The 53,271-nt window shown below is 74.1% G+C and carries 52 protein-coding genes and 1 tRNA gene; 38 read left to right on the forward strand and 15 right to left on the reverse strand.

The genetic code is table 11. The features are described from left to right. Window positions 1–39: 39 nt before the first annotated feature. The 7 genes from ACFI33_RS08100 to ACFI33_RS08130 form a co-directional block, all read right to left on the reverse strand. A complete protein-coding gene (locus ACFI33_RS08100) occupies window positions 40–1,455 on the reverse strand; it encodes an NAD-dependent succinate-semialdehyde dehydrogenase (protein ID WP_036381712.1) in 1,416 nt (471 codons plus the stop codon). Window positions 1,456–1,518: 63 nt separating this feature from the next. Continuing rightward, entirely contained in the window at window positions 1,519–2,268 is a 750-nt protein-coding gene (locus ACFI33_RS08105) for a DNA-3-methyladenine glycosylase I (protein WP_020624982.1), read from the reverse strand. Window positions 2,269–2,373: 105 nt separating this feature from the next. After that, entirely contained in the window at window positions 2,374–3,045 is a 672-nt protein-coding gene (locus ACFI33_RS08110) for an ABC transporter ATP-binding protein (protein WP_101965573.1), read from the reverse strand. Further along, window positions 3,045–4,181, reverse strand: coding sequence for a hypothetical protein (locus tag ACFI33_RS08115; RefSeq protein ID WP_462623924.1), 1,137 nt, complete (start codon window positions 4,179–4,181; stop codon window positions 3,045–3,047). The genes ACFI33_RS08110 and ACFI33_RS08115 overlap by 1 nt, the downstream gene beginning before the upstream one ends. Next, window positions 4,178–5,098 (reverse strand): hypothetical protein, encoded by a 921-nt coding sequence (locus ACFI33_RS08120; protein WP_129866938.1) that lies wholly within the window; start codon window positions 5,096–5,098, stop codon window positions 4,178–4,180. The genes ACFI33_RS08115 and ACFI33_RS08120 overlap by 4 nt, the downstream gene beginning before the upstream one ends. 370 nt (window positions 5,099–5,468) lie before the next feature. After that, entirely contained in the window at window positions 5,469–7,274 is a 1,806-nt protein-coding gene (thiC, locus tag ACFI33_RS08125; RefSeq protein ID WP_036341386.1) for a phosphomethylpyrimidine synthase ThiC, read from the reverse strand. Window positions 7,275–7,446: 172 nt separating this feature from the next. Beyond that, the gene (locus ACFI33_RS08130) at window positions 7,447–8,604 is read right to left on the reverse strand and encodes a YkvI family membrane protein (protein WP_044659217.1); all 1,158 of its coding nucleotides are present in this window, start codon (window positions 8,602–8,604) and stop codon (window positions 7,447–7,449) included. A gap of 73 nt (window positions 8,605–8,677) precedes the next feature. On the opposite strand from ACFI33_RS08130, the gene thiD reads away from it, so the two are divergent. Beyond that, a complete protein-coding gene (thiD, locus tag ACFI33_RS08135) occupies window positions 8,678–9,532 on the forward strand; it encodes a bifunctional hydroxymethylpyrimidine kinase/phosphomethylpyrimidine kinase (protein WP_044659216.1) in 855 nt (284 codons plus the stop codon). Window positions 9,533–9,728: 196 nt separating this feature from the next. Here the strand turns inward: thiD and ACFI33_RS08140 are convergent. Together ACFI33_RS08140 and thiE are read right to left on the reverse strand one after the other, a co-directional pair. Further along, window positions 9,729–9,801 (reverse strand) — tRNA-Arg (locus ACFI33_RS08140). A gap of 86 nt (window positions 9,802–9,887) precedes the next feature. Then, window positions 9,888–10,631 carry a thiamine phosphate synthase gene (gene thiE / locus ACFI33_RS08145; RefSeq protein WP_036316591.1) on the reverse strand — a complete coding sequence of 248 codons (744 nt, stop codon included), beginning with the start codon at window positions 10,629–10,631 and terminating at the stop codon, window positions 9,888–9,890. A 145-nt stretch (window positions 10,632–10,776) separates the two neighbouring features. Here thiE and ACFI33_RS08150 point away from each other — a divergent pair, with 145 nt between their 5' ends. From ACFI33_RS08150 to ACFI33_RS08265, 24 genes are all read left to right on the forward strand, one after another. Further along, the gene (locus tag ACFI33_RS08150) at window positions 10,777–11,946 is read left to right on the forward strand and encodes an FAD-dependent oxidoreductase (RefSeq protein ID WP_073115808.1); all 1,170 of its coding nucleotides are present in this window, start codon (window positions 10,777–10,779) and stop codon (window positions 11,944–11,946) included. Beyond that, window positions 11,943–12,185, forward strand: coding sequence for a sulfur carrier protein ThiS (gene thiS, locus ACFI33_RS08155; RefSeq protein ID WP_036381688.1), 243 nt, complete (start codon window positions 11,943–11,945; stop codon window positions 12,183–12,185). Before ACFI33_RS08150 ends, thiS begins: the two co-directional genes overlap by 4 nt. Before the next feature lie 3 nt (window positions 12,186–12,188). Continuing rightward, window positions 12,189–13,007 carry a thiazole synthase gene (locus tag ACFI33_RS08160; protein ID WP_036316581.1) on the forward strand — a complete coding sequence of 273 codons (819 nt, stop codon included), beginning with the start codon at window positions 12,189–12,191 and terminating at the stop codon, window positions 13,005–13,007. Continuing rightward, window positions 13,004–14,200, forward strand: a complete 1,197-nt coding sequence (gene moeB / locus ACFI33_RS08165) for a molybdopterin-synthase adenylyltransferase MoeB (RefSeq protein WP_462623927.1) — start codon at window positions 13,004–13,006, stop codon at window positions 14,198–14,200. Before ACFI33_RS08160 ends, moeB begins: the two co-directional genes overlap by 4 nt. 115 nt (window positions 14,201–14,315) lie before the next feature. Next, window positions 14,316–15,986 carry an arginine--tRNA ligase gene (argS, locus tag ACFI33_RS08170; protein WP_285140280.1) on the forward strand — a complete coding sequence of 557 codons (1,671 nt, stop codon included), beginning with the start codon at window positions 14,316–14,318 and terminating at the stop codon, window positions 15,984–15,986. A gap of 8 nt (window positions 15,987–15,994) precedes the next feature. After that, on the forward strand, window positions 15,995–17,467 hold the full coding sequence (gene lysA, locus ACFI33_RS08175) for a diaminopimelate decarboxylase (protein ID WP_134416587.1): 1,473 nt from the start codon (window positions 15,995–15,997) through the stop codon (window positions 17,465–17,467). 170 nt (window positions 17,468–17,637) lie between these two features. Next, a complete protein-coding gene (locus tag ACFI33_RS08180) occupies window positions 17,638–18,960 on the forward strand; it encodes a homoserine dehydrogenase (RefSeq protein WP_462623928.1) in 1,323 nt (440 codons plus the stop codon). A 3-nt stretch (window positions 18,961–18,963) separates the two neighbouring features. Next, window positions 18,964–20,076, forward strand: coding sequence for a threonine synthase (gene thrC, locus ACFI33_RS08185; protein ID WP_135039734.1), 1,113 nt, complete (start codon window positions 18,964–18,966; stop codon window positions 20,074–20,076). A 3-nt stretch (window positions 20,077–20,079) separates the two neighbouring features. Further along, on the forward strand, window positions 20,080–21,033 hold the full coding sequence (thrB, locus tag ACFI33_RS08190; RefSeq protein ID WP_069942035.1) for a homoserine kinase: 954 nt from the start codon (window positions 20,080–20,082) through the stop codon (window positions 21,031–21,033). Between the two features lie 320 nt (window positions 21,034–21,353). After that, a complete protein-coding gene (gene rho, locus ACFI33_RS08195) occupies window positions 21,354–23,471 on the forward strand; it encodes a transcription termination factor Rho (protein ID WP_269295267.1) in 2,118 nt (705 codons plus the stop codon). A 115-nt stretch (window positions 23,472–23,586) separates the two neighbouring features. Next, window positions 23,587–24,696 carry a peptide chain release factor 1 gene (prfA, locus tag ACFI33_RS08200; protein WP_377561367.1) on the forward strand — a complete coding sequence of 370 codons (1,110 nt, stop codon included), beginning with the start codon at window positions 23,587–23,589 and terminating at the stop codon, window positions 24,694–24,696. Beyond that, window positions 24,693–25,595, forward strand: a complete 903-nt coding sequence (gene prmC / locus ACFI33_RS08205; protein ID WP_073115743.1) for a peptide chain release factor N(5)-glutamine methyltransferase — start codon at window positions 24,693–24,695, stop codon at window positions 25,593–25,595. The genes prfA and prmC overlap by 4 nt, the downstream gene beginning before the upstream one ends. Further along, the gene (locus ACFI33_RS08210) at window positions 25,592–26,326 is read left to right on the forward strand and encodes an L-threonylcarbamoyladenylate synthase (protein WP_049147160.1); all 735 of its coding nucleotides are present in this window, start codon (window positions 25,592–25,594) and stop codon (window positions 26,324–26,326) included. Before prmC ends, ACFI33_RS08210 begins: the two co-directional genes overlap by 4 nt. 9 nt (window positions 26,327–26,335) lie before the next feature. Further along, a complete protein-coding gene (locus ACFI33_RS08215; protein ID WP_049147157.1) occupies window positions 26,336–27,475 on the forward strand; it encodes an MraY family glycosyltransferase in 1,140 nt (379 codons plus the stop codon). Next, window positions 27,472–27,906: a hypothetical protein gene (locus ACFI33_RS08220; RefSeq protein WP_036313059.1), complete on the forward strand. Its 435-nt coding sequence runs from the start codon at window positions 27,472–27,474 to the stop codon at window positions 27,904–27,906. Before ACFI33_RS08215 ends, ACFI33_RS08220 begins: the two co-directional genes overlap by 4 nt. A 231-nt stretch (window positions 27,907–28,137) precedes the next feature. Continuing rightward, window positions 28,138–28,938, forward strand: a complete 801-nt coding sequence (gene atpB / locus ACFI33_RS08225; RefSeq protein WP_002857266.1) for a F0F1 ATP synthase subunit A — start codon at window positions 28,138–28,140, stop codon at window positions 28,936–28,938. Between the two features lie 150 nt (window positions 28,939–29,088). Continuing rightward, window positions 29,089–29,304, forward strand: a complete 216-nt coding sequence (locus ACFI33_RS08230) for an ATP synthase subunit C (protein WP_002857264.1) — start codon at window positions 29,089–29,091, stop codon at window positions 29,302–29,304. Between the two features lie 84 nt (window positions 29,305–29,388). After that, the gene (locus ACFI33_RS08235) at window positions 29,389–29,943 is read left to right on the forward strand and encodes a F0F1 ATP synthase subunit B (RefSeq protein ID WP_070708776.1); all 555 of its coding nucleotides are present in this window, start codon (window positions 29,389–29,391) and stop codon (window positions 29,941–29,943) included. After that, window positions 29,940–30,755: a F0F1 ATP synthase subunit delta gene (locus ACFI33_RS08240; protein WP_070708777.1), complete on the forward strand. Its 816-nt coding sequence runs from the start codon at window positions 29,940–29,942 to the stop codon at window positions 30,753–30,755. Before ACFI33_RS08235 ends, ACFI33_RS08240 begins: the two co-directional genes overlap by 4 nt. Window positions 30,756–30,845: 90 nt before the next feature. Further along, complete coding sequence (gene atpA / locus ACFI33_RS08245) at window positions 30,846–32,480, forward strand: F0F1 ATP synthase subunit alpha (protein ID WP_462623940.1); 1,635 nt, start codon at window positions 30,846–30,848, stop codon at window positions 32,478–32,480. An 83-nt stretch (window positions 32,481–32,563) separates the two neighbouring features. Beyond that, the gene (locus ACFI33_RS08250) at window positions 32,564–33,457 is read left to right on the forward strand and encodes a F0F1 ATP synthase subunit gamma (protein WP_036313050.1); all 894 of its coding nucleotides are present in this window, start codon (window positions 32,564–32,566) and stop codon (window positions 33,455–33,457) included. Window positions 33,458–33,510: 53 nt separating this feature from the next. Then, window positions 33,511–34,968: a F0F1 ATP synthase subunit beta gene (gene atpD, locus ACFI33_RS08255; RefSeq protein ID WP_462623929.1), complete on the forward strand. Its 1,458-nt coding sequence runs from the start codon at window positions 33,511–33,513 to the stop codon at window positions 34,966–34,968. 6 nt (window positions 34,969–34,974) lie between these two features. Beyond that, window positions 34,975–35,250: a F0F1 ATP synthase subunit epsilon gene (locus tag ACFI33_RS08260; protein WP_036313044.1), complete on the forward strand. Its 276-nt coding sequence runs from the start codon at window positions 34,975–34,977 to the stop codon at window positions 35,248–35,250. 34 nt (window positions 35,251–35,284) lie between these two features. Further along, window positions 35,285–35,674: a DUF2550 family protein gene (locus ACFI33_RS08265; RefSeq protein WP_223247525.1), complete on the forward strand. Its 390-nt coding sequence runs from the start codon at window positions 35,285–35,287 to the stop codon at window positions 35,672–35,674. A 14-nt stretch (window positions 35,675–35,688) separates the two neighbouring features. On the opposite strand, the gene nucS is transcribed toward ACFI33_RS08265, so the two are convergent. After that, complete coding sequence (nucS, locus tag ACFI33_RS08270) at window positions 35,689–36,384, reverse strand: endonuclease NucS (RefSeq protein WP_002857250.1); 696 nt, start codon at window positions 36,382–36,384, stop codon at window positions 35,689–35,691. A gap of 52 nt (window positions 36,385–36,436) precedes the next feature. Between nucS and ACFI33_RS08275 the strand changes: the two genes are divergently transcribed. Beyond that, entirely contained in the window at window positions 36,437–36,796 is a 360-nt protein-coding gene (locus ACFI33_RS08275; protein ID WP_036313038.1) for a hypothetical protein, read from the forward strand. Between the two features lie 34 nt (window positions 36,797–36,830). On the opposite strand, the gene ACFI33_RS08280 is transcribed toward ACFI33_RS08275, so the two are convergent. Beyond that, complete coding sequence (locus ACFI33_RS08280) at window positions 36,831–38,153, reverse strand: AI-2E family transporter (RefSeq protein WP_119217404.1); 1,323 nt, start codon at window positions 38,151–38,153, stop codon at window positions 36,831–36,833. 125 nt (window positions 38,154–38,278) lie between these two features. Here ACFI33_RS08280 and ACFI33_RS08285 point away from each other — a divergent pair, with 125 nt between their 5' ends. The 5 genes from ACFI33_RS08285 (at window position 38,279) to ACFI33_RS08305 (ending at window position 43,891) form a co-directional block, all read left to right on the forward strand. After that, complete coding sequence (locus tag ACFI33_RS08285; RefSeq protein WP_225348405.1) at window positions 38,279–39,235, forward strand: co-chaperone YbbN; 957 nt, start codon at window positions 38,279–38,281, stop codon at window positions 39,233–39,235. 64 nt (window positions 39,236–39,299) lie between these two features. Next, window positions 39,300–40,124 carry an ABC transporter ATP-binding protein gene (locus ACFI33_RS08290; protein WP_044659201.1) on the forward strand — a complete coding sequence of 275 codons (825 nt, stop codon included), beginning with the start codon at window positions 39,300–39,302 and terminating at the stop codon, window positions 40,122–40,124. Continuing rightward, entirely contained in the window at window positions 40,115–41,716 is a 1,602-nt protein-coding gene (locus ACFI33_RS08295) for a Tat (twin-arginine translocation) pathway signal sequence (protein ID WP_462623930.1), read from the forward strand. The genes ACFI33_RS08290 and ACFI33_RS08295 overlap by 10 nt, the downstream gene beginning before the upstream one ends. Window positions 41,717–41,739: 23 nt before the next feature. Beyond that, window positions 41,740–42,078, forward strand: coding sequence for a DUF3039 domain-containing protein (locus tag ACFI33_RS08300; RefSeq protein ID WP_462623931.1), 339 nt, complete (start codon window positions 41,740–41,742; stop codon window positions 42,076–42,078). Further along, entirely contained in the window at window positions 42,071–43,891 is a 1,821-nt protein-coding gene (locus tag ACFI33_RS08305) for a DEAD/DEAH box helicase (protein WP_462623932.1), read from the forward strand. Before ACFI33_RS08300 ends, ACFI33_RS08305 begins: the two co-directional genes overlap by 8 nt. A 53-nt stretch (window positions 43,892–43,944) precedes the next feature. Here the strand turns inward: ACFI33_RS08305 and ACFI33_RS08310 are convergent, their stop codons facing one another. From ACFI33_RS08310 to ACFI33_RS08320, 3 genes are all read right to left on the reverse strand, one after another. Further along, window positions 43,945–44,406 carry a GNAT family N-acetyltransferase gene (locus ACFI33_RS08310; RefSeq protein ID WP_462623933.1) on the reverse strand — a complete coding sequence of 154 codons (462 nt, stop codon included), beginning with the start codon at window positions 44,404–44,406 and terminating at the stop codon, window positions 43,945–43,947. Between the two features lie 61 nt (window positions 44,407–44,467). Next, window positions 44,468–45,151: an isochorismatase family protein gene (locus tag ACFI33_RS08315; RefSeq protein ID WP_010079002.1), complete on the reverse strand. Its 684-nt coding sequence runs from the start codon at window positions 45,149–45,151 to the stop codon at window positions 44,468–44,470. Window positions 45,152–45,154: 3 nt separating this feature from the next. Continuing rightward, a complete protein-coding gene (locus tag ACFI33_RS08320) occupies window positions 45,155–46,507 on the reverse strand; it encodes a nicotinate phosphoribosyltransferase (protein WP_036313014.1) in 1,353 nt (450 codons plus the stop codon). Between the two features lie 64 nt (window positions 46,508–46,571). Here ACFI33_RS08320 and clpS point away from each other — a divergent pair, with 64 nt between their 5' ends. From clpS to ACFI33_RS08355, 7 genes are read left to right on the forward strand one after another with little or no spacing between them, the layout of a single operon-like run. After that, on the forward strand, window positions 46,572–46,934 hold the full coding sequence (clpS, locus tag ACFI33_RS08325) for an ATP-dependent Clp protease adapter ClpS (RefSeq protein WP_002857236.1): 363 nt from the start codon (window positions 46,572–46,574) through the stop codon (window positions 46,932–46,934). Window positions 46,935–46,942: 8 nt separating this feature from the next. After that, window positions 46,943–47,695, forward strand: a complete 753-nt coding sequence (locus tag ACFI33_RS08330) for a DUF2017 family protein (RefSeq protein WP_462623934.1) — start codon at window positions 46,943–46,945, stop codon at window positions 47,693–47,695. Continuing rightward, window positions 47,692–48,624 (forward strand): glutamate racemase, encoded by a 933-nt coding sequence (gene murI, locus ACFI33_RS08335; protein WP_036313006.1) that lies wholly within the window; start codon window positions 47,692–47,694, stop codon window positions 48,622–48,624. The genes ACFI33_RS08330 and murI overlap by 4 nt, the downstream gene beginning before the upstream one ends. Next, complete coding sequence (locus tag ACFI33_RS08340) at window positions 48,621–49,436, forward strand: MBL fold metallo-hydrolase (RefSeq protein ID WP_462623935.1); 816 nt, start codon at window positions 48,621–48,623, stop codon at window positions 49,434–49,436. The genes murI and ACFI33_RS08340 overlap by 4 nt, the downstream gene beginning before the upstream one ends. A gap of 22 nt (window positions 49,437–49,458) precedes the next feature. Beyond that, the gene (rph, locus tag ACFI33_RS08345; protein ID WP_462623936.1) at window positions 49,459–50,223 is read left to right on the forward strand and encodes a ribonuclease PH; all 765 of its coding nucleotides are present in this window, start codon (window positions 49,459–49,461) and stop codon (window positions 50,221–50,223) included. Next, window positions 50,220–50,912, forward strand: a complete 693-nt coding sequence (locus tag ACFI33_RS08350; protein WP_462623937.1) for a non-canonical purine NTP pyrophosphatase — start codon at window positions 50,220–50,222, stop codon at window positions 50,910–50,912. The genes rph and ACFI33_RS08350 overlap by 4 nt, the downstream gene beginning before the upstream one ends. After that, window positions 50,909–52,054 (forward strand): 3'-5' exonuclease, encoded by a 1,146-nt coding sequence (locus tag ACFI33_RS08355; protein WP_462623938.1) that lies wholly within the window; start codon window positions 50,909–50,911, stop codon window positions 52,052–52,054. Before ACFI33_RS08350 ends, ACFI33_RS08355 begins: the two co-directional genes overlap by 4 nt. A gap of 5 nt (window positions 52,055–52,059) precedes the next feature. Here ACFI33_RS08355 and ACFI33_RS08360 read toward each other — a convergent pair whose 3' ends face one another. Further along, window positions 52,060–53,214 carry an ADP-ribosylglycohydrolase family protein gene (locus tag ACFI33_RS08360; RefSeq protein WP_462623939.1) on the reverse strand — a complete coding sequence of 385 codons (1,155 nt, stop codon included), beginning with the start codon at window positions 53,212–53,214 and terminating at the stop codon, window positions 52,060–52,062. Window positions 53,215–53,271 lie beyond the last annotated feature (57 nt).

Genomic DNA, 53,271 nt, shown 5'->3' on the forward strand with positions numbered 1-53,271 from the left:
GACGGAGCGGGAGACCCGTCCGGCCGACCCGGCCCCGGGTCAGCCCTCCAGGGGGCCCTGCACCGCGTACAGGCGCTTGTTGGCGAACTCGTCCACGGCCATGGGGCCGAGCTCGCGGCCGAAGCCCGAGCGCTTCACGCCGCCGAAGGGCAGGTTCGCGCCGGCGGCGGAGGCGAGGTTCACGTTCGCCATCCCCACCTCGAGCTGGTCGGCCACGCGCTTGGCCTCGTCCAGGTCCGTGGAGAACACGGCGCCGCCGAGACCGTACTGGGAGTCGTTGGCCAGCGCCACGGCCTCCTCGGCCGAGGACACCTTGTAGACCACGGCGGCCATGCCGAACAGCTCCTGCGTGTAGGCGGGGTTCTCCTGGTCCACGTCCGTGATCACGGCCGGGGAGACGTAGAAGCCCTCGCCCTCCGGGCCGGAGACGCGCTCGCCGCCCACGTGGACGGTGGCGCCGGCCTCCTTGGCCGCGGCGATCTGCTCGGTGAGCCCGTCGGCCGCGGACTCGGAGGACAGCGGGCCGTAGACGTCGGCGTCGCGCGAGGTCGGGTCGCCGGGCTTCATCGCCGAGGAGCGCTGGACCAGCTCATCCACGAAGTCGTCGTAGATGTCCTCCATGACGATCATGCGCTTGTTCGAGTTGCAGGCCTGGCCCCAGTTGCCCATCCGGGTGGCCAGTGCGTCGCGGGCGGCGGCGCGGGCGTCCGGCGCGGAGAGCACGATGTACGGATCGGAGCCGCCGAGCTCGAGCACAACCTTCTTGAGGTGCCGACCGGCCTGCTCGGCGACGGTGGCGCCGGCCCGCTCCGAACCGGTGAGGGACACGCCCTGCACGCGCGGATCGGCGATGATCGTGGAGATCTGGTCGTGGGTGGCGAACACGTTCTGGTACACGCCCTCCGGGAGCCCGGCTTCGGTGAAGAGCTCTTCCAGCAGCTGCGCCACCTGCGGGTTGATCTCGGCGTGCTTGAGCAGGATGGTGTTGCCCAGCACGAGGTTCGGCGCCACGAAACGGGCCACCTGGTACACCGGGAAGTTCCACGGCATGATCCCCAGCAGCGGGCCGAGCGGCAGCCGCTGGATGAACGCCTCCTGCCCGGAGAACTGCTTGATCCGCTGGTCCGCGAGCAGCTCCTCGGCCTCGTCCGCGTAGTACCCGAAGATCTGGGCGCCGTAGCGCACCTCGCCGACTGCCGCGCCGAGGGACTTGCCCATCTCCGTGGTGATCAGCGCGGCGATGTCCTTGGAGCGCTCGGCCAGCAGCTCGGAGATCCGCTTCACGACGGCGGCGCGCTCGGCCACCGACTTCCGGGACCACTGCTCGTACGCGGCCTGCGAGGCGTCGAGGGCGTCGGCGATCTGCTGGTCCGTGGCGTTGTCGAAGGACTTCAGCAGCTCCCCGGTGGCCGGGTTGATCGTGCGGTAGCCCTGAGAGGCGGAGGTGGTGGTCATCAGTCGTCACCCTTTCGTGTGGACGTCCTGCGTTGAGCTCCCCATCCTGCCGGAGGCCCCCGCTCACTCCCAGATCCCGGACGCCCCTCTTCGCCACGAGCCGAGAAGGTGGGTGTCCACGACCCCGGCGGCCTCCATCAGGGCGAAGCACGTGGTCGGCCCCACGAATCGGCAGCCGTGCGCCTTCAGCGCCCTCGCGAGCGCGCGCGACTCCTCCGAGGCCGAGGGGACCTGCGCCACCGTCTCCGGCCGTGGGGTCGCGGCAGGCTGGTGCGCCCAGACCAGCCCCGCCAGACCGCGGGCCGGCCGGTCGCCGTCGCCGTGCCAGGCGGGGCCCGCGCCGGGGGAGCCCGGGTGCAGCGGGGTGAACCGCTCGCCGCGCATCCCGACGACGGCCTGCGCGTTCGCGATCGCCGCCTCGATCTTGCGCCGGTTCCGGATGATGCCGGGGTCCGCCAGCAGCGCCTCGACCTCCGCGTCCCCGAACGCCGCGACGGCGTCCGCGTCGAAGCCCGCGAACACCTCCCGGAACCGGGGCCGCTTGGCCAGGACGGTCCGCCAGCTCAGGCCCGACTGGAACGCCTCGAGGACGAGGCGCTCGAACAGGCCCCGCTCGTCCGTGACGGGCAGGCCCCACTCCGTGTCGTAGTACTCCCGCAGCAGCGGATCCCGTGCCGCCCACGGCGGGCGGGCCCGCCCGTCCTCACCCACGACGACGCCACTCGGCGGCGCCTGTCGCCCGTCGGCCGGTGGATCCTCGGCGAGGGTGGAGACGGGGGCGGGGAGGCCGTCGTCGGCGTGGTGCGCGCTCATGCATCCGAGCCTAGGAGCGGCCCCGGACATCCGGAACCGGAACGCGACGCCCGGGGACGCCACGCCGTCTGCGGACACCTGTGCAGGAGGCACGGCCGGACCTCGTCACTCGAGCCGCCCGGCCCGCAGCCGCCACGTGTGGTCGCACCGGGCCGCCACGGCGGGGTCGTGCGTGACGACCACGATCGCCCGCTCCGGCTGGGACATGGAGCGGAAGAGCCCCATCACCTCGTCGGTGCGCTCCTCGTCCAGGGCGCCCGTCGGCTCGTCGGCGAGCAGCAGGGAGGGCCCCATGATCACGGCCCGGGCGATGGCCACGCGCTGGCGCTCGCCGCCGGAGAGCCGGCCGACGGGGTGGTGGAGACGGTCTCCGAGCCCGAGGCGCGTCAGAAGCTCGGCGGCCATGGTGCGGCGCTCCCGCTTCGAGGTGCGCGGCCGCGCGTAGAGCAGCGGCAGGGCCGCGTTGTCCACGGCGGTCGCCCGATCGATGAGCAGATGGTCCTGGAGCACGATGCCGCACGTCCGGTTCCGGTAGGCGTCGCCGTCGGACGACCACGGTGCCGGCAGGCTCCGCCCGGCCACACGGATGCTCCCGGCGTCCGGTGTGTCAAGGCAGGCGAGGAGCCGCAGCAGGGTCGACTTGCCGGACCCGGAGGGTCCCATGATCGCGTGGACGCCGCCCCCGGGGACCTGGAGCGAGACGCCGCGGAGCACGGGGACATCCCCGGCGGGGCCGCGGTAGGAGCGGTGTACGTCGTGCACGGTGAGCAGGGACATCACACGGTCCTTTCGACGAGTGCCGCCGTGCGGACGGCCCGGTGCAGCTGGCGGAGGGGATGACGGGTGCACGCAGCGGCGATCGCCAAGACGACCGCCAGCCCGACCACGACGACGGCAGGCGCCGGACGCAGTCCGCCCGCTTCCGAGGCGATGCCGAGGCCGAGCAACGATCCGAGCACGGCCGGAATGCCCCATACCGCGGCCACGGATGTGGCGATCCGGAGCCGGATCAGTCGTCTGGGCGCCCCGACCGTCAGGTGCGCCAGCCACGTGGGCGTGAGTCGACGGGTCATGGTCGTCAGGAGGCTCACCACCGTCACGACGGCGCTGGCAAGCCCGGCGGTGTAGGCGGTGACCATGAGCGCGGCACCGCGGGCTTCTCGGGCGATCGGAGACCTGGCCGAGGCGATCGGGGCCAACTCGGCGACCACGCCCGTCTCGTCCTCGAGGACGTCGAGTGCCGCTCTCACCTCGGAGGCCGCGTCCTGGCGTGCCACGACGGAACCGTAGACCGCCGCGAGCTGGGCCGGTTCGATCAGGCCGGCCATGGTCGTCGTGCTGGTGACGATGACGGGCGACTCACCCAGGGGCCAGAGGGATCCGTCGGCCCGCGGCGCGGCCGCGTCCCCGGGGAGTGGGCCGGCATAGCTGTGGGGTGTGGACCCCACGTACACGGTGCCGCCCGGTGCCCCGGAGGTGATCGCGGCGGGAGCGAAGTACACACCCTCGGCGGGACTGACGGCAGCGGCAGCGCCGAACTCCCGGGCCAGACCAGGCGTGGCGATGATCGCCCCCTGCAGCCGGGGGTCCTCGATTCCGATGGCGTCCGTCACGAGAAAGGCACGGGGGTCGACTCCGTCGACATGGGCGGCGAACGCCCGGGAGACGGTGTCGACGGCGCGGGGGCGGAGGTCGGTCGTGACGGCGGGGTCCAGAATCCTGGCTGTCACCAGGCCCGACGACTCGGCGTCCTCGAGCACCTCGAGCGCCGTGGTCACCCCGCCGGCGACGCCCAGGGCCAGTCCGAACACGACCGACGCCACGGTCGTGTGCAGCAGGGACAGGAACAGCAGTCCGGGCGTGTCGAACAGGTCGCGGAGGCCGTCCGCAACGGCCCGCATGGCTGCCATCATGCGTGTGCCCTTCGGACCCAGAGGGTGGACAGGGTCGTGCTGAGGATGAGGATGGCGTCCACGACGAGCACGGCGGACCAGAGGAGAGCGGTGTCCCCCGTGAGCCCGATCTCCGCGTCCCACCGGGGCCATGCCACGAGCCAGACTCCGCCGGCACTCGCGGCGGCGGTCGCCCAGGCGAGCATGGCGGGCCGGACACCGAGCCGGGCCGCTCGCAGCGGGGAGGCACCGACGAGGCGGTGCGAGGTGACGGCAGGGAGCAGTCGACTGCGCAGGGTCGTGCGCCAGACGACCTGTGCGCCCAGCAGGGCGAAGCCGGCGATCACGGCGAGCAGGGGCACGTGGACACTGCGTCGCATCGCTGCCTCCCACGGCGGCGGGAGCGGGACGACGTCGACGACGACACCGGCCCGCCGCAGCGATTGGACGAGCTCGTCGACCTGGGCCGGTGAGCCGCCGATCACGCCGGCAAGGGACGAACTGTCGGTGGAGAGGAACGGGACCAGGAGGTCTGCTTCGGTGGCGCAATCCGGCGCGGAGGAGAGGTCTCGGACGACGACCCGATCGACGTCCGGCCAGCTCAGTTCGCCCGCAGCGGCACGTGCGGCAAAGGGGGAGGTGCTGGGGACGACCGCGGTCGGGGCGACGCCATCCGGGAGCACGTCCAGAGCAGGTCGGCCGGCGAGGGCAGTCACGTGGGGGCTCGTGGACGTGGCCGCAGAGCCGGAGTCCGGTCCCGTCAGCGACGTCCGGATCATGGGCCAGGCCTCGCCAGCGGGGAATGCCGAGATCTCGTACACCGTGCCGTCCATGCGCCAGCGTTCCTCCTTCTCCACCCCGACGTAGGACGCGAGGAGCGCTGCTGTTCCGAGCGTGATCAGGAGAAGGAGGAATCTCGAGACGAGCATCCGGGTCATCACGGCTGGCCCGAGGAGAGCTGAGCGGCTGGATGATGCCTCACCTGGGAAGCGCCCCTGGGGTGCGGACCGGCGGGGTCATGTCGACTTTCACGTCATATTCCATCCACTCAATTCCTGTGGGCGAATGGGACACGCATCACAGGGGCCTGACGGAATAGTGAGCCCAGTGTGTGTGTGAGTCAAGAGGCATCACCACTCGATCGACCACCGAGCGCACTGCCCCGTCCGTGGGGCCGCGCCTTCGCCGTCCCGGAGGGCCTTGTCCTGGCGATCGCGTCATGACCTGGTGGCGGCCCTCAGGTCATGACGCGATCGTCAGGTGGCGCAGGGGCGGGCCATCCCGCCCCACCTCACCCCGCGTCCGGCCTCAGGCGTCCGAGGCGGTGCGGATCGTCGGCTCGGGCAGGTACACGGACCCGCCGGCGGCCCGGAACTCCGCGGACTTCGCGGCCATGCCGGCCTCGGCGATCCGCGCCTGCTCGGACGCGCCGCCGAACTCGCTGCGGATGTCCTGGCTGATGCGCATGGAGCAGAACTTCGGCCCGCACATCGAGCAGAAGTGGGCGGTCTTGGCGGGCTCGGCCGGCAGCGTCTCGTCGTGGTACTCCTCGGCGAGCTGCGGATCCAGGCCGAGGCCGAACTGGTCGCGCCAGCGGAACTCGAAGCGCGCCTTGGACAGCGCGTCATCGCGGTCGCGGGCGCCGGGGTGGCCCTTGGCGACGTCGGCGGCGTGCGCGGCGATCTTGTAGGTGATCACGCCCGTCTTCACGTCGTCCCGGTCCGGCAGGCCCAGGTGCTCCTTGGGCGTGACATAGCAGAGCATCGCGGTGCCGTAGCGGGCGATCTCGGTGGCGCCGATGGCCGAGGTGATGTGGTCGTACGCCGGGGCGATGTCCGTGACGAGGGGGCCGAGCGTGTAGAACGGGGCGCCCTTGCACAGCTCCTGCTGGCGCTCCACGTTCTCCCGCACCAGGTGCAGCGGGATGTGGCCGGGGCCCTCCACCATGACCTGGACGTCGTACGCCCACGCCCGCTCCGTCAGCTCGGCGAGCGTGTCGAGCTCGGCGAACTGGGCGGCGTCGTTGGCGTCCGCCACGGAGCCCGGCCGCAGGCCGTCGCCCAGGGAGAACGCGACGTCGTAGCGCGCGAAGATCTCGCAGAGCTCGTCGTAGTTCTCGTAGAGGAAGTTCTCCTTGTGGTGGCCCAGGCACCAGCCGGCCATGATCGAGCCGCCGCGGGAGACGATGCCGGTCACGCGGTCCGCGGACAGCGGCACGTGGCGCAGCAGCACGCCGGCGTGCACGGTCATGTAGTCCACGCCCTGCTCGCACTGCTCGATCACGGTGTCGCGGAAGATCTCCCAGGTCAGGGCCTGGTGGTCGCCGCCGACCTTCTCGAGGGCCTGGTAGATCGGCACGGTGCCGATCGGCACGGGGGAGTTGCGCAGGATCCACTCGCGGGTGGTGTGGATGTCGTCGCCCGTGGACAGGTCCATCACGGTGTCCGCGCCCCAGCGGGTGGCCCACTGCAGCTTCGAGACCTCCTCGGCGATCGACGACGTCACCGCCGAGTTGCCGATGTTCGCGTTGACCTTCACGGCGAACGCCTTGCCGATGATCATCGGCTCCGACTCGGGGTGGTTCACGTTCGCCGGGATGATGGCGCGGCCGGCCGCGACCTCGGAGCGCACCAGCTCCACGTCCACGCCCTCGCGCAGGGCGACGTAGCGCATCTCCGGGGTGATCTCGCCGCGCCGGGCGTAGTGCATCTGGGTGACGCGCGCGCCCTCCTTGGCGCGCAGCGGGGGGCGGCGCTCGCCGGCCCACTCCTGTGAGGCGGCGCCGCGGCGCACGGCCGAGCGGCCGTCGTCGAGCAGGTCGCGCTCGCGGCCCTCGTACTCCTCGACGTCGCCGCGGGCGCGGATCCACTCGGCGCGCTGGGCCGGCAGGCCGCGCTCGGGCACGGAGCCCGGGCCCATGGTGCGGTAGACGGTCAGGGGCGCGTTGGGCGTGCCGTCGGGGGAGTCGTCCTGGTGGACCTCGGTGACGGGCACGCGGATGCCGTGCTCGGCGTCCTCGAGCCATCCCAGACGGTGCGTGGGGTAGTTCTCCTCGGCGACGACCTCGGCCGTCGACTCGGCTGCGGGCAGGGGGGTGCGCTCGGAAACGGACATGGCCGCTGCTCCTTCTTCCTTCGCCGGAATGACCCGGACAGGTTCAGACGGTCTCCGGGCGGCGTCAGCCCGGTCTCAGCCCCGTGCCGTGGGGCTCCCGTGGGATGCGAGCGACCCTAGCACGTCCCCCGCGGCGCCTCACCGTCCGCCGTCCGGCCATGCGGCCGGGCGCTCAGGCGCGCGCCGCGCGGGCCGCCCGGCGGCGTACCGTGGAGCGCTCGACGATCCACGTCACGACCAGCATCACGATGATGACGAGGCCGGCGTAGCCGAGGACGGGGTAGACGGTGCCCACGAGGTCGGAGAAGCCGACGCTCGAGAGCAGGGTGGCGGCCAGGGCCGTGACGACGGCGATGACCCAGCCCGGCACGCGGCGCATCGAGGACAGCAGGGCGATGCGCTCCACCCCGCCGTACAGGCACGAGACCGCCGTCGTGAACTGCGCCAGCAGCAGGACGACCGTGTACAGCAGGGCGGCCCAGCCGCCGATCATCGCGGCCAGCTCGACCATGGGCAGCTCGGCGCGGCCGATGAGCTGGGCGTGGGCGGTCATCGCGGCCATCACCGCGCCGGCCATCACCACGAGGCCCAGGGCCCCGAGCCCGGCCCCGGCGACGAGGGAGCGGCCCGACGAGGAGCTCTCCTCGCCGATCGGGGCGAGCACCGCGTAGGCCAGCTGGATGTTGAAGGCCACGTACAGCACGCCCGAGAGCCACCACTGGTTAATCAGCGGGGACGAGGTCACGAGCGCGGCGACGTCGTCCACCGCGGCCCCCGGGTTCGCCAACCCCCACACCGCGACGCCGACGGCGACCACGATGATCAGGGGGACCACCACGGCCTGGACGCGCACGAGGCCCGTGATGCCGGCCAGCACCGAGACCACGCAGACGGTGGCCATCACCAGCGAGCCCACGAGCGAGGGCAGCCCGAACGCGGTGTGCACCGCCGCCCCGGCCCCGGCCAGCATGATCACCAGCGTCCCCAGCAGGGACGTGGTGATGGACAGGTCCGCGAACCAGGTGGGCACGCGCGACGTCGTGGGGTTCACGATCCGGTGGATGTCCGTGGTCCGCAGCTTCTGCGCCAGCCGCAGCACGATCACCGCGAGCAGGAAGAACAGCGCGCCGGCGATCACGAGCGCCCCCGTGCCGCCCCAGAGGCCGAAGCTCACGAAGTACTGCAGGATCTCGTTGCCCGAGGCGTACCCGGCGCCGATGGTGGTGCCGATGAACGTGGCGGCGATCCCGAGCGGGGAGGTCGGCCGCAGCGGCGCCGACTCCTCGGCTCGGCCGGGGTGCGCGGGAGAGCTCTCTGTGACGTGGGACATGCGACTACATTCTCATGGGCGGGATCGGCCCGGCCCGGGCGGCCGATCCGCCCCGACCCGAAGGAGCCCCCGCATGACCTCCGCCGTCCCCCGTGTGCTCAGCATCGCCGGCTCCGACTCCGGCGGCGGCGCCGGTGTCCAGGCCGACCTGAAGACCATCGCCGCGTGGGGCGGCTACGGGATGACCGCGATCACCGCGATCACCGCCCAGAACACGCAGGGCGTGCAGGCCGTCCACCCGCTGCCGGTGGACGTGGTGCGCGCCCAGCTCGACTCGGTCGCCGCCGACATCGCCGTGGACGCCGTGAAGATCGGCATGCTCGGCACGGTGGAGCTCATGCGGGCCGTCGCCGGCTGGCTCGAGGAGACCCGGCCCGCCGTCGTCGTGCTGGACCCGGTCATGGTGGCCTCGAGCGGGGACGCCCTCACCGCGGTCGGCGACGACGACGGGCGCGCCGCGTGGGCCCGGCTGCTGCGGGTGGCGCACCTGGTGACACCCAACCTGCCCGAGCTGGCCCGGCTGACCGGGCGGGACGCGACGGACTGGGACGCCGCCCTCGACGCGGCGCGGGGCCTGGCCGCCGAGCACGGGGTGACGGTGCTGCTCAAGGGCGGGCACCTGGACGAGACCGAGGCGCCCGAGGCCGCAGCGGCGGAGGTGCCGGACGCCGTCGTGCGCGTGGGCGGGGCCGTGCACGAGGTGCGCGGCCCGCGCGTGACGACCCGCGCCTCGCACGGCACCGGCTGCACCCTCTCCTCGGCCCTGGCCACGCTGGCCGGGGCGGGCCTGAGCTGGGACGACGCACTCGAGCGGGCCAAGCCGTGGCTGGCCGACGCGATGCGGGCGGGGGAGGCGCTCGCGGTCGGGGACGCCTCGCGGCCGACGTGGCACGGGCCCGTCGACCACGGTCATGCGCAGCGGGGCTGAGGGCGGGACCTCCGGGCTTCGACACGTTCGAGGCGGGAAATCCGGCGAATACGCACCTCGGGACGTCCTATGAGGTCGATTTCCCGCCTCGAATGCCGGTGACCCGGACCTCCCGCTCCGCTCGAGCGTCCGGGTCCGCAGAACGCAGAAGAGCCGGACCACCGTGTCGCCACGGGGGTCCGGCTCTGTTCGCTCGTGCCCCCGGCAGGATTCGAACCTGCGGCCTTCTGCTCCGGAGGCAGACGCTCTATCCCCTGAGCTACGGAGGCGGGGGTCGCGACGCGTCGAGCGCGTTGCGGACTCGTCGACTCTACACCATCAGGACGGCCCGTCCGTGACCTCCCCGCGGGGCGCGTCAGCCGGGCAGGCCCGCGCGCAGGGTCCGGGCCGCGGCCTCGGGGTCCTCGGCCTGCGTCACGGCGCGGACCACCACGATCCGTTCCGCCCCGGCCGCGCGGACCTCGGGCAGCCGGTCCGCGTCGACGCCGCCGATGGCGAACCACGGCCGCGCCCCCGCCGGGTCCTCCGCGTCCAGGCGTGCGGCGAGGGTCGGCAGTTCCAGTCCGACGGCGGCCCGGCCCGGCTTCGTGGGCGTCGCCCACACCGGCCCCGTGCAGAAGTAGTCCAGGCCGTCCTCCGCGCGGGCGCCGCGCACCTGCGCCTCGGTGTGGCACGAGCGGCCGAGCACCACGTCCGGGCCCAGCAGGGCGCGGCACTGCGCGGTGGTCAGGTCGGTCTGGCCCGTGTGGAACACGTCCACCCCGGCCAGGGCGGCGACGTCGGCGCGGTCGTTGGCGGCCGAGAGCGCCCCGTGCTCCCGGGCCAGCGGGACGAGCGTGGCGAACGCGGCCAGCTCGACCGCCACGTCCACGGCCTTGTCCCGCACCTGGATCACGTCTACTCCGCCGCGGAACGCCGCCGCGCAGAAGTCGGCGAACGCGGCCGTGTCGAGCGTGCCGTCCGGGCGCAGGAACCGCTGCAGGTCGGTGCAGACGTACAGCCGGGAGGCGGCGAGGCGGGCGCGGCGGCGCGCGCCGGGGCCGGTGCCGCCGTCGTCGCGGCCGGCCGCGGTCATCAGGAGCGGATCGGGGGAGTGCATGCGCCCACTGTGGCAGACTGGCCGCTGTTCCATGGGAGCCCGGGCCGCACACGCCGGGCTGAGAGGGCCGCAGGGGCGCACCGCGCCGGCGCGGCCGACCATCACCACTCGATGCGGGTCATGCCGCCGTGAGGAGGACCGGTCCGTGCACGTGGCCGTCGTCGGGGCCGGGATCATCGGCCTCACCGCCGCCGTGCGTCTGCGTGCCGCAGGCCACGCCGTCACCCTGATCGCCCCCGAGCTGGACGCCGCCGGGCGCCCGCACGCCGTGGCCGGGGCCACCCACGCCGCGGCGGGGATGCTCGCGCCGCTCGCCGAGACCCAGTTCAGCCAGGACGACCTCGCCCCGCTGCTGCAGGCCGGCTGGGAGGCCTACCCGGCCCTCGTGGACCTGCTCGCCGCCTTCACCGATGTGGAGACGGGCTTCCTCGCACAGGGCGCCTGGATCGTGGCCGCGGACCCCTCGGACGCCCGCGCCTGGGACCACGTGCTCGAGCACGCCTCGATCCTCGGTCGCCGGGTCGAGCCCGTCTCCGTCCGCGCGCTGCGCCGCGCCGAGCCCGCCCTGGCCCCGGGCCTGGCCGCCGGCTTCGACGCCCCGGACGACCATCAGGTGGACCCGCGACGGCTCGCCGCCGCCTGCGTCGCCGCCCTGCGCGCCGAGACCGGACCCGACGGCGGCCCGCTCCCGGTCGGCGCCGGACCCGCCGCCCGGTTCGTGGCCGGACGCGTCACCGCCGCCGGCCCGGAGGGCGAGGGGGTGCGCCTCACGCTGGCCGACGGGGGCGTCCTCACCGCCGACGGCGCGGTCCTCGCCGCGGGCCTGGGCCACCGCGGGATCGGCGGCGCGGCCACCGCCGTCGAGGTCCCGCTGCGCCCCGTCCACGGCGACGTGCTGCGTCTGCGGGTGCGCCCCGAGCAGCTGCTGCCGGGGGAGTCGCACCTGATCACCCGCACCGTCCGCGGCCTCGTCCACGGGCGCCAGGTCTACCTCGTGCCCCGCGCGGACGGCACCCTCGTGGTCGGCGCCTCGGCCCGCGAGGACGGCCTGGCCGGCACCTCCGCCGGGGCCGTGCTGGACCTGCTCGCCGACGCCGCCGCGATCCTGCCCGCCGTCCGCGAGTGCGAGCTGGTCGAGATCACCACCGCCGCCCGCCCCGGCACCCCCGACGACGCCCCGCGCGTGCTTACCGTGCCCGAGGCCCCGGGCGCCGTCGTCGCCACCGGCTTCCACCGTCACGGGATCCTGCTCGCCCCCTGGGCGGCCGGGCGGATCCTCGAGCTGCTGCACGCCCGCCTGAAGGAGATCGCATGAGCACCCTCACCCTGACCCTCAACGGAGAGCCCGCCGAGCTGGCCGTGGCCACCGTCCGCGACGTCGTCGCGCACGTCACCGGGCGCGCGATCGGCGAGGACGGCGCCGCCGCGGATGGGCGGCGGCTCGGCGTGGCCGTGGCGGTCGGCGGCGAGGTCGTGCCCCGGTCGGCCTGGGCCACCCGGGCGCTGGCCGCCGGGGACGAGGTCGACGTCGTCACCGCGGTGCAGGGGGGCTGAGCGATGGCCGAGCACCGCACCCCGCCCGCCGCCCCCGCGATCCCGCCGCTGCGGATCGGCGGCTACGACCTGGCCTCCCGGCTCATCATGGGCACGGGCGGCATCACCGACCTCACCGCCCTGGAGGGCGCCCTCGTCGCCTCCGGCACCACGCTCACCACCGTGGCGCTGCGCCGCTGGTCCGCGGACACCCGTGACGGCCTGGTCGCGCTGCTGGACCGCCTCGGTATCGACGTGCTGCCCAACACCGCCGGGTGCTACACCGCCCGGGACGCCGTGCTCACCGCCCGGCTCGGCCGGGAGGCGCTCGAGACCGACCTCGTGAAGGTCGAGGTCATCGCCGACGAGCGCACCCTGCTGCCCGACGTCGTCGAGACCCTCGAGGCCACCGAGCGGCTCGCCGCCGACGGCTTCACCGTCCTGGCCTACACGTCGGACGACCCCGCCATGGCGCTGCGCCTCGAACAGGCCGGCGCCGCCGCCGTCATGCCGCTGGGCTCGCCGATCGGCTCGGGGCTGGGCATCCTCAACCGCGCACACCTGGAGCTGATCGTCTCCCGCGCCTCCGTGCCGATCGTGCTCGACGCCGGCGTGGGCACCGCCTCGGACGTCGCCCTGGCGATGGAGGCCGGCTGCGACGCCGTGCTCGCCGCCTCGGCGATCACGCGCGCCGCCGAGCCCGCCCGCATGGCCCACGCGTGCCGGCTCGCGCTCGAGGCGGGCTTCCACGCCCGCCGTGCCGGGCGCATCCCGCGCCGCGAGCACGCCCTGGCCTCCTCGCCGATGGCCGGGCGGGTCACGGCCGAGGAGGACGAGCGGTGACCGCCGCCCTGGACCCCGCCGCCCGCGAGCCCCGCGACCTCACCGCGCTGTCCGACACCCAGCTCGAGCGCTTCGCCCGCCACCTGAGCCTGGACGGCTTCGGCCCCGAGGCCCAGCTGGCGCTGCTGCGCTCCCGCGTCCTCGTGGTCGGCGCCGGCGGCCTCGGGGCGCCCGTGCTGACCTACCTCGCCGCCGCGGGCGTGGGGGAGGTCCACGTGATCGACGACGACATGGTGGACCGCTCCAACCTGCACCGCCAGGTGATCCACGCCGAGGCGGACCTCGGCCGTCCCAAGACCGCCTCCGCCGCCGCGACGATGCGCGGCCTGCACCCCGAGGTGCGCGTGGTCGAGCACCGCGAACGCCTGACCGCGGCCAACGCGCTCGAACGGGTCGGCGCCGTGGACCTCGTGCTCGACGGCACGGACAACTACGCGACCCGCTACCTCGTGGCCGACGCGTGCGAGATCGCCGGCGTGCCCGTGGTGTGGGGCGCGATCCTGCGGTTCGCGGGGCAGGTGAGCGTGTTCGCCCCGGGCGGGCCGCTGTACCGGGACGTGTTCCCGGAGCGTCCCGAACCCGGCGAGGTGCCCTCGTGCGCGCAGGCCGGGGTGCTCGGGGTGCTGCCCGGGATCATCGGCTCCCTCATGGCGGCCGAGGCGATCAAGCTGCTCTCCGGGGTGGGCGAGCCCCTGGTCGGGCGGCTGCTCTCCGTGGACGCCCTGACGATGCGCTTCCGTGAGCTGCGGCTCGTGGCCGACCCCGAGCGGACCCCCGTGACGGACCTGTCCGCCCACGCGGCCCAGGCCCCCCGCCCGGACGACGCCGGCGCCCCCGGCTCGGCGGAGGCGTGCGGCGCCGCGGGCGAGGAGATCGCCCCCGCCGCGCTGGCCGCCCTGCTCGCCGACCCCGCCCGGGCCGCGTCCCTGACTCTGCTCGACGTCCGCGAGGACTGGGAGCGCCGCCTGCGCCGGGTCGAGGCCCCCGCGGCGGTGGCCGATCGGCACGTCCCGCTCGAGGCCGTCCTCGCGGAGCCGGCGGCCCACGCGCCCGGGCAGGACCGCGTCCTGGTGGTCTACTGCGCCGCCGGAGCCCGCTCGGCCCGGGCGCGGGACGCCGTCGTCGGGGCCGACCCGGGCGCCGGCGGGCGCGTCCTGTCCCTCGCCGGCGGCCTCGCCGCCTGGCCCGCCTGACCCCCCACCCCGACGAACCCTGCGAGATGGCCCCCACCGCGGGCCGGAGGGGGCCATCTCGCAGGGTTCGTTCGCACGCGCACGGGCGCGGCGGCCCTTCCGTAGACTTGCGCGGGTGAAGCCCGAAGACCTCTCCGCCCTGCTGTCCGCTGTCCTCACCGACGCCGTCGATGCCGGTGACCTCCCCGCCGCGCTGCGGGAGGAGATCACCCCCGCGCGCGTGAAGGTGGAGCGACCCCGCAGCCGCGAGCACGGCGACTGGGCCACCAACGTCGCCCTCCAGCTGGGCAAGAAGGCCGGGATGACCCCGCGCGACCTCGCCGGGCTCGTGGCCGAGCGCCTGACCGGGAAGCCGGGCATCGCCGCCGTCGACGTCGCCGGCCCCGGCTTCCTCAACGTCACCCTGGACGCGGCCTCGGCCGGCGCCCTGGCCCGCGAGATCGTCGAGGCCGGCCCGGAGTACGGCCGCAACGACGCCCTGGCCGGGCACACCGTGAACATGGAGTTCGTCTCCGCCAACCCCACCGGCCCGCTGCACATCGGCCACACCCGCTGGGCCGCGCTGGGCGACGCGATCGCACGCCTCCTGCGCGCCTCCGGCGCGGACGTCACCGCCGAGTACTACGTCAACGACGCCGGCAACCAGATGAACGTGTTCGCCGACTCGGTCCTCGCCCGCCTGCACGGCCGTGACGTCCCCGCGGGCGGCTACCCGGGCGCGTACGTGCAGGAGCTGGCCGACGCCGTCGCCCTCGAGCACCCGGACGTGCGCGAGCTGACGGACGAGGCCGCCCGCCCGGTGGTCCGCGAGGCCGCGTACCGGCTCCAGATGCAGGACATCAAGGACACGCTCGCCGCCTTCGACGTGCACTTCGACGTGTTCACCTCGGAGCAGACGCTCCACGACTCCGGCGCGATCGAACAGGCCGTGCAGCGGCTGCGCGAACAGGGCCACATCGAGGACCGCGAGGGCGCCGTGTGGCTCAAGACCACCGACTTCGGCGACGACAAGGACCGCGTGCTCATCCGCGCCAACGGGGAGCCCACCTACTTCGCCGCCGACGCCGCCTACTACCTCCACAAGCGCGACCGCGGCTTCGAGGAGAAGGTGTACCTGCTCGGCGCCGACCACCACGGCTACGTGAACCGCCTCAAGGCGATCGCCGCCGCCGCCGGCGACGACCCGGCGACGAACATCGAGATCCTCATCGGCCAGCTCATCTCGGTCAACGGCGCGAAGCTCTCCAAGCGCGCCGGCAACATCATCGAGCTCAAGGACCTCGTGGAGTGGCTCGGCCGCGACGCCCTGCGCTACGACCTGGCCCGCTACCCCGCGGACTCGCCCCTGACGATCGACCCCGAGCTGCTGCGCTCCGCCACGAACGACAACCCCGTCTACTACGTGCAGTACGCCCACGCCCGCGCCTCGGGCGCGGCGCGCACCGCGCAGGCCCACGGCGTGGACCGCTCCGAGTTCGACGCCGCCCTGCTCACCCACGCCACCGAGTCGGAGCTGCTGGCCCAGCTGGCGGAGTTCCCGGCCGTCGTCGGCGCGGCGGCGCGCCTGCGCGAGCCCCACCGCGTGGCCCGCCACCTCGAGGTGATCGCCGGGGCCTACCACTCGTGGTACGCCGCCTGCCGCATCGTGCCCATGCCCACCGACGACGGGACGCCGCGTCCCGTGGAGACCCTCAACCGCACCCGCCTGTGGCTCAACGACGCCACCGCCCAGGTGCTGGCCAACGGTCTCGGCCTGCTCGGCGTGACCGCCCCGGAGAAGATGTGAGCGCCCGGATGACGACGCCGCAGCCCGCCCCCGCCTCCCCGCTCGCCCCCGCCTGGCTCCCCGCGCCGGGGGACCCGGACGCGCTCGTGCCCGGCCTGTGGGCCGCCGGCGTGGACCGCGCCGCCGACGGCGAGCTCACCGTCCAGGGCCTGCGCGCGAGCGCGCTCGCCGCGGAGTTCGGCACGCCGCTGCTCGTGGTGGACGAGGACGACTTCCGCGCCCGCGCCCGCGCGTTCCGCGAGGGCTTCGACACCGCGTTCGCCGACCTGTGCGGGGGAGCGGACGTCTACTACGCCGGCAAGTCCATGCTCACCCTCTCCACCGCCCGCTGGGCGGCCGAGGAGGGCCTGCGCGTGGACACCGCATCCGGCGGCGAGCTGGCGATCGCGCTGGCCGCCGGCGTCGACCCGGCCCACATCGGCCTGCACGGCAACAACAAGTCGGACGCCGAGCTGCGCACCGCCCTCGAGGCGGGCGTGGGCCGGATCATCGTGGACTCGCTCGACGAGCTCACCCACCTGGCCGCGCTCGCGGCCGAGGCCGGCCGCCGCGCCCCCGTGATGCTCCGGCTGACCCCGGGCGTGCACGCGCACACCCACGACTTCATCGCCACCGCGCACGAGGACCAGAAGTTCGGGCTCTCCCTGGCCCCGGCGTCCACCGACCGGGACGGCAACGTGGCCGGCCGCTCGCCGGCCGCCGTCGCCGTGGCCGCGGCCCTGGCGGCCGAGTCGATCGACCTGCTGGGCGTGCACTGCCACATCGGGTCCCAGATCTTCGAGGCCGAGGGCTTCGGGCTGGCGGCCGGACGCGTGCTCGAGTTCCTCGCCGAGATCAAGGCCGAGCACGGAGTGGAGCTGGCCGAGCTCGACCTCGGCGGCGGCCACGGCATCGCCTACACGGCCGTGGACGAGCCGCGCCCGGCCGCGGAGATCGCCGACGCCCTCGCCGACGACGTCCAGAAGACCGTCGAGCGCCTCGGCCTGAGGTGCCCGCGGGTCTCGCTCGAGCCGGGGCGGGCCATCTCGGGCCCCGCGGGGCTGACCCTCTACACGGTCGGGGTGACCAAGACCGTGGACGCGGACGCCCCCGACGGCGGCACCGCGGCCCGCCGCTACGTCGCCGTGGACGGCGGCATGTCCGACAACCCGCGTCCCGTGCTCTACGACGCCGACTACACCGCCGTCTCCGCGCGCCGCACCTCGGAGGCCGAGCCGGCGCTCTCCCGTGTGGTGGGCAAGCACTGTGAGTCCGGCGACATCCTGGTCCGCGACGTGTACCTGCCGGCCGACCTGGGCCGCGGCGACCTGCTGGCCGTGCCGGCCACGGGCGCGTACACGCACGTGATGTCCTCGAACTACAACGCGCTGGCCCGCCCGGCCGTCGTCGCGGTCTCCGGCGGGCAGGCGCGGGTGATCATCCGTCGCGAGACGCAGGAGGACCTGTTCGCCCGCGAGGCCGATCCGCGCCTCGCCCGCTGAGGACGCGGGCGCGGCGCACCCGGCCGCCGGCCTCGAGCCCGGGTGGGTCCGTCCCGCTCTGCGGACACCGAGTGTCGCGCGGTGGGACGGGCCGGGGCGCCGCGCTAGATTCGAGGCCAGCCGGGCCGCGCGGTCGCGCGGGCCCGACCCACCCTGGATCACGGAGGACCATGCCCCAGCACACCGACGCCCCCACCGCACTCAAGGTCGCCCTGCTGGGCGGCGGGACCGTGGGGTCCCAGACCGCCCGGATCCTCACCGAGGACGCCGACATCCTGCGGGACCGCGTGGGCGCCGACCTCGAGCTCACGGGCATCGCGGTGCGGGACACGGGCGCGACGCGCGACTGGCAGGCGGACCCGGCGCTCTACACGACCGACGCCGAGGCGCTCGTGGACGGCGCGGACGTCGTCATCGAGCTGATGGGCGGCATCGAGCCGGCCCGCACCCTGATCCTGCGCGCCCTGGCCGCCGGCACGTCCGTGGTGACCGGCAACAAGGCACTGCTGGCCCAGCACGGCGAGGAGCTGTACGCCGCGGCCGCCGCCACCGGCGCGCAGCTCAGCTTCGAGGCCGCCGTCGCCGGCGCCATCCCGATCCTGCGCCCGCTGCGCGACTCCCTGGGCGGCGACCGCGTCACCCGCGTGATGGGCATCGCCAACGGCACCACCAACTTCATCCTCGACCGGATGGACTCCGAGGGGGCGGACTTCGACGACGCCCTCGCCGAGGCCCAGCGGCTCGGCTACGCCGAGGCCGACCCGACCGCCGACGTCGAGGGCCACGACGCCGCCGCGAAGGCCGCGATCCTGGCGACCATCGCATTCGGCGCGCCGTACACCCTGGACCAGGTGGCCGTCGCGGGCATCACCGCGATCACGGCCGAGGACAACGCCGCCGCCGCGGAGGCGGGCTACGTCATCAAGCTGCTGGCGATCGCCGAGCGCGGCCGCGCCGCCGACGGTGCCCAGGGCGCGGTCCTGCGCGTGCACCCCACCCTGCTGCCGCGGGAGCACCCGCTGGCCTCCGTGCGCGGGGCGTTCAACGCCGTCTTCGTGGAGGCCGACAACGCCGGCGAGCTCATGTTCTACGGTCCCGGCGCCGGCGGCGCCCCCACCGCCTCCGCGGTGATGGGCGACGTCGTCTCGATCGCCCAGCGCATCGTGCGCGGCGGCCCGGCGCGCCTGCGCACCCCCGTCACCGCCCTGCCCGCCCTGGACCCGGCCGAGGCCCACACCTCCTTCATGGTCGTGCTGCGCGCGGCGGACCAGCCCGGTGTGCTGCGCCGCGTCGCCGGGGTGTTCGAGGAGCACGGCGTCTCCATCGAGACGTTGCGTCAGGTCCCATCTGAGCGCGAGGACGCCCCCGGCGCGTCCCTGCGGCTGATCACCCACCGTGCGCGGCAGCGCGACCTCGACGCCACCGTCGGGGCGCTCGCCGCCCTGGACGTCGTCCACGAGGTGGCGTCCGTCCTCCGAGTCGAAGGGAACTGACCCATGGCCCACCAGTGGCGCGGCGTCGTCCGCGAGTACGCCGACCGCCTGCCCGTCACCGAGGACACGCGCGTGATCACCCTCGGCGAGGGCGGCACCCCGCTCATCCACGCCCCCCACCTCTCCGAGCTGGTGCAGGGCACCGTGCACGTGAAGTTCGAGGGCATGAACCCGACCGGCTCCTTCAAGGACCGCGGCATGACCATGGCGATCACCGCCGCCGTCGAGGACGGCGCGAAGGCCGTCGTCTGCGCGTCCACCGGCAACACGTCCGCCTCGGCGGCGGCCTACGCCGCGCAGGCCGGGATCACGTGCGCCGTGCTCGTGCCCGAGGGGAAGATCTCGATGGGCAAGATGTCCCAGGCCGTGGCCCACGGCGCGGAGATCCTCCAGGTGCAGGGCAACTTCGACGACTGCCTCGAGGTGGCCCGCAAGCTGGCCGAGAACTACCCCGTGTTCCTCGTGAACTCCGTCAACCCGGCCCGCATCGAGGGGCAGAAGACCGGCGCGTTCGAGGTCGTGGACACCCTCGGCGACGCCCCGGACTACCACCTGCTGCCCGTGGGCAACGCGGGCAACATCACCGCGTACTGGAAGGGCTACCGCGAGTACGCCGCCCCCTACGTGAACCCGCACGAGGGCGCCTCGGACGCCGAGCTGCCCGCGGTGGCCACGAAGACCCCCGTGATGTGGGGCTTCCAGGCCGCGGGCGCCGCCCCGATCGTCCAGGGCCACCCCGTGACCGACCCGGACACGATCGCCACCGCCATCCGGATCGGCAACCCGGCCTCGTGGGAGCAGGCCGAGGCCGCCCGCGACGAGTCCGGCGGGATGATCGACTCCGTCACGGACGAGGAGATCCTCGAGGCCCACCGCTGGCTCTCCGCGAAGGAGGGCGTGTTCGTCGAGCCCGCCTCCGCCGCCGGCGTCGCCGGGCTGCTCAAGCACCACGCCGCCGGGAACGTGCCGGCCGGCAAGAGCTGGGTCATCACCGTCACCGGCCACGGCCTCAAGGACCCGCAGTGGGCCCTGCGCGGCGCCGACGGCGCCGACGTGACCCCGCGCTCGGTGCCGTTCGACGTGGTCACCGTCGCCCAGGCCCTCGGCCTGAGCTGAGCCATGGCCGCACCGCAGCCGCTGGCGCCCGGGACCGCCGCGTCCGTCTCCGTCCCCGCCACCTCCGCCAACCTCGGCCCCGGCTTCGACTCGATGGGCCTGGCCCTGGAGCTGCGCGACGAGGTGACGCTCACGGTCGTGGCGGGCCCCGACGTCGCGGAGGTCGTGGGGGAGGGGGAGGCCACCCTGCCGCGGGACGGCGCGCACCTGATCCTGCGCCTGGCGCACGAGCACCTGCGGGACCGCGGGTTCACCGCGCCGGGGCTGCACCTGCGCGCCGTGAACCGGATCCCGCACGCCCGCGGGCTCGGCTCGTCCGCGGCCGCCGTCGTCGCGGCCTACGCCGCAGCCGAGGCCCTGCTGCCGGCCGCGCTGCGCCGGGCGCCCGCGGACCTGCTCGAGGCGGCCACCCGCTTCGAGGGGCACCCGGACAACGTCGCCCCCGCGCTCGTGGGCGGGGCCACCGTCTCCTGGACCCGTGACGACGTCCCCGGCCCGGCCACGGCGCGGCTGCGGCTGCACGAGCGCGTGGTGCCGGTGGTCGCGATCCCGGACACCGAGCTGTCCACCCACGTCGCCCGGGGCGTGCTGCCCGCCGAGGTGCCCCACGCCGTGGCGGCGGCCCAGGCCGGCCGTGCCGCGCTGCTCGTCCACGCGCTGGCGGAGGACCCCGCGCTGCTGCCGGCCGCCACGCGGGACTGGCTGCACCAGGAGCCGCGCGCCGTGACCATGCCGGCCAGCGCCGCACTGGTCGCGGGGCTGCGCGAGCGCGGCCACGCCGCCGTCGTCTCCGGCGCGGGTCCCACGGTGCTCGCGCTGTGCGACGGCGTCCAGGCGGCCGAGCACGCCGCGGAGGCGGCGCGTGCTCTGACGGCGGACGGGGCGGCCGCCTGGCGCGTGCTGGTGCCGTGCGTGGCCGTGGACGGTGTTAGGGTGGAATCACTCCACCACGGCTGACCCCACCGCCTCGCGCGGCCCGGGTCTCCGGTGCCCGGGCCTGTGACGGCCGGACGCACCGTGCGCCGTCGGCCGGAACCCCGCCGCGATCCATCCCGTGCTGCGCACGGCCGGCGTGCGGGATCCGCTCCGGCTCGGTCGAGTCCGGACGCCTCCGCCCCGTCACGCAGCGACTGCGCACGATCAGGGGAGGCGCCACTGCTGAGTTCACACCATGAAACCCGGTTTTCTGGGGCGCCGCTGCGCGGCCCGACCGGATGCACACCGCAGCCCGACGCGCCACGCGCCGCCGGGCCGCATTCGAGGGAGAAGGAACCTTCGTGACCGAATCCACGGAACAGACCACGCCGACGAACGGCGGTGGCCTGGCCTCGCTCAAGCTCGCCCAGCTCCAGGCCCTGGCCTCCCAGCTCGGCATCGCCGGCGGCTCGCGCATGCGCAAGGCCGACCTGGTGACCGCGATCTCCGACCACCAGCGCGGCGGCTCCGTGGCGGACCGCGACGCCGCCGAGCGCGCGGCCCAGGCCCCCGCGGCCCCCGCCGCCGAGGCCGTCCCGGCGGCCGCGTCCTCCGAGGACGCCGCCCCGGCCGCCGAGCGCCCCGCCCGCCGCCGCTCGCGCCGCGCCGACGCCGACACCTCCGCTCCGGCCGCCGTCGCCCAGGACGGGCAGCCCCAGGCCGAGGCCCGCGAGGCCCAGACCGAGCAGGGCCCCCGGGAGACCGCCTCGGACCAGGATCGGTCCGGGGGGTCCGAGACCCGCGACGAGGGCGAGGACCGCCCGCAGTCCGAGCGCCGTTCCCGCGGCCGCCGCCGCGCCGGCGACGACGACGCCCAGCAGGGTCAGGACCGTCGCTCCGACGGCGCCCAGGGCGAGGACGGCGCCGACGCGGACCGCCGCGGCGACCGGGAGGACCGTGATGACAACGGGCGCGAGAACGGCCGCGGCCGCAACGGCCGCAACGGGCGGGACCGCGACAACGGCCGCGACCGCGACAACGGCCGCGACCGCGAGAACGGCCGCGACCGCGAGAACGGCCGCGAGAACAATCGGGACCGTGAGAACGGCCGCGACGGCTCCCGCGAGCAGCGCGGCGACAAGTCCGAGGACGGCGGCCGGGGCGACGGCGGACGCGGGGACCGCAGCCGCCGCGACGACCGCGACGACGAGGGCGGCCGCAACCGTCGCAACCGCCGCAACCGCAACGAGCGCGGCCGCAACCGCCGTGGCCGCGGCGGCCCCGAGGTCGACGAGACCGAGCTGACCGAGGACGACGTCCTGCAGCCCGTGGCCGGCATCCTCGACGTGCTGGACAACTACGCGTTCGTCCGCACCTCCGGCTACCTGCCGGGCCCGAACGACGTCTACGTCTCCCTGGCCATGGTGAAGAAGTACGGTCTGCGCAAGGGCGACGCCGTCGTCGGCGCGATCCGCGCCCCGCGCGACGGCGAGAAGCAGCAGCACCACGGTGGCGGCTCCAACCGTCAGAAGTTCAACGCCCTGGTGAAGATCTCCTCGGTCAACGGTCAGCCCGCCGTCGAGCACCCGCAGCGCGTGGAGTTCGGCAAGCTCGTGCCCCTGTACCCGCAGGAGCGCCTGCGCCTGGAGACCGATCCCAAGCTGATCGGCCCCCGCGTGATCGATCTGGTCAGCCCCATCGGCAAGGGCCAGCGTGGCCTCATCGTCTCCCCGCCCAAGGCCGGCAAGACGATGATCCTGCAGTCGATCGCCAACGCGATCAAGACGAACAACCCCGAGGTCCACCTCATGATGGTGCTCGTCGACGAGCGCCCCGAGGAGGTCACCGACATGCAGCGGTCGGTGGACGGCGAGGTCATCGCCTCCACGTTCGACCGCCCGGCGGACGACCACACCACGCTCGCCGAGCTGGCCATCGAGCGCGCCAAGCGCCTCGTGGAGATGGGCCGCGACGTCGTCGTGCTGCTCGACTCCATGACCCGCCTGGGCCGCGCCTACAACCTGGCCGCCCCGGCCTCGGGCCGCATCCTCTCCGGCGGTGTGGACTCCTCGGCGCTGTACCCGCCGAAGAAGTTCTTCGGCGCCGCCCGCAACATCGAGAACGGCGGCTCGCTGACCATCCTGGCCACCGCGCTGGTCGAGACCGGCTCGCGCATGGACGAGGTGATCTTCGAGGAGTTCAAGGGCACCGGCAACATGGAGCTGCGCCTGTCCCGCCACCTCGCGGAGCGCCGCATCTTCCCGGCGGTGGACGTCAACGCGTCCGGCACCCGCCGCGAGGAGGCCCTGCTCTCGCAGGAGGAGGTCAAGATCATGTGGAAGCTGCGCCGGGTGCTCTCCGGCCTCGAGCAGCAGCAGGCCCTCGACCTGCTCACCAACAAGATCAAGGACACCGCGTCCAACGCCGAGTTCCTCATGCTAGTCTCCAAGACCACGCTGGGGTCCAAGGGCGACGACTGACCGTCCCGTCGCACGGCCCCGTCCCGCCCGGGGGAGCTCGTCTCCGCCGGACGGGGCGGGGCCGTCCGCGTCGGACAGCCCGGCCCGTTGAGGCCGGAGGAGGAGAGGCACGCACGTGTTCGATTCGGAGCAGCGGCGCGAGGCCGTGGATCGGCTCCTGGCGGAGCATCGCGAGCTGACGGCGCGCCTGTCCGACCCGGCGGTGCACCAGGACCCGGCGCTCGCCCGGCGGCTGAACCGGCGGTTCGCCGAGCTCGGCGCCGTGGTGACGGCCCACCGCGCCTGGTCGGCGGCCGCGGAGGAGCTGGCCGACGCGCGGGAGCTGGCCGCGGCCGGCGACGACGACGCGGCGGCCTTCGCGGCCGAGGTGCCCGGTCTGGAGGCGGCCGAGGCGGAGGCCGCCGAACGGCTGCGCCGGCTGCTGATCCCGCGCGACCCCGACGACGCCCGCGACGTGATCCTCGAGATCAAGGGCGGCGAGGGCGGCGAGGAGGCGGCCCTGTTCGCCGGCGACCTGCTGCGCATGTACCTGCGCTACGCCGAGTCCCGGGGCTGGAAGACGGAGATCCTCTCCGCCACGCACTCCGACCTGGGCGGCTACAAGGACGTCCACGTGGCGGTGCGGGGGAGCGCGGCCGACCCGGCCGACGGCGTCTACGCCCGGCTCAAGTTCGAGGGCGGCGTGCACCGCGTGCAGCGCGTGCCCGTCACCGAGTCCCAGGGCCGCATCCACACCTCCGCCGCCGGCGTGCTCGTGCTGCCCGAGGTGGACGCCCCGGACGAGGTCCACCTCGATCCGAACGACCTCAAAGTGGACGTCTTCCGCTCCTCCGGGCCGGGCGGCCAGTCCGTCAACACGACCGACTCCGCGGTGCGCCTGACGCACCTGCCCACGGGGATCGTCGTCTCCATGCAGAACGAGAAGTCCCAGATCCAGAACCGCGAGGCCGCGCTGCGCGTGCTGCGGTCGCGGCTGCTCGAGCGGCAGCGGGCGGAGCAGGACGCCGAGAACTCCGCGGCGCGCGCCGCGCAGGTGCGCACCATGGACCGCTCGGAACGCATCCGCACCTACAACTTCCCGGAGAACCGGATCGCGGACCACCGCACCGGCTACAAGGCGCACAACCTCGACGCGGTCCTCGACGGCGACCTCGAGGCCGTGATCGCCTCCTGCCTCGCCCTCGACGAGGAGCGGCGGCTCGCCGCGCTGGGCGGGGACGCGTGAGCGCACCGGCCTGGTCCGCGCTGCTGCGCGACGCCGCCGCCCGCCTGACCGCGGTGGGCATCGACTCGCCGCGCGTGGACGCCGAGCTGCTGCTGGCCCACGTGCTCGGCCTCGACCGCGGCGCGCTGCTGGCCCGGGTGTTCGCCGGTGCCGTGGCCGAGCCCGCGCAGGCGGCGGCGTTCGAGGCGCTCGTGGGACGCCGCGCCGCCCGCGAGCCCGTCCAGCACCTGACCGGCGTCGCGCACTTCCACGGGCTCGACCTGGCGGTCGGCCCGGGCGTCTTCATCCCGCGGCCGGAGACCGAGCTGCTCGTGGAGACCGTCGTGGCCGACCTGGCCGCGCGGCCGGCGGCGGGCGTCGTGGTGGACCTGTGCACCGGCTCCGGCGCGATCGCTGCGGCCGTCGCGGCGTGGGGCGAGGCGCGGGGCCGCGCGCTCGCCGTCACCGCCGTCGAGCTCGACCCGGCGGCGGCCGACTGGGCCCGGCGGAACCTCGCCCCGCGCGGGGTCGACCTGCGACAAGGTGATGCCCTTGTCGCGTGCCCCGACCTCGAGGGCCGCGTGGACGTCGTCGTGAGCAACCCGCCCTATGTGCCCGAGGCCGAGGTGCCCGCCCAACCGGAGGCCCGACTGGACCCGGCGCGGGCGCTCTACGGCGGGGACACGCCCGGGCTGCGGATCCCGCGCGCCATCGCGCACCGGGCGGCGGACCTGCTCGCCCCGGGCGGCCTGTTCGCCATGGAGCACCACGAGACGCAGGGCCCGGCCCTCCTGTCCGCCCTCGGCGCGGACCGGCGGTTCACGGGCGAACGAGTCCACCAGGACCTCACCGGGCGAGATCGGTTCTTGACGGCGCGCCGGTCCGGCGAAGCCGCGGCGGGCGCGGAGGTGGAAGAATGACCGACGTGAGTGACTTCATCGACGTCTCGGATCCGGCCGCGCTCGAGAATGCCGTGGCCCGCGCCCGCGAGGTCCTCGCGGACCGCCGCTGCGTGGTCCTGCCCACGGACACCGTCTACGGCATCGGAGCGGACGCGTTCTCCCCGCTGGCCGTGGCCGTGCTGCTGGCCGCCAAGGGCCGTGGCCGCACCATGCCGCCGCCCGTGCTCATCGCGGACCGCCGCGTCATGGCCGGCCTCGCGTACGACGTGCCGGAGGAGGCCGAGGCCCTCGCCGAGCGCTTCTGGCCCGGCGCCCTCACGCTCATCCTCAAGTCCCAGCCCACGCTGACCTGGGACCTCGGCGAGACCCGCGGCACCGTCGCCCTGCGCGTGCCCGACGACGCGGTGGCCCGCGAACTGCTCTACGCCGTCGGCCCCATGGCCGTCTCCAGCGCGAACCGCACCGGCATGGACGCCGCCACCACCGCCGACGCCGCCCGCTCGATGCTGGGGGAGTCCGTGGCCCTCTACCTCGACGCCGGCCCCCGGGAGAGCCGGGATCCCTCGACGATCGTGGACTGCACCGTCACCCCGTTCCGCGTGGCCCGGCAGGGCTCCGTGCCCCTGGAGGAGCTGCGCGCGGTGGTGCCGGACCTGCTCGCCGAGGGCGAGGAGCCGCCGGTCGCCGCCGAGCGGATCGCGGCCGCCGACGACGCCGCCGCGGCGCGTCCCGCCGACCCGGAGGCCTGACCGGCCCCCATGCGCGCGTATCTCGTCCTGGTCGTGGTCACGGCCGTCGCCTGCGGGGCCCTGACGCCCCTCATGCGCCGGCTGGGGCTGCGCGCGCGCGTGTTCACCCCGCTGCGCCAGCGGGACGTGCACCGGCACCCCGTGCCGAAGCTGGGCGGCGTGGCCATGGCCGCAGCCGTGTTGGTGGGATTCGCCGTCGGGGGAGTCGTGCCGTTCCTCCAGGGGATCTACGCGGACGACGCCGCGATGCGCGGGCTCCTGGTCGCCGTCGCCGTCGTGCTCGTCGTGGGCATCGCCGACGACATGTGGGACCTGCGCTGGTGGGTGAAGATGGCCGGCCAGGTGCTGGCCGGACTCGCGGTGGCCCTGGGCGGGATCCGCATCGAGGCGATGCCGGTGGGCTGGATCCCGGTGGGGAACGAGACCACGCAGGTCATCCTCACGGTGTTCGCCGTGGTGCTGACGATGAACGCGATCAACTTCGTGGACGGCCTGGACGGCCTGGCGGCGGGCGTCGCGCTGATCGGCGGCTCGGCCTTCTTCGTCTACTCGTATCTGCTGACGCGGACCATCAACCAGTTCGACTACGCCAACCTCGCCACCCTGCTCATGGCCCTGCTCGTCGGCGCGTGCGTGGGCTTCCTGCCGTGGAACCTGGCCCCGGCCCGCATCTTCATGGGCGAGGTGGGGGCCATGCTCATCGGCCTGCTGATGGCCGCGGCCGCGGTCGCCGTGACCGCCGACGTCAACGCCCTGGACGGGATGCGCTTCCGCAACGTCCCCGCCTACATGCCGATCCTGCTGCCCGTAGCCGTCCTCGCCCTGCCGCTCGCGGACCTCGCCCTGGCCGTGCTGCGACGGACGGCCAAGGGCACCAGCCCCTTCTCGGCGGACCGCGGGCACCTGCACCACAAGCTCGTGGACGGCGGCTACACCCAGGCGCAGGCCGTCGCGCTGCTCTGGCTCTGGGCGTTCCTCGTGGCATGGGGTGCGGTGTCCCTGAACTTCGTGGACCCCATGATCGTCCTGCCCGTGCTCGCCGTGGCCCTGGCCGGAGCCGGCTACCTCACCCTGCATCCGATCGTGGAGCGCCGTCGCGCGGTCCGGAACGACGCCGCGGCCCACCCGGACGAGCGGGGGGACGCGTGACCGGGGCGGGAGGTCGCCGACGCCGGCGCCGCTGGGAGAACCGCCGCGGCTGGTGGGGGATCCTCGGGTGGTCCCTGGCCGCGGCGGGGGTTGCCCTGGCGATCACGTGCGCCGCGTGGCTGCTCTCCGTCGGCGGGGAGGCAGCCGGGAGCGCCCTGCTGGGCGGTGGCGCGGTGCTTGCGCTCTCGGCGCTCACCGGGGTGACGACGGCACTCGTCTGGGACCGGGCGCGCGAGGCGGCGCTGCCGGTCAGCGTGGGGCTGTTCGTGCTCAAGATCGCGGTGTTCGCGGTGCTGCTGGGGGTCCTGCCCCGCCCCGGCTGGGTCCGGGCGGACGCGGCGGCGATCGCCGCCCTCGTGACGATCCTCGTCTGGCAGGCCGCGGAGGTCCTCGTCTTCGCCCGGACCCGCCGCGGGATCTACGCCGACTGACCCGCCCGAGGGGCGAAGACACGGAGCCGCGGGCCATGCCGTGGGCCCCTTCTGCGGTACGGAGCACGGGTCACCGTTTGGTATCGTTGGCGGCGAACACTTCGACGGCGCCCATCTGCCGCCATCCGTGTCTCGCATCGCACCGGTACCCCCGCAATGTCGCGGCGCCCGCCTGTGGTCCGGGGACGAGGCTGCGGTCCCGTCGACTGCATCACTTCGGAGAGGAACCGCGTGCTGACCCTCGTGCTGGCCAACGCATCATTCGTGCCCCCCACCATCTCTGATGGTCACCTCCCGGAGATCTTCCCCTGGGGTGCGGAGTACGGCACCGGCTTCGGCAAGCAGATGCTGCTCGTCCTGCTCTCCGTGGTGCTCATCACCGCCTTCTTCGCGTGGGCCATGCGCCGTCCCCGGCTCGTGCCCGGCAAGGCCCAGTGGCTCGCCGAGTCCGGCTACTCCTTCGTCCGGAACGACATTGCGAAGGACATCCTGGGCGAGAAGAACTTCAAGCAGTGGGTCCCGCTGCTCTTCGCCATCTTCTTCTTCGTGCTGCTGAACAACCTGTTCGGCGCCATCCCGGTGCTGCAGCTGCCGACCTTCTCCCACGCGGGCGCCGCCTACGGCCTGGCCCTCATCGTCTACGCGATCTGGATCGGCGTCGGCATCAAGCGCCACGGCGTGCGCTACCTGAAGCTGGCCGTCGTGCCCTCCGGTGTGCCCGGTTGGATCCTGCCGCTGCTCGTGCCGCTGGAGATCATCTCCAACTTCATCGTGCGCCCGCTGACCCACTCCCTGCGTCTGATGGCCACCATGCTCTCCGGCCACATGATCGTGATGCTCGCCGGCGCCGGCGCCGCCTACCTGATCACGCAGACCGGCAGCCTGGCCCTGCAGGGCACCGGCATCCTGGTCATCCTCGGCTCGGTGGCCCTGTACTTCCTCGAGCTGCTGATCATGTACCTGCAGGCCTTCGTCTTCACGCTGCTGACCGCGATCTACATCCAGGGCGCGATCGACGCGAACGACCACTGATCTTCCGGGGCCGCCTCGGGCACGACCCAGGCGGCCGCGGTACGGCGGGAGAGCCCGCCACCAGTCTTCCCGGCCCTCCGCAGGAGGACCACCCGGGAGGCCGACCCTCCACAACCCGGCCGGACACCTCGGCCTCGTGAAAGGAACACCATGGAACTGCACGGTTCGCTCAACATGATCGGCTACGGCCTCGCCGCCATCGGCTCCGCCATCGGCGTGGGCCTGATCTTCGCCGCCTACATCAACGGCGTCGCCCGTCAGCCGGAGGCCCAGCGCATCCTGCAGCCGATCGCCCTCCTGGGCTTCGCGCTCGCCGAGGCCCTCGCCATCCTGGGCCTCGTCTTCGCCTTCGTCATCGGCGCCTGACGCGCCGCGTCCACGGAGCGCCCGCACGGTGAGACCGTCGGTGCTCCATCTCCACAGGACTCTTGACCGAAGGATGGTTGAAACATGATCAGCAACGGACTGATCCTCGCGGCGGCTGAGGGGGCCAACCCCCTGATCCCCAACCCGTGGGAGATCCTCGTCGTCGTGGTGGGCTTCGCCCTGCTCATGTTCATCGTCATCAAGTTCATCGTCCCGACCCTCGAGAAGTCCTACCAGGACCGTGTCGAGGCGATCGAGGGCGGTCTGGCCAAGGCTGAGAAGGCCCAGGCCGAGGCGAACGCGATGATGGCGGACTACGAGTCGCAGCTGGCGGACGCCCGCACCGAGGCGAACCGCATCCGCGAGGATGCCCGCACCGAGGCCGCCGAGATCGTGGCCGAGGCGCGCGAGCGCGCGACCGCCGAGGCGACGCGCATCTCCGAGCAGGCGCAGGCGCAGATCGCCGCCGAGCGTCAGCAGGCCGCCGCGCAGCTCAAGGGCGAGGTCGGTTCGCTGGCCACGACCCTGGCCAGCAAGATCGTGGGCGAGTCCCTCGAGGACGACGCCCGCTCGCAGCGCGTGGTCGACCGCTTCCTGGCTGACCTGGACCGTCACCAGAGCGCAGGTGTCGCCGAATGATGACGGGCGCATCGAGGGACTCCCTGGCCGCCTCCCTGGAGGCCGTCGGTCCGGTGCTGGACGAGGGCGGCGTGGCCCTGGCACGCGAGCTGTTCGGCGCGCTGGACGTGGTGGACGAGCACGGCGCCCTGCGCCGCGCCCTGACCGACCCCGCCTGGACCACCGAGCGCCGTCACGGCCTCGTCGACTCGCTGTTCGGCGCCCGGGTGACCCCCGGTGCACTGCAGGTCCTCAAGGACCTGGCCGGCCGCCGCTGGTCGGCGGAGCGCGATCTCGGGGACGCCCTCGAGACGGTGGCTGTGCACGCGGCCGCCGCGGAGGCCGCACGCGGCGGACACGCGGGCCTGGCCGCCCTCTTGGGCGAGCTGTTGGCCTTCAACCGCACGGTGGAGGACTCGCACGAGGTGCAGCGGGCGCTCACCGATCAGCACGCACCCCTCGAGGCACGGGCCGCTCTGGCCGGTCGTCTCCTGGGCGCGTCGGCCAGTCCGGCCGGCCGACTGCTGGTCGAGCGCGCCGTCTCGGCCCCGCGCGGCCTGAAGCCGTCCGCCGCTATCCGCAAGGCCGCGGACGTCGTCGCCGAGCGGCAGCGCCAGTGGATCGCCGAGGTGACCGTGGCCCGGCCGCTCGAGGCCGAGCAGCAGGAGCGGCTGGCCCTGGGCCTGCGCCGCGCCTTCGGCCGCGATCTCGTCATGGACGTGACGGTGGACCCCCACGTGGTGGGCGGCGTCCGCGTCCAGGTCGGCGACGACGTCGTCGACGGGTCCATGGCCTCGCGCCTCCACGACCTCCAGCGGCGGATGGCCGGCTGACGCCGGCTCCCGCCCGCATCCGGAACACCCACGAACGTAAGCATCATCGTCACGTCGATGATCACCAAGCACAGAGAGCAGGGACTGCAGATGGCCGAATTGACCATCAACGCTGACGATGTCCGCAATGCCTTGAACGATTTCGCGGCATCGTACGAACCGTCGGGCACCGATCGCACCGAGGTCGGCCGTGTCATCTCCGCGGCGGACGGCATCGCTCGTGTGGAGGGTCTGCCCTCCGTCATGGCGAACGAGCTGCTGCGCTTCGAGAACGGCATCCAGGGCCTGGCCCAGAACCTCGACACCCGCGAGATCGGTGTCGTCGTCCTCGGCGAGTTCCAGGAGATCCGCGAGGGCATGGAGGTGCAGCGCACCGGCGAGATCCTCTCCGTCCCGGTGGGCGACGCCTTCCTGGGCCGCGTGGTGGACCCGCTGGGCCAGCCCATCGACGACCTGGGCCCGATCGAGGCCGAGGGCCGCCGTGCCCTCGAGCTGCAGGCGCCGACCGTGACCGAGCGCAAGTCGGTCCACGAGCCGCTGCAGACCGGCATGAAGGCCATCGACGCCATGATCCCGATCGGCCGTGGCCAGCGTCAGCTGATCATCGGTGACCGCCAGACCGGCAAGACCGCGATCGCCGTCGACACGATCCTCAGCCAGAAGGCCAACTGGGAGTCGGGCGACGTCGAGAAGCAGGTCCGCTGCGTCTACGTGGCCGTGGGCCAGAAGGCCTCCACCATCGCCGGCGTCCGCGCCACGCTGGAGGAGCACGGCGCCCTGGAGTACACCACCATCGTGGCCTCCCCGGCGTCCGACCCGGCCGGCTTCAAGTACCTCGCCCCCTACGCCGGCTCGGCCATCGGCCAGCACTGGATGTACGGCGGCAAGCACGTGCTGATCATCTTCGACGACCTGTCGAAGCAGGCCGAGGCCTACCGTGCCGTCTCCCTGCTGCTGCGCCGCCCGCCGGGCCGCGAGGCCTACCCGGGCGACGTCTTCTACCTGCACTCCCGGCTCCTCGAGCGCTGCGCCAAGCTCTCGGACGAGATGGGCGCGGGCTCGATGACCGGCCTGCCGATCATCGAGACCAAGGCGAACGACGTCTCGGCCTACATCCCGACCAACGTCATCTCCATCACCGACGGCCAGATCTTCCTGCAGTCGGACCTGTTCAACGCCAACCAGCGTCCCGCCGTGGACGTGGGCATCTCGGTGTCCCGCGTGGGCGGCGCCGCCCAGGTCAAGGCCATGAAGAAGGTCTCCGGCACGTTGAAGCTGGACCTGGCGCAGTACCGCGACCAGCAGGCGTTCTCCATGTTCGCCTCGGACCTGGACCCGGCCACCCGCCGCCAGCTCGCCCGCGGTGAGCGTCTCATGGAGCTGCTCAAGCAGCCGCAGTACTCGCCCTACCCGGTCGAGGAGCAGGTCGTGTCCATCTGGGCCGGCTCCAAGGGCCACCTCGACGAGGTGCCGGTGCAGGACGTGCTGCGCTTCGAGCGCGAGTTCATCGACCACCTGCGTCGCCACACCTCCGTCCTGACCGACATCGCCTCCACCGGCAAGCTCGAGGACGGCACCGTGTCCGCGCTCGAGTCGGCCGTCGCCGAGTTCTCCAAGGGCTTCCAGTCCTCCGAGGACGGCGGCGTGCAGGCCGGCCACGAGGAGCACCGCGCGATCGAGCAGGACCAGGTCGCGCAGGAGCAGATCACCAAGCAGAAGCGCTGACCGCCGGTCGGTGAGGGAGCGGTCCGGCGTCGGACCCCACGGGGACGACGCCGGGCCGCCCTCCCGCCAGGGAAAGGACCACCATGGGAGCCCAGATCCGGGTCTACCGTCAGAAGATCGCGTCGACGTCGTCGATGAAGAAGATCTTCAAGGCGATGGAGCTGATCGCCACGTCTCGCATCACCAAGGCACGTGAGCGCGTCAGCGCGTCGCTGCCCTACGCGAACGCGATCACCCGCGCCGTCTCGGCCGTGTCGAGCCAGCACGACATCGATCATGTCCTCACCACGGAGCCCGAGAACCCGACCCGGGCGGCCGTGCTCATCATGTCCTCGGACCGCGGCCTCGCCGGCGCGTACTCCGCGAACGTGCTGCGCAAGGCCGAGCAGCTCCTCACCCGCCTCGGCGAGGAGGGCAAGGACGTGGACGTGTACGTCGTCGGCCGCAAGGCGCAGACGTACTTCGACTTCCGCGGCCGCGGCTACAAGCAGCTGTGGACCGGTCAGACGGACGCCCCCGTCGCCGAGCGCGCCGCCGAGATCGGCGAGGTGCTCGTGGACGCGTTCCTCACGGACACGGCGGACGGCGGCGTGGACGAGATCCACGTCGTGTTCACCGAGTTCGTCTCGCTCGTGAAGCAGAACCCCCACGTGGTGCGCCTGCTGCCCCTCGAGGTCGTCGAGGAGGAGGCCGCCACCGCCGAGGATGTGCTGCCGCTCTACGAGTACGAGCCGGACGCGGAGGAGGTCCTCGACGCGCTGCTGCCCAAGTACATCGAGTCGCGCATCTTCAACGCGATGCTGCAGTCGGCGGCCTCGGAGCTCGCCAACCGTCAGCGCGCCATGAAGTCGGCGGGCGACAACGCCACGAGCCTCATCAAGGACTACACGCTCCTGATGAACAACGCCCGTCAGGCCGAGATCACCCAGGAGCTCACCGAGCTCATCGCGGGCGCGGACGCGCTCAACAACTCCTGAGCCCGTTCGGGACTCACCAGACTCGCCATCCACACACGATAGAAGTGAGAGAGATGACTGCCACCATCACTGACCAGGGCACCGGGACCCCCACCGGCGGTGCCACCGGACGCGTGTCCCGCGTCATCGGCCCCGTGATCGACGCCGAGTTCCCGGCCAACGCGATGCCGGAGATCTACAACGCGCTGACCACCGAGATCGACCTCAACGGCCAGCGCCGCACGGTCACCTTCGAGGTCGCCCAGCACCTCGGCGACAACATGGTCCGCGCCATCTCCCTGCAGTCCACCGACGGCCTGGTGCGCGGCACCGACGTCGTGGACACCGGCGCCCCCATCTCGGTGCCGGTCGGCGACGCCGTGAAGGGCCACATCTTCAACGTGCTCGGCGAGACCCTGGACATGCCGAGCTCGCAGCTGCAGGCCGAGGACCGCTGGCCGATCCACCGCCCGGCGCCGAACTTCGCGTCCCTCGAGGGCTCCACCGAGATGCTGGAGACCGGCATCAAGGTCATCGACCTGCTGACCCCCTACATCAAGGGCGGCAAGATCGGCCTGTTCGGCGGCGCCGGCGTGGGCAAGACCGTGCTCATCCAGGAGATGATCACCCGTGTGGCCCGCAACTTCGGCGGCACCTCCGTGTTCGCCGGCGTCGGCGAGCGCACCCGTGAGGGCAACGACCTCTGGGTCGAGATGGAGGAGGCGGACGTCCTCAAGGACACCGCCCTCGTGTTCGGCCAGATGGACGAGCCGCCGGGCACGCGTCTGCGCGTGGCCCTGTCCGCGCTGACCATGGCGGAGTACTTCCGCGATGTGCAGAACCAGGACGTGCTGCTGTTCATCGACAACATCTTCCGCTTCTCGCAGGCCGGCTCCGAGGTCTCCACGCTGCTGGGCCGCATGCCCTCCGCCGTGGGCTACCAGCCGAACCTGGCGGACGAGATGGGCGTGCTCCAGGAGCGCATCACCTCGACCCGCGGCCACTCCATCACCTCGATGCAGGCCGTGTACGTCCCCGCGGACGACTACACCGACCCGGCCCCGGCCAACGTGTTCGCGCACCTGGACGCGACCACCAACCTGACCCGTGACCTCGCGTCCCGTGGCCTGTACCCGGCCGTGGACCCGCTGGCCTCGACCTCGCGCATCCTCGACCCGCAGTACGTGGGCCAGGACCACTACGACGTGGCCATCCGCGTGAAGCAGATCCTGCAGAAGAACAAGGAGCTGCAGGACATCATCGCGATCCTCGGTGTGGACGAGCTCTCCGAGGAGGACAAGATCACCGTGGGCCGCGCCCGCAAGATCGAGCAGTTCCTCTCGCAGAACACCTACACCGCCAAGCAGTTCACCGGCGTCGAGGGCTCCACCGTGCCGGTCAAGGACACCGTCGAGGGCTTCAAGGCCATCGCCGACGGCGACCTGGACCACGTCGCGGAGCAGGCCTTCTACAACGTGGGCGGCCTGGACGACGTCGAGCGCGAGTGGGCCAAGATCCAGGCCGAGGGCTGATCGATCATGGCTGAGCTCAACGTCGAGATCGTCTCCGAGGAGCGGTCCATCTGGTCGGGCGCCGCGTCGGCCGTGTCGGCGCGCACCGTCAACGGTGAGATCGGCATCCTCCCGGGCCACACCCCGATGCTGGCCGTCCTCGGCGACGGCGAGGTCGTGGTGCGGACCACGGACGGCGGCACCGTGACCGCGCAGGCCCGCGGCGGCTTCTTCTCCGTGGACCACGACCGTGTCGTGATCGCCGCGACGTCCGCCCGGCTGGGCGACGCCGCGGCGGCCTGACGCGGCGCGGCAGGACCTGACGGTGGAGGGCCCGGTGCTCATCGCCTCGGCGACCGTGGTGGCAGTCATCGTGCTGTCGGCACTCGCCCTGGTGATGCGGCGCCGGGCCCTCGCCCGTGTCACGGCCGCCTTCCCGGCGGTCCTGGAGCGGGAGGGCCCGGGGCGTGAGCGCGTGATCGGCGTCTACGACGAGTCCCGCCTGCGCCTCACCGGGGGCTGGCGCCTCTCGCGGGAGCGCTGGAGCGCGGACCGGAGCCGCCTGCAGATCGACCGCCTCCCGGCGGACGAGGCCGGCCGGGCCGTCCTGGAGCTGAGCGCCGGCGCACGTCCGGTGCGCGTCGTCGTCGACCCCGACGACGCCGGCGCCCTGCGCGCCTGGAGCGAGGCGGGGCCGTCCGCGGCGTCGTCCTTCTGGCGTCGCTGAGCCCGCCCGGCGCCTCAGAACAGGCGGGACTCGGCGTCGTCCACGCCGCGCATCGCGTCGTAGTCGAGGGTGACGCAGCGGATGCCGCGGTCCTCGGCGAGGGTGCGGGCCTGGGGCTTGATCTGCTGGGCCGCGAACACGCCGCGCACGGGCGCCAGGAGCGGGTCCCGGTTCATCAGCTCGAGGTAGCGGGTGAGCTGCTCGACCCCGTCGATGTCCCCGCGGCGCTTGAGCTCGACCGCCACGGTGCCGCCGTCGGCGTCGCGGGCCAGGATGTCGACGGGGCCGATCGCCGTCATGTACTCGCGGCGCACGAGGGTGTGGCCGTCGCCGAGCAGGCTGATCTGCTCGGCCAGCAGACGCTGCAGATCCGCCTCCACGCCGTCCTTGACGAGGCCGGGGTCCACGCCGAGCTCGTGGGAGTCGTCCGCCAGGACCTCCTCGATGAGCACGATGAGTCGGTCGTCGGACTTCTTGGCCTGTACGCGCCAGACCTGCGTCACCCCCTGGTCGGCCTGATCGGGGGAGGGCTCCTCCACGTGCAGGGTCGCGGGCGGCGACATCCAGTTGAGGGGCTTGTAGGAACCGCCGTCGGAGTGCACCAGCACCGAGCCGTCCGCCTTCACCATGAGCAGGCGGGTGGCGGTGGGCAGGTGGGCGTTCAGGCGGCCCTCATAGGTCACGGAGCAGCGGGCAATGACGAGTCGCACCGGTCCATCCTAGGCGGACCGTGCCCACCCGCTCGTGTGTCAGCATGGGGACATGCCCCGTTCGAACCGTCCCCGCCGCTCGTCCGCGCCTCGGCGGAGCGAGCGCGGGGCCTCCGGCGTCTCCCGGCGGTCCCGGCCGTCGCCGGGGCGGTCCGACCCGCTCGAGGAGCTCCTCGGCCTGGACGCGGGCTACTCGCGCCAGTCCGGGTCCGACGGCGGATGGCACGTCCGGCAGATCCCCGCGTGGCGCGCGGTGAAGGACTACATGTGCCCTGGCTGCGGTCGGGTGATCCGGCAGGGCCAGGCGCACCTCGTGGCCTGGCGCGCGGACTGGATCATGGGGGACGAGGACGCGGGGGCGGACCGGCGGCACTGGCACCCGGTGTGCTGGCGCACCCGCCCGGGCCGCTGACCGCGACGGTCCGGGCCGCGCCGCCGTCGTGGGCCTACCGGGCGTCCTGGCGGGGGATGAAGACCTCGCGGACCAGCAGCAGCAGCGCGGCGGCGAGCGGGATCGCCATGAGGGCGCCGAGGACGCCGAGCAGCGCGCCTCCGGCGATCACCGCGATCACGGCCACGGCCGCCGGCACGGACACCGCGCGTGCCATGACGCGCGGCGAGATGACGTAGGCCTCGATCTGCAGGTAGACGAAGTAGATGGCCGCGAACACGGCGGCGGTCTGCCACGAGGTCAGCAGGCTCACGAGGGTCAGCAGCGTGCCGCCGATCGCGGCGCCCACCAGCGGGATGAACGCCATGAAGGCGGCGATCGCGGCGAGCAGGACGGCGAAGGGGGCGCCGGCGATGGCCAGCGCCGTGAACGCCACCGCGCCGTTGAGGGCGGCCACGAAGGACTGGCCCATCACGTAGTGGCCGACCGAGGAGGTGATCTGCTCGGACAGCGCCTCGATCCGGGGCCGGCGCGAACGCGGTGCGAGCCGGTAGGCCCAGTACTTCATGTGCGGCAGGGAGGAGAGGAAGTACAGCGTCAGCACGACCACCACGAGCACCGAGAAGACGGCGTTCAGCACGGTCTGGCCGAAGCCGAGGAGCCCGCCGAACAGGTCGGTGACGGCGACGCCGTCGGCGGCGAGGCGCTCGGTCTGGGCGCGAACGGCCTCCTGGAGGTGGAACTCCTCGTCGAGCTGCACGAACCACTCGGCGGTCATCACCCCGTCGATGATGGCCGGCAGGTCCTGGACCAGCTGCGTGGACTGCTCGATCACCGTGGGGACCAGGAGGGCGACGAACGCCCCGGCCACGGCGGCCAGGCCGAGCGCGGCCGTGAGCACGCCGACCCACCGGGGCGCGCCCCAGGACTCGACCCGGCGCACCAGCGGATCCAGGCCCAGGGCGATGAACAGGGCCGCGGCGATCCACACGATGAGCTGTCCGTTCGTGCGCAGCACCGAGACGACGCCGATGGCCAGGGCCACGCCCACCGCGAGCAGGAAGCCGGTCAGCACGGGGGACTCGAGAGCCACGGCCGCGACCGCCGGATCCTCGGCGCCGTCGACGGGGACCGACTCGGGGTCCACCCGGTCCTCCTCGAGGAAGGGTCGGCGCCGCCGCAGGACGGAGCCCAGGCGGGGCAGTCGACGACGCCCGGCGGGCGTCGGCCCGTGCGACGGCGGCGCGGCGGCCACCCCGACCGGCTCCACGGGGACGCCGGCCACGGGCGGCTGCTCGGCGCCCTCGGGCTCGGCCGGGCCACGGACGTCGGCGACGCCGGTGGCATCCGGGCCGGATGCGGTCTCCTTCTCCTCCACGCGCTCAGCGTACGTCAGGGCCCCGGCCTGACCGCGCCGCGCCCGGGAGGCTACCGTGGGGCCCAGTGACAACGCCCCTCGCCCCGGCGACGGGGCGGCCCCGGACCGGAAGGATCGTGACCGACGTGACCGCCCAGCCCCCCTCCGACGCCCCGTCCCACCTGCGCGGCGCCGTCGACCTGTCCTCGCTCGGCACCCCGGCCCCGGCCGGGCGCACCGCGCCGGGGGCCGACGCCGGCGCCGGCGGCGGCTCGTGGGTGATCGCGGACGCCGACCAGGGTCTGCTGCAGCAGCTGGTCCAGCTCTCCGCCCAGGTGCCGGTGCTGCTGCACCTGCACGTGCCCGGGGACGCGGCGAGCGAGGCGCTCTACCGGCAGTTCGCGGACGCGGTCGACGCCCAGGCGGGACGGCTCGTGCTCGCGCGTCTGGACGTGGCGAAGGAGCCCGCCGTGCTGCAGGCGCTGGGCCTGGGGGCCGGCCCCGCGGTCATGGCCGTGGTGGCGGGGCAGCCGGTGCCGCTGGTCAATCAGGAGGTGCCGGAGGAGACGCTGCGCCAGCTCATGGGGGAGATCCTCGAGGTGGCCCGTCAGAACGGCGTCGCCGGCACCGTGCCCCCCGTCGCCCCGGCGCGCCAGGACGCCGACGCCGCGGCTGCGGAGGCTCCGCCCGTGCCGCCGCTGCACCGGGCCGCCCATGAGGCCCTCGCCGCCGACGACCTGCCCGGGGCCGTCTCGGCGTGGGAGGCGGCGCTGGCCGACAGCCCCGCGGACGCCGTGGCCCAGCAGGGCCTGTCCGCGGCCCGCCTCATGCTGCGCACCCGTGACGCCGACGCTGCGGCGGTGCGCGCGGCCGCCGCGGACGGCCCGGACGACGTCGCCGCCCAGCTCGCCGTCGCCGACCTGGACGTGCTCGGTGGCCACGTGGAGGACGCCTTCGCCCGGCTCGTGCGGTTCATCGCCCTCCACCCCGGCGACGACCGGGAGACGGCGCGCGCCCACCTCGTGGACCTCTACACCGTGGTGGGCACGGACGACCCCCGTGTGCAGGCCTCGCGGCGTCGGCTGGCCGCAGCGCTGTTCTGAGGGACCCTCAGTTCATCCCTGAGGAGGACGCCGTGTCCGCCTGACGGTGGGTAAGGTCCCAGGCATGTCTCCGCATGCGCCCGAGCCTGCCCCCGCCCACCTGGCGGCCGCCGCCCGTCGGCGTGCGGCCGACGCCCCCGATCCGGACCTCGCCCTCGTCACGCGCGGGCTGACCCAGCGGTTCGGGGACAAGCTGGCGCTGGACGCGCTGGACCTGGACGTCCCGGCCGGATCGTTCTTCGGGGTGGTCGGGCCCAACGGGGCGGGCAAGACCACGGCCCTGTCGATGGCCACCGGGCTGCTGCGCCCGGACCACGGCCGCGCCTGGATCCACGGCGTCGACGTGTGGGAGCAGCCCCTCGAGGCCAAGCGACGGGTCGGCGTGCTCGCCGACGGCGTGCGCACCTTCGACCGCCTCACGGGCACGCAGCTCATGACCTACGCCGGGCTGCTGCATGGCCTCGACGCGGACACCGTGGCCGAGCGGACCGCGGACCTGCTGCGGGTGATGGACCTGGAGGACGCCGGCCGCAAGCTCGTGGCCGACTACTCCGCCGGCATGACCAAGAAGGTGTCCCTGGCGGCCGCCATGGTCCACGCCCCGGACCTGCTCGTCCTGGACGAGCCGTTCGAGGCCGTGGACCCGGTCTCCGCCGCGAACATCCGGGACATCCTGCACTCGTACGTGGAGCGGGGCGGCACCGTGATCGTCTCGAGCCACGTGATGGACCTCGTCCAGCGCATGTGCACCCACGTCGCCGTGATCGCGGCCGGGACGCTGCGGGCCGCCGGCACGCTCGAGGAGGTCCGGGACGGGCACGACCTCGAGGACCGCTTCGTGGACCTCGTCGGCGGCCGCCACGGCTCGGAGGGGCTGGCATGGCTCTGACGCTCGTCCGACTGCGCTGGACGCTGACCCTGAACCAGTGGCGGCGGTCCCCGTTCACCCTGGTGATGAGCGTGCTCGGCGCGCTGTACGTGCTCGGCATGGCCGCCGTGGCGGTGACGCTGCTCGTCACGGGCCTGCCCGCCCTGCCGGACGAGGCCCGCGGCGCCACGACCGTGCTGGCCGCCGCCGTCGTGGTGCTCGCCTGGCTCGTCATCCCGCCGTTCGTCACGGGCGTGGACGCCACCCTCGACCCGCACAGCTTCGTGCTCTTCCCCGTCCCGGCCCGCACCCTCATCGCCGGGCTGGTCCTGAGCGCCTTCACGACGCCGGTCGGGCTCGCCACGCTGGCCGTGCTGGTGGGCCTGGGGGCCAGCTGGTGGGACCGGCCGGCCGCGCTGGCGGCAGGCCTGGCCGGGGGCGCGCTGACCGCGGTGACCGCCGTGGCGATCGGCTCCGGCCTCGCCGGCCTCCTGGCCGCCTACGCGAGCCGGCGTCGGGTGCGGGACGTCGTCTCCGTCCTGCTGTTCATCCCGCTCATGCTCGGCGGCGTCGCCCTCTCGCAGGCCATCGCATCGTTCGAGGACTTCCTGGCGATCGCGCCCCAGGTCGCCCGCGGCGCGGCGTGGACCCCGTTCGGGGCGGGCCCCGCCGCGGCGTGGGCGGCCGCCGAGGGCCGCGGCGCCGCCGTCGCGCTCCACCTCGCGGTGGCGGCGGCCTGGTGCCTGGCCGCCCTGGCCCTGTGGCACCTGGCCGTGCGCCGCACCGTGGAGCCGGTGGCCGTGGGCGGCGGTCGGTCCCGCCGCGTCGCCGCGGGAGCGGACCCGATGCCGCTGCGCTGGCTGGGCCGACGGGCCACGGGCCCGCGCACCGCGATCGCGGCCCGCGCCCAGCGCTACTGGCTGGCCGATCCGCGGTACGCGGCCGGGCTCGTCATCATCCCGCTCATGGCCGTCCTGCTGTGGTTCACCGGGGGCATGGCCGCGGAGGGGGGTCCCGGACTGGGCCTGCTGCTGATCCTCGGGCCGATCACCGCCTGGTCCCTGGCCTACTCGATCTCCGCGGACATCGCCTACGACCACACGGCGTTCCACCTGCACGTCGTCTCGGGCGTGCGGGGCGTGGACGACCGCTGGGGCCGGGTCCTGGGCCTGGCGGGCTGGGGCGTGCCGATGATCCTGCTCGTGACGACGGCGACGGTGGCGGCGGCGGGGGACTGGTCCCTGTTGGCGCCGATGCTGGGCCTGGCCCTCGGCCTGTTCGGGACGACCGCCGGGCTGTCCGCACTCGTCTCCGCCCGTTTCGTGTACCCCGTGCCGAAGCCGGGAGACAGCCCGTTCAAGACGCCGCAGGGCGCGGCCATGCGCACGATGCTCGTCCAGGGCGCCTCGCTGCTGGTGAGCCTCGCGCTCGCGGTGCCGTTCCTGGCGCCCTTCGTCGTCTGGCTCGTCACCGGGGCCGCCGTGTGGGGCTGGGTGACGGTGGCCCTCGGGCTTGCGTGGGGCGCCGTCGCGCTGTGGCTGGGCGTGCGACTGGGGGCGCGCTGGTACGACCGCGCGCAGGCCGAGACCTACCAGGCCGTGGCCGCCTTCTGAGGGGCGCGGCTAGACTGGCCCGCATGAGTGTGACCGGCGAACCCGACCTGAACGACCCCTTCGCGCCCGCCGGCGGCGGCACGTCCGTCCTCGAGCGTGAGGAGCTGCGGCAGGAGACCGAGCCGGGCGACCACGAGCGCTTCGCCCACTACGTCCGCAAGGAGAAGATCACGGAGTCCGCCGTCACCGGCGCCCCCGTGATCGCCCTGTGCGGCAAGGTGTGGGTGCCAGGCCGGGACCCGAACAAGTTCCCCGTGTGCCCCACGTGCAAGGAGATCTACGAGGGCCTGCGCGAGCCGCAGGACGGCGGCGACGGCGGCGGCAAGCGCGGTGGCTGGTTCGGAGGCCGCGGCCGTGGCTGACGGCCGCTCCCTGACGAGCGGCACCCAGGACGGCAGCGTCCAGCACGATCTGTTCCACATCGGCGAGGACCTTCCTCCCGCCATGCCCGAGCGCGCGGCGTGGGGAACGGCCCCCAAGCTGCGCCAGTGGCAGCAGGAGGCCCTGGAGCGCTATCTCGAGACCGCACCGCAGGACTTCCTGACGGTCGCGACCCCCGGCGCGGGCAAGACCACGTTCGCGTTGCGCGTGGCCAAGATCCTGATGGACTCCGGCGTGGTGCAGCGGCTGACCGTCGTCGCGCCCACGGACCACCTCAAGCGCCAGTGGGCGGACAACGCCGCGCGCGTGGGCATCGCGATCGACCCGAACTTCAAGAACGCGGACGGGCGGCACGGCGCCGAGTACCGCGGGGTGGCGCTGACGTACGCCCAGGTGGCGAACAAGCCCGTCCTGCACCGGAACCGCACCGAGGCCGCCAAGACCCTGGTGATCCTCGACGAGATCCACCACGGAGGCGACGCCCTGAGCTGGGGCGAGGGCATCCGCGAGGCATTCGAGCCGGCCACGCGGCGTCTGTCCCTGACCGGCACCCCGTTCCGCTCCGACACCGCCTCCATCCCCTTCGTCCGCTACGAGCTCGGCGCGGACGGCATCGAGCGGTCCAAGGCGGACTACACCTACGGCTACGGCCCGGCGCTGCGGGACCACGTGGTGCGCCCCGTGATCTTCATGGCCTACTCCGGGCAGATGCGCTGGAAGACCTCCACCGGCGAGGTCATGGAGGCCCAGCTCGGCGAGGCGGCCACGAAGGACATCACCGCCTCCGCCTGGCGCACCGCACTCGACCCGGCCGGCGAGTGGATCCCGTCCGTGCTGCGCGCGGCCGACCGGCGGCTCAGCGAGGTGCGCCGCAACGTGCCCGACGCCGGCGGCCTCGTGATCGCCACGGACCACCAGGACGCGCACGCGTACGCCGCACAGATCGAGGCGCTGACCGGCCAGCGGCCGGCCGTGATCCTCTCGGACGACAAGGGCGCCTCGGACCGCATCGAGGAGTTCGCCGCGTCGGACGAGCGCTGGATGGTGGCGGTGCGCATGGTGTCCGAGGGCGTGGACGTGCCCCGCCTCTGCGTGGGCGTGTACGCCACGTCCACGTCCACGCCCCTGTTCTTCGCCCAGGCCGTGGGCCGCTTCGTGCGCTCCCGGCGGCGCGGCGAGACCGCCTCGGTGTTCCTGCCGTCCGTGCCCGCCCTCATGCTCCTGGCCAACGAGATGGAGCTCGAGCGGGACCACGCGCTGGACCGCAAGGAGGGCGCCGTCGACGTCGAGGACCTCGAGGACGCCCCCGAGGAGGACCTGATCGCGGAGGCCAACCGGACCGAGAGCGGCTCGGACGCGCTGACGCGGGAGAAGTTCGAGGCCCTCGAGTCCCGGGCCAGCTTCGACAAGGTGCTCTTCGACGGCGGCGAGTTCGGCCTCGGCGGCGCGGTCGGCTCGGAGGAGGAGCAGGACTTCCTCGGCATCCCGGGCCTGCTGGACGCCGAGCAGGTCTCCGCCCTGCTGCGGCAGCGGCAGGCCGAGCAGATCCAGCGCCGGCCGCGCGCGCAGGCGGCCGAGCCCGCCGACGTCGTGGACCACCGGCGGATGAAGGAGCTGCGCTCCGAGCTGTCCAAGACGGTGTCCGCCTGGGCGGCCCGTTCCGGCCAGCCGCACGGGGTGATCCACAACCGCCTGCGGGAGATCTCCGGCGGCCCCGCCGTGGCCCAGGCCTCCCGCGAGCAGCTGGAGAAGCGGCTGAGCACCCTGCGCGGGTGGTTCGTCGGCCGGACCTGAGCTCCGTCGGGCGCGGCGGGCGCCGGCGGGCCGTGCCGACCTGAGCGCCGGGTTCAGCCGTCCCGGGACTGGACGCGCACGAAGGCGCGCAGCTCGTCGCCCTCCACGTCACGGGACTCGCGGAAGCCATGGGCCTCGTAGAAGGCGCGCTGGCGCTCCTCGGTGTCCGTGAGCAGCACGTGCTGACGGACATGGCCGAACCGGGCGAAGACGCGGCGCAGCAGCTCGGAGGCGATGCCGCGGCGCTGGTGTCCCGGATCCACGAGGATGTCCTGCAGGTAGGCGATGGTGTGGCCGTCGGAGACCACGCGGGCCAGACCGACCAGTCGGCCGCCGTCGAAGGCGGTCACCACGGTGGCCGAACCCTGCAGCCCGCCCATGAGCGTGTCCATGTCCGCCGTGGAGGCGGACCAGCCCACGGCGTCGTAGAGGGCGCGGACGTCGTCGGCAGCCGGGATCGCTCCGGAGAGGTAGCGGATGCCGTCCCGGTCTGCGGCGATGGGGGAGTCGGTCATGGCTGCTCTCCTCGTCTGCGTCGGGCACCGGCTCCGGCACGCCCGCCGGGGCCGCACCCGCTCACGAGGTCGCCAGGACGGCCCCGGCGGCCTCCATCTCGTGGAGCGCGGCCTGGGCGGCCGCCTCGTCGACGCCGGCCACCAGGTCGGTCAGCACGGTGACCTCGTAGCCGGCGTCGAGGGCGTCGAGCACGGTGGCGCGCACGCAGTGGTCCGTGGCGATGCCCACCACGGTGATCGCGTCCACGCCCTGCTCGCGGAGCCACTCGTCGAGGCCGGGGGCGCCGGACTCGACGGCGGCCGCGGCCACGGCGGTGGCCCCGTACGGGCCGACGGTCCCGGAGGGGCGCTCGCCCGCGGCCCCGGTCGGGACGGCGTCGGGCTCGCCGAGGGCGCCGTCGAAGCCGGAGTAGGCGTCCGTGTGCAGGCCCTTGAGGAACTCGGCGTCGAGGTGCTCGGCGTCCAGGTCGGGATGCAGCTCGGCGCCGGCGGTGCCGGCCACACAGTGCACCGGCCAGGTGGTGCGGAAATCCGGCTCGGCGCCGGTGGCCGCGGCGAAGTGCGTGCCCGGGTCGACGTGCCAGTCGCGCGTGGCGGCCACGGCCGCGTAGGCGTCCGCGTGCTCGGCCAGGTGCTCGCTGACCCCGGCCGCGACGGCGGCGCCGCCGGTCACGCCGAGGGCGCCGCCCTCGCAGAAGTCGTTCTGCACGTCCACGATCACCAGGGCGCGGTTCAGGTTCTCCATGGGTCAGTCCTCCAGGAAGATGGTCGGGATGGCGGGGTCGCCCGGCTGCAGGCGGCCCACCGAGGCGGGCAGCTCGCGCAGGGAGGCGGCGTGCCGCTCGGCGGCGCGGGTGACGGCCTCGGGGCCGGTCCAGCCCTCGGCCAGCTCGCCGGCGTGCACGAAACGGTGCAGCAGGGGACGGTCGTCGGCGTCGGGCGCGGCGCCGCGGTTGACGCCGATCACCTCGGCGGTGGCCCGGCCCCGCGGGTCGCGGCGGCGCGCGGCCTCCTTGCGGCCGCCCCGGCTGGCCTTGCCGGAACTGGCCTTGGCCACGTCCACCCACGTGCCGTCGTCGTCCTGGCGGGCCACGAGCTTGTAGACCATGGAGGCGGTGGGCGCGCCGGACCCGGTGACCAGGCGCGTGCCCACGCCGTACGAGCTGACGGGGGCGGAGCGCAGGGCGGCGATCGCGTACTCGTCCAGGTCCGAGGTGACCATGATCCCGGTCTCGGTGTTGCCCAGCTCGTCGAGCAGCTCGCGCACGCGGTGGGCCTGGATCACGAGGTCGCCGGAGTCGACCCGGACGTTCCGCAGGGCCGGGCCGGCCACCTCGACCGCGGTGCGCACGCCCTGCTCCACGTCATACGTGTCCACGAGGAGGGTGGTGTCCGCTCCGAGCGCGGCGACCTGGGCCTCGAAGGCGGCGCGCTCCGAGTCGTGCAGCAGGGTGAAGGAGTGGGCGGCGGTGCCGACGGTCGGGATGCCGTACCGGCGGCCCGCCTCGAGGTTCGAGGTCGCGGTGAAGCCCGCGATGGCCGCGGCGCGGGCGGCGGCCACGGCGGACTCCTCGTGCGTGCGGCGCGAGCCCATCTCGGCGCACGGGCGGCCGTCCGCGACGGCCGTCATGCGGGAGGCGGCGGAGGCCACGGCGGAGTCGTAGTTGTAGATGGAGAGCAGGTAGGTCTCCAGGATGCACGCCTCGGCGAACGTCGACTCCACCTGCAGGAGGGGGGAGTGCGGGAAGTAGGCCTCGCCCTCGGCGTAGCCCACGATGTCGCCCGTGAACTCGTAGTCGGCGAGCCAGGCCAGCGTGGCGTCGTCGAGGGCGGTGGTGTCCGCGAGGAAGTCGAGCTCGGGCGTGTCGAACCGGAAGCGGGACAGGCCCTCCAGCGCGCGGCCCACGCCGGCCACCACGCCGTAGCGGCGGCCGCTGGGCAGGCGTCGGGTGAACAGCTCGAAGCGGGAGCGGCGGTGCGCGGTGCCGGCCTTCAGCGCGGCCTGGAGCATGGTCAGCTCGTAGTGGTCGGTCATCAGCGCCGTGGGGATCTGCCAGTCGTCGGCGGTCCGCGGGGCGCTGGGCACGGGGTTCTGGCTCACGCGCCCACCCTAGTGGACCGTGGCGGGGCCGGTCCTGGCCCGCCCGCCTCGTACACTGGGGCGCATGTCCGTGCTGACCCGCCACGATCCGTCCGCGCCGCGCGCCGTGCGTCCGGCGCCGGGTGAGTCCGTCCCCGCCGGCGCCACCGACACCGCCCTGCTGGAGCGGCCTCACGAGGACACGGCCCGGGACCGGCCGTGGAACGTCGTGGTGTGGAACGACCCGGTGAACCTGATGAGCTACGTCGCCTACGTGTTCCGCACCCACTTCGGCTACTCCGCCGCCAAGGCGCAGCGGCTCATGCTCGAGGTCCACGAGCGGGGCCGGTCCGTGGTGGCGACGGGCACCAAGGAGAAGGCCGAGCTGCACGTGGGCGCGATGCACGGCTACGGTCTGTGGGCCACGCTGGAGCAGGCGGAGGACTGAGGAGGGGCATGGCAGAACGGTTCCGCTGGACGCGGCGGGGGTACACGGCGCAGCTGGAGCTGCCGGAGGTGCGCCTGCTGCGCGGGCTGGTCAGGGACGTCGTCGCCCTGCTCGAGGGCCGACGCGCGGACGTGCGCCCCGCCGAGGCCCCGGCCGCCGAGGACGGCGTCGACACGCCCGAAGATCCCCCGGCGGCGCCGCCGTCCGTGTCCGCCGCGCAGGACGCGGGCCCCGTGGCCGGGCTGGACGCGTCCGACGCCGCGTTCTGGGGGCTGGTCTCCGGCCTGCACCTGAGCCAGGACCCGGAGCCGCAGCGCTCGGCCCCCACCGACCCGGCCGTCGCACGCCTCCTGCCGGATGCGATGCCCCAGGCCGGCGCCGCCGAACAGGGCGCCCACCGGGCCCTGACCGAGGACGCCCTGTCGGAGGGGAAGCTCGCGGACGCGCGCCTGGCCCTCGAGCTGCTGCGCTCGACGCGCGTGGAGGTGCCGCACGACCAGGCGCCGGCCTTCGGCCGCGCGCTCAACGACGTGCGCCTCGTCCTGGCCGCCCGCCTGGGCGTCGAGACCGAGGAGGACGCCGCCCGCGTGCACGCCGTGGACGACTGGCGCAGCGCGGAGGACGTCGAGTCCACCATGGCCCTGCTCTACAACTTCACCTCGTGGCTGCTGGAGACGCTCATGACGGAGATGCTCAGCGAGCTGCCCGAGGGCGCGGACGAGTCCGCGCCGGGCGCCGGGGACGCGGAGGACGAGCAGTGAGCGGCCAGCGCGCCGCCGTGGACGCCGCCGCGCCGATCGGCGTGTTCGACTCGGGCGTGGGCGGGCTGACCGTGGCCCGGGCGATCATGGACCAGCTGCCCCACGAGTCCATCCTCTACGTGGGCGACACGGAGCACTCGCCGTACGGCCCGCGGCCCATCGCCGAGGTACGGGCCCTCGCCCTGGCGATCATGGACGAGCTCGTCGCGCGCGGCGTCAAGGCGCTCGTGATCGCGTGCAACTCCGCGTCGGCCGCCGTGCTGCGCGACGCCCGAGAGCGCTACACGGGAGGCCACGGCATCCCCGTGATCGAGGTGATCCAGCCCGCCGTGCGCCGCGCCGTGGCCGCCACCCGCACGGGCCGGATCGGCGTGATCGGCACCGAGGCGACCGTCGGGTCCCGCGCCTACGAGGACTCGTTCTCGGCCGCCCCGCACCTCGAGATCACCTCGGTCGCGTGCCCGCGGTTCGTGGAGTTCGTGGAGGCCGGCATCACCACCGGCCCCGAACTGCTGGAGACCGCCCGGGAGTACACGGCCCCGCTGCGCGCGGCGGGCGTGGACACCCTCGTGCTGGGATGCACCCACTACCCGCTGCTGACCGGCGCCCTCTCGCTCGTGATGGGGGAGGACGTCACGCTCGTCTCCTCCGCGGAGGAGACCGCCAAGGACCTCTACCGGGAACTGGTCCGCCTCGGCCTCGAGCACCCCCACTCGGCCGCGGGCTCCGGCCAGGCCACCCGCCACCGCTTCGCCGCCACCGGCGACCCCGACCACTTCCAGGCCCTCGCGCGCCGCTTCCTCGGACCCGAGGTCGAGTCCGTGCGACGCCTGGAGACGATCGGCGCGCCCCGCCCCGCGGCCGCGCCGGTCCCGACGCGCTCGGCGGCCTTCGTGCGGCTGGGCGCCGAGCAGGAGGGTGTGACGTGAAGCTGACCATCATCGGGGCGTCCGGGTCCTTCCCCGGCCCGGGCTCGCCCGCCTCGTGCTACCTCCTCACCGCGGAGGGTGTGGCCGCGGACGGCGTCACCCCGCGCACGTGGCGGATCCTGCTCGACCTCGGCAACGGCGCCCTCGGCGTGCTGCAGCGCTACGTCGAGCTCGAGGACCTGGACGGCATCCTGCTCTCCCACCTGCACCCGGACCACTTCATGGACCTGTGCGGGATGCACGTGGCCATCCGCTGGAACCCGGCCGGCTGGGGCCGCGGCCGGCTGCCCGTCTACGGACCCGCCGGCACCGCCGACCGCATCGCCGAGGCGTACGGGATGGACCCCGAGCCGGGGATGCACCAGGACTTCGAGTTCCGGTGCTGGGCCGCCGGCCGCACCGAGCGGCTCGGTCCGTTCCGGTTCACCCCGGTCCCCGTGCGCCACCCCATCGACGAGGCCTACGCGATCCGGGTCGAGGTGGACCGCGTCGACGACGACGGCGACGTCACCACCCGCGTGCTCACCTACTCCGGGGACACCGACGCGTGCGAGGGGCTCGTCGAGGCCGCGCGGGACGCGGACATGTTCCTGTGCGAGGCCGCCTTCCACGAGGGCCGGGACGACGGCATCGACGGCGTCCACCTGACCGGCCGACGGGCCGGCGAGACGGCGGCGCAGGCCGGGGCCCGGAAGCTGCTGCTCACACACCTGCCGGTGTGGAACGATCCGCAGCGCGCCGTCCAGGAGGCCCGCGAGGTGTACGACGGCCCGCTGGCCGTCGCCGTCTCGGGGCTGAGCTACGGCGTCTGAGGGCGCGCCTAGACTGGAGGCCATGAGCTCTCCCGCCCCCACCGCCCCCCGCCCGGACGGCCGCGCCGTCGACGAGCTGCGCCCCATCACCATCACCCGGGGCTGGTCCCGGCAGGCGGAGGGCTCGACCCTGATCGAGTTCGGGAACACCCGCGTGCTGTGCACCGCCTCCTTCACCGAGGGCGTGCCGCGCTGGCTCAAGGGCGAGGGGACCGGCTGGGTCACCGCCGAGTACGCGATGCTCCCACGGGCCACCAACGAGCGCAGCCAGCGCGAGTCCGTCAAGGGCCGGATCGGCGGGCGCACCCACGAGATCTCCCGCCTGATCGGCCGGTCCCTGCGCGCCGTCATCGACCTGTCCGCCCTGGGGGAGAACACCATCGTCCTGGACTGCGACGTCCTCGACGCCGACGGCGGCACCCGCACCGCCGCCATCACGGGCGCCTACGTCGCCCTCGCCGAGGCGGTGGCCTGGGCGCGGCGCGAGGGGATCCTCGCGAAGGGCGCCGCCGTCCTCAAGGACTCCGTCGCCGCGGTGTCCGTGGGCATCGTGGACGGGGTGCCCGTCCTCGACCTGCCGTACGTGGAGGACGTGAAGGCGGAGACGGACATGAACGTGGTCGTCACCGGCGCCGGGGAGTTCGTGGAGGTGCAGGGCACCGCCGAGGGCGCGCCGTTCACCCGCGCCGAGCTGGACACCCTGCTGGACCTGGCCCTGATCGGCACGGGCGAGCTGGCCCGCATCCAGGCCGAGACCCTGGCCGCCGCCACGGAGGACCGGGCGTGAGCGCGCCCGCCGCCTCCTCGTCGTCGGGTGCGCCGGAGGGCGCCCGCATCGTGCTCGCCACGCACAACGCGGGCAAGGTGCGCGAGCTGCGGCAGCTCCTGGCCGGCGCCGTGCCCGGCCTCGACGTGGAGACCGCGGTGGTGGACGCGGGCGCCGTGGGCGCCCCGGACGTCGTCGAGGACGGCGTCACGTTCGCCCAGAACGCGCTGAAGAAGGCCCGCGCCGTGGCCGCGCACACCGGGCTGATCGCCGTCGCGGACGACTCCGGTCTGGCCGTGGACGTGCTGCACGGCGCCCCCGGGATCTTCTCGGCCCGCTGGGCCGGGCGTCACGGGGACGACCGTGCCAACCTCGAGCTGCTGCTGGCCCAGCTGGCCGACGTGCCGGACGAGCATCGGGGTGCCCAGTTCGTGTGCGCCGCCGCGCTCGCGGTCCCCAGCGGCCCGGACGCCGCGGGCGCCCGGGCCATCCACGTCGAGCACGTCGAGCACGGCCGCCTGCCCGGCACGCTGCTGCGCGAGCCCGTGGGGGACGGCGGCTTCGGCTACGACCCGATCCTGCGCCCCGAGGGCCGGGACGTGTCCACCGCGCAGCTGAGCCCCCAGGACAAGAACGCGATCAGCCACCGGGGGCACGCCTTCCGCGCCCTGCTGCCCTACCTGGTGGACGCGCTCGACGCGCGCCCGTGAGCGGCGGGCGCGCCCCCGTGCCGGGGCTGGACTTCACCGCGATCGACTTCGAGACCGCCAACGGCTTCCGCGGCTCCCCGTGTGCCGTGGGTGCCGTCCGGGTGCGGGACGGGGTCATGGTGGACCGTGCCGAGTGGCTGATCCGTCCGCCCGTGGGCTTCGACCGGTTCGATCCCCGCAACGTGCGCATCCACGGCATCACCGAGGACCGCGTCCTGGACGCCCCCCGGTTCGCACAGGTGTACGACGAGCTCGCGGACTTCATGGGGACGGACGTGCTCGCGGCGCACAACGCGGGCTTCGACGTCGGCGTCATCGAGTCCGGCCTCGAGGTCTCCGGCCGGGACGTGCCGGGCCTGGAGTTCGTGTGCACCCTGGTGCTGGCGCGCCGCGTCTATGACCTGCCCTCGTACGCCCTGCCCTCCGCGGCGCGCCAGGCCGGCTTCACCCCGGGACGCCACCACGACGCGCTGGCCGACGCGGAGGCCTGCGCGGCCATCCTCGTGGACATCGCCCGGCGTGTGATGGGGGAGCAGCCGGCCGACGCGGACGTCCTGCCGGGGCTGACCGAGGCGCCGGCCGGCCGCGGCGTCGACCGCCTGATGCGGGCCCAGGGGCTGAGCGTCAGCGTCCTCGCCCCCCGGGCGGCGGGATCAGGCGCCGAGTCGAAGGCCACCCGCCAGGCCCGGCGCACCGAGGGCGTCTTCGACGCGCGGGTCCCGCTGCGGGACGAACGCGCCATGCCCGACTTCATGCGCTGGCCGGACGAGGGCGTCAATCCGCTCCCGAACCCGGCCGCCGATCCGGGCCACCCCCTGTTCGGCCAGACGGTGGTGTTCACGGGCGGCATCGGCATGTCGCGTCAGAGTGCCAAGACGCGCGCGGCCGCGCACGGCGCGCAGACCGCGAACCGGGTGGGCGCGGCCACCACGATGCTCGTCGTCGGGGACGGCTTCGAGGCCGCGGACCTGCACCGCCCGCGCGCCGAGGACGGGGCACCGCAGGCCGTGACCACGGCGCTGGCGCACCGCAAGACGCGGGACGCCCTGCGCCGGCGGGGCCGTGGGCAGGCCATCGCCCTGGTCTCCGAGGGGGAGTTCCTGCAGATGCTCGACGCGAACTGGCCGGACGCCGCGCGCTGAACCGCTCAGGTGGTCGCGGTGCTCCAGCGCCGGGCGGCCTCCAGGACGACCTCGCGCTCGGCGATCCACCCCGGGACGGAGGCCTCGGCCGCGGCGCGGTCGGCGGGGTCGTGCGCGCCGAACACGGCGGTGCCGTGCGCCGCGCCGAGCACCTGCCCGGCCAGCGAGGCCGTGGAGTCGGAGTCGCCGTCGTGGTTCACGCCGATCCGCAGCGCCAGGGCGAGCGCCGCCGCCGGATCGGCCGGGTGCGCCGCCTGCGCGGTGAGCGCGGCATACAGCGCGATGGCCAGGGCCTCCTCCGCGACCCAGCCCTCGCCGAGCGCGGTGGGGAGGGCGCCGGGGGCGCCGGGGTCGGCGTCGACGGTGCCGGCCAGGTCGACCGCCGCGACGACGGCGGCACGGGTCTCCTCGGCCTCCTCGCCCAGGCCGTCGAGCCACGCGCGGGCGTGCGCGACCGCGGCGGCCAGGTCCAGGCCGCGCAGCAGAGCCGCGATGACGAGGGCGTACGCGGCCGCCGCGACCCACGCGGTGGGGTGGCCGTGCGTGAGGACGGCCCCCTGGCGGGCGAGGGATACGACGTGCGGGTCCTCGAGCCCCGGCACCATCCCGTACGGGGCCGAGCGCATGACCGTCCCGCAGCCCTTCGAGCCCGGGTTGTGCGGGTCGCCCGGCAGGCCCATCCCCGGTTCGGCGAGCCCGCTCAGGCACGCGGTGCCCGGCGCGCGGCGCACCTTCAGCTCCGCGTGCGCGTCGATCCAGCGGGGCGGGGCCGGGGGAGCGCCCTCGGGCAGCGCGCCGTCCTGCGTGGCGAACCAGCGCAGGCACGCGAGCCACACGCACGCGGCGGGATCGGCCGGGACGCCGTCGTTCTGCCACTCGATCCACTCGAGCAGGCCGTCGAGCACGTACAGCGTCAGCTGCGTGTCGTCGGTGATCGGCAGGGCGTGGGCGCCCTCCTGGGCGAGCAGGTCCGCGGCGTCGGTGACGCCGGCGGGGCCGTGCACCGCCGCGATCCCCGACGCGGGGGTGAACTCGACGACGCCGCCCAGCGCGTCCCCGGCGGCACCGGCCGCGAGGAGGGCCAGGACCCGGTCGGCGTGCTCGAGGCCGGGCAGGGGCGTGGACGAGGAGGCGGTGGGCTCGGGCGCGGTGGCGGACATGCCGCCATCGTACGAGCCGTGCGGCATCGTGCTTATCCCGTCCGCACCCTCCCTAGA

This window comes from Micrococcus sp. PSi08 (genome assembly GCF_054960655.1).

What these genes read in the sequence shown, in the direction of transcription:
- ACFI33_RS08115 (WP_462623924.1), bottom strand. Translation starts at nt 4,181, where the DNA reads ATGATGGCAGCCATGCGGGCCGTTGCGGACGGCCTCCGCGACCTGTTC.
- thiD (WP_044659216.1), top strand. Translation starts at nt 8,678, where the DNA reads ATGACCTCCGCCGTCCCCCGTGTGCTCAGCATCGCCGGCTCCGACTCC.
- ACFI33_RS08310 (WP_462623933.1), bottom strand. Translation starts at nt 44,406, where the DNA reads ATGACCGACTCCCCCATCGCCGCAGACCGGGACGGCATCCGCTACCTC.
- thiC (WP_036341386.1), bottom strand. Translation starts at nt 7,274, where the DNA reads ATGTCCGTTTCCGAGCGCACCCCCCTGCCCGCAGCCGAGTCGACGGCC.
- ACFI33_RS08160 (WP_036316581.1), top strand. Translation starts at nt 12,189, where the DNA reads ATGGCCGAGCACCGCACCCCGCCCGCCGCCCCCGCGATCCCGCCGCTG.
- ACFI33_RS08315 (WP_010079002.1), bottom strand. Translation starts at nt 45,151, where the DNA reads ATGGAGAACCTGAACCGCGCCCTGGTGATCGTGGACGTGCAGAACGAC.
- ACFI33_RS08235 (WP_070708776.1), top strand. Translation starts at nt 29,389, where the DNA reads ATGATCAGCAACGGACTGATCCTCGCGGCGGCTGAGGGGGCCAACCCC.
- ACFI33_RS08360 (WP_462623939.1), bottom strand. Translation starts at nt 53,214, where the DNA reads ATGTCCGCCACCGCGCCCGAGCCCACCGCCTCCTCGTCCACGCCCCTG.
- thrB (WP_069942035.1), top strand. Translation starts at nt 20,080, where the DNA reads ATGGCCGCACCGCAGCCGCTGGCGCCCGGGACCGCCGCGTCCGTCTCC.
- ACFI33_RS08215 (WP_049147157.1), top strand. Translation starts at nt 26,336, where the DNA reads ATGCGCGCGTATCTCGTCCTGGTCGTGGTCACGGCCGTCGCCTGCGGG.
- thiS (WP_036381688.1), top strand. Translation starts at nt 11,943, where the DNA reads ATGAGCACCCTCACCCTGACCCTCAACGGAGAGCCCGCCGAGCTGGCC.
- ACFI33_RS08130 (WP_044659217.1), bottom strand. Translation starts at nt 8,604, where the DNA reads ATGTCCCACGTCACAGAGAGCTCTCCCGCGCACCCCGGCCGAGCCGAG.
- clpS (WP_002857236.1), top strand. Translation starts at nt 46,572, where the DNA reads ATGTCCGTGCTGACCCGCCACGATCCGTCCGCGCCGCGCGCCGTGCGT.
- ACFI33_RS08240 (WP_070708777.1), top strand. Translation starts at nt 29,940, where the DNA reads ATGATGACGGGCGCATCGAGGGACTCCCTGGCCGCCTCCCTGGAGGCC.
- atpD (WP_462623929.1), top strand. Translation starts at nt 33,511, where the DNA reads ATGACTGCCACCATCACTGACCAGGGCACCGGGACCCCCACCGGCGGT.
- ACFI33_RS08290 (WP_044659201.1), top strand. Translation starts at nt 39,300, where the DNA reads ATGTCTCCGCATGCGCCCGAGCCTGCCCCCGCCCACCTGGCGGCCGCC.
- atpA (WP_462623940.1), top strand. Translation starts at nt 30,846, where the DNA reads ATGGCCGAATTGACCATCAACGCTGACGATGTCCGCAATGCCTTGAAC.
- ACFI33_RS08100 (WP_036381712.1), bottom strand. Translation starts at nt 1,455, where the DNA reads ATGACCACCACCTCCGCCTCTCAGGGCTACCGCACGATCAACCCGGCC.
- ACFI33_RS08260 (WP_036313044.1), top strand. Translation starts at nt 34,975, where the DNA reads ATGGCTGAGCTCAACGTCGAGATCGTCTCCGAGGAGCGGTCCATCTGG.
- ACFI33_RS08250 (WP_036313050.1), top strand. Translation starts at nt 32,564, where the DNA reads ATGGGAGCCCAGATCCGGGTCTACCGTCAGAAGATCGCGTCGACGTCG.
- ACFI33_RS08295 (WP_462623930.1), top strand. Translation starts at nt 40,115, where the DNA reads ATGGCTCTGACGCTCGTCCGACTGCGCTGGACGCTGACCCTGAACCAG.
- ACFI33_RS08275 (WP_036313038.1), top strand. Translation starts at nt 36,437, where the DNA reads ATGCCCCGTTCGAACCGTCCCCGCCGCTCGTCCGCGCCTCGGCGGAGC.
- thiE (WP_036316591.1), bottom strand. Translation starts at nt 10,631, where the DNA reads ATGCACTCCCCCGATCCGCTCCTGATGACCGCGGCCGGCCGCGACGAC.
- ACFI33_RS08180 (WP_462623928.1), top strand. Translation starts at nt 17,638, where the DNA reads ATGCCCCAGCACACCGACGCCCCCACCGCACTCAAGGTCGCCCTGCTG.
- thrC (WP_135039734.1), top strand. Translation starts at nt 18,964, where the DNA reads ATGGCCCACCAGTGGCGCGGCGTCGTCCGCGAGTACGCCGACCGCCTG.
- ACFI33_RS08230 (WP_002857264.1), top strand. Translation starts at nt 29,089, where the DNA reads ATGGAACTGCACGGTTCGCTCAACATGATCGGCTACGGCCTCGCCGCC.
- ACFI33_RS08300 (WP_462623931.1), top strand. Translation starts at nt 41,740, where the DNA reads ATGAGTGTGACCGGCGAACCCGACCTGAACGACCCCTTCGCGCCCGCC.
- lysA (WP_134416587.1), top strand. Translation starts at nt 15,995, where the DNA reads ATGACGACGCCGCAGCCCGCCCCCGCCTCCCCGCTCGCCCCCGCCTGG.
- ACFI33_RS08210 (WP_049147160.1), top strand. Translation starts at nt 25,592, where the DNA reads ATGACCGACGTGAGTGACTTCATCGACGTCTCGGATCCGGCCGCGCTC.
- rph (WP_462623936.1), top strand. Translation starts at nt 49,459, where the DNA reads ATGAGCTCTCCCGCCCCCACCGCCCCCCGCCCGGACGGCCGCGCCGTC.
- ACFI33_RS08110 (WP_101965573.1), bottom strand. Translation starts at nt 3,045, where the DNA reads ATGTCCCTGCTCACCGTGCACGACGTACACCGCTCCTACCGCGGCCCC.
- ACFI33_RS08120 (WP_129866938.1), bottom strand. Translation starts at nt 5,098, where the DNA reads ATGACCCGGATGCTCGTCTCGAGATTCCTCCTTCTCCTGATCACGCTC.
- ACFI33_RS08330 (WP_462623934.1), top strand. Translation starts at nt 46,943, where the DNA reads ATGGCAGAACGGTTCCGCTGGACGCGGCGGGGGTACACGGCGCAGCTG.
- ACFI33_RS08105 (WP_020624982.1), bottom strand. Translation starts at nt 2,268, where the DNA reads ATGAGCGCGCACCACGCCGACGACGGCCTCCCCGCCCCCGTCTCCACC.